Consider the following 55,967-nt stretch of genomic DNA (forward strand, 5'->3'; position numbering starts at 1 on the left):
TCCGCAGGCTCCAGGGCCCAGCGCTGGAAGATGTGGACCGGCGCGCAGGTGCGCAGGGTTTCCTCGACGGTGCGCTCGGTCGTCGCCTCGTCGCGGAAGATTTCCGCCGGATCTGAGCCGCTCTCGAGGATGATGCGCACCGAATTGCCGATCTGGTGCACAGTCGCCTCGTGCCCGGCATTGAGCAGCACGATCGTCGTCGAGACCAGCTCCTCCTCGGTCAGATACTGACCCTTGTGCTCGGTATGGATCATGTGGGTGAGCAGGTCGTCGCGTGGCTCGGCGCGGCGCTCTGCGATCACCGTCCGGACATAGTCGGAAAATTCCTTCGCCGCCCGTTCGGCCTCGTCTTCTTGCTCGCGCGTGCGGCCGAACATGTACATGCGGACGTAGGCGTGCGACCAGGCAAGCAGCTGCGGCCCCATTTCCTCGGGAATGCCGATCATCCGGGCGATCATCGTCACCGGTATGATGTCGGCAAAGGCAGAGAGCAGCTCGACCTCACCCTTTTCCGCGAAGCCGTCGATCAGCCGGTTGGCCAACTCGGTAAGCTCTGGTTTCATCTTCTCGACATGGCGGGAGACGAAGGCGCGGTTGACCAGCGTGCGCAGCCGTGTGTGCTCCGGCGGTTCGAGTTCGAGCAGGGAATAGCGTTCCGAGAGATCGAAACTGGCAAGATGCGGCATCGGCTCGGCAAGCCCGAGCTCCTCGCGGCTGGCGATATGCAGGATCTGCCGGCCGAAGCGGCGATCGCGCAGCAAACCGTTCACATGGTCGTAGCCGGTGAAGAACCACTGCTTCTGCTCGCTCCAGTAGAACGTCGGACAATGCGCATGAAGTGCGGCATAGACGGCATTCGGATTGCTGTAGAAGGCCGGGTTGCGGGCGTCCAGCGACACATGGCGGCGGGCCGGATCGATCGAGAGAAAGGGCGGTATCATCATGCCCGAAGGCTTAGCGGATTTGCTCGGCCTCGGAAAGGTGCGGGGTGAGGGCGAGCCGCCCGGAAGCGATGCGCGCCCGGCCGGGCGCGTCAATCACTTTAAAATCTAAGTCTAACCCCGAGGATTGATTCCGGTTTTCACCGTTACCGCTAGCCGGCCCGCGACAGCGTGCCCATGCGCCGCAGGGCCTCGATCTGGTCGTCGACCGTCGGCACGAGTTCGCCGGCGGTGTTGCTCGGCGCGGCCGGCGCCGGCGCTGCTGCCTCGGCTTCTCCGAAGGTGACGGTGCAGTTGCGGCCTGCGCCCTTTGCCGCGTAGAGCGCCCGGTCGGCGGCCGAGATCAGCTTGTCGATATTGGCTTCGACCGAGGAAGCAAGCGCGATGCCGATGCTGACGGTGACGGGAACGATTGCTTCGCCGGTGCTGACGGGAAGACGGCAGAATTCGGTGCGGATCGCTTCGGCGATCGCTTCGGCCTCGGTCTGGTCGGTGACCGCGGCGAAGGCTGCGAATTCTTCGCCGCCCATACGGCCGAAGATGTGGTTCGGAATATACTGGCGGGCCATTCGCGCGAATTCGGTCAGCACGGCATCGCCGGACTGGTGGCCGAAACGGTCGTTGACGCGCTTGAAATGGTCGAGATCGAAGAGTATCACTGCGACCTGGCGCTGGTCGTCATGAGCTTTTTCCTGGATGGCGTTGAAATAACCGAGCAGGCCGCGGCGGTTGAGCACGCCCGTCAGCGAATCGGTCAGGGTGAGGGCGCGCAGGTGCCGTTCGGAGCGCTCCATGATCAGCCGGCAGGTGAACGCGAAGGCGATGGTCAGCAGGAAGGCGCTTGCCATGGCGGAGGCGCCGCCGAGATTGGTCGCCTCGACATCGCTCGGCAGCGTTAGCGCCATCGTCACCGCCGAGCCGAAGCACAGGCAGCCCTGGATGACGAACACACCCATCAGCTTGACGCGGGTACGCTCGCGGCGCATGTCGCCGGCGGCGACCGCAAGGGCAAGCGCCGTCGCACCCGTCGCCGAAGCGAGATTATAGAGCACCACCCGGTTTGAATAGTCGCTGTTGACCCAGGGCAGAAAGACCCCGGCGAGCCAGATCGCCGGCGGCAGCAGCGCCCACCATTCGATCCGTTTGCGGTCCAGCGCCAGAAAACCCGCCACCCAGGCGCTCTGGCCGAGCAGCGCAATGGCATTGCCGATCTCTATGGACAACAGGCTGGGCACTTGGCCGCGCAGCGCGATCATCGCAAAGCCGATGCCGGTCAGCAGAAAGCCGATGCCCCAATAGAGGTAGGCCTCGTTTCTGACATTGTGGCGCCAGGCGACGAACAGCACCAAAGCGAGCGTCATCGCCTCCGAACACCAGATGGCGAGACCTGTAGCAATATTGAACACGGCAGCAACCCCTTGCCCGTCGGCCTTATCTGTCGGCCGCTATTTGTTGGCCTTTATCCTTGCCGATGAAGCTCGCCACTTCCTTAATGCTGTTGCGCCGCAGCACGCTTTTGCGCTGATATCTGCCGGTAGGCTTTCTGTCGGGTAAACGCTTATAAGCGCTCTCGAATGAAGTAAGCATTCCTTCATCCTGTCGTGGAGAAAAGCCGGGGGCGATGATGCCAGGGCCTCGCCGTTAACAGGCGTTTGGGGGAAAGAGGCTACCAGCTAAAGCCGCCTTGCCCCGCCATCTTAACGTTATCCTCATGCGTGTCTTGAAGAGGAGGGCAGTGACACTCTATGTAGGGATAGACATTTTCTTTGATTCCCGGCGCCGGCCGGCGAGACGTTGACAAAGGACGCACATGAGAAACCCAGTCGATACCGCAATGGCCCTCGTGCCGATGGTCGTGGAACAGACCAACCGCGGTGAACGCTCCTACGACATCTATTCCCGCCTGTTGAAGGAACGCATCATCTTCCTGACGGGTGCCGTCGAAGACCATATGGCGACGCTCGTCTGCGCCCAGCTTCTCTTCCTCGAGGCCGAAAACCCGAAGAAGGAAATCGCCCTCTACATCAATTCGCCCGGCGGCGTCGTCACCGCCGGCATGGCGATCTACGACACGATGCAGTTCATCAAGCCCGCGGTTTCGACGCTCTGCATCGGCCAGGCCGCATCCATGGGCTCGCTGCTGCTGGCTGCCGGCCACAAAGATATGCGCTTCGCCACGCCGAATTCCCGCATCATGGTGCATCAGCCCTCGGGCGGCTTCCAGGGACAGGCTTCGGACATCGAGCGCCACGCCCGCGACATCCTCAAGATGAAGCGCCGCCTGAACGAGGTCTATGTCAAGCACACCGGCCGCACCTACGAGGAAGTTGAAAAGACGCTCGATCGTGACCATTTCATGGATGCCGACGAGGCCCAGACTTGGGGCGTGATCGACAAGGTTCTGACCTCGCGCATCGAAATGGAAGGCGAACAGGCCTAGTAATTAATAGGGATGGTGTTTTCGTCGCCACAGTTCTATCCCATTTGTGATTGAACAAGGGCTTTCAACAGGCGACGAAGACGCTAATAGTAACTATTAATGCTATGTTGAATTTTTATGACATAGCATTCGGCATTCGAAGGGGATTCGTTGCCGCCGGGACCCGGACATGATTTGTTGGGCCTGGTTCGTAGCCCCTGAAGCCCTTCTCGGCAAAGGCTCCGGAAACGGAGTGCCGCCAGGAGCTGATAGAGTGGACCGCGATTTCGCCTTGAAATGCGGCGTGCTGGAAGGAAAGTGAAATGAGCAAGGTCAGCGGCAGCAACGGCGGCGACTCCAAGAACACACTCTATTGTTCGTTCTGCGGAAAGAGCCAGCACGAAGTCCGGAAACTGATTGCCGGACCGACCGTCTTCATCTGCGATGAATGCGTCGAATTGTGCATGGACATCATCCGCGAGGAGAACAAGTCCTCGATGGTCAAGTCCCGCGACGGCGTTCCGACGCCCCAGGACATCATCAAGGTCCTCGACGAATATGTCATCGGCCAGCGGCAGGCGAAGAAAATCCTGTCGGTCGCCGTTCACAACCATTACAAGCGCCTGGCGCACGCCTCGAAGAACGGCGAAGTCGAGCTGGCGAAATCGAACATCATGCTCGTCGGCCCGACCGGCTGCGGCAAGACCTATCTTGCCCAGACGCTCGCCCGCATCATCGACGTTCCCTTCACCATGGCCGATGCGACGACGCTGACCGAGGCCGGCTATGTCGGTGAGGATGTCGAAAACATCATCCTGAAGCTGCTGCAATCGGCCGACTACAATGTCGAGCGTGCGCAGCGGGGCATCGTCTACATCGACGAAGTCGACAAAATTTCGCGCAAGTCCGACAACCCGTCGATCACACGCGACGTCTCGGGTGAGGGCGTGCAGCAGGCGCTGCTGAAGATCATGGAAGGCACGGTCGCTTCCGTTCCGCCGCAGGGCGGCCGCAAGCACCCGCAGCAGGAATTCCTGCAGGTCGACACGACCAACATCCTGTTCATCTGCGGCGGCGCCTTCGCCGGCCTCGATAAGATCATCTCCGCCCGCGGCGAGAAGACCTCGATTGGCTTCGGCGCTACCGTCAAGGCCCAGGACGATCGCCGCGTCGGCGAAGTCCTGCGCGAACTGGAGCCGGAAGACTTGGTCAAGTTCGGCCTCATCCCCGAGTTCATCGGGCGTTTGCCGGTTCTGGCGACCCTCGAAGACCTCGATGAAGATGCGCTGATCCAGATCCTGTCCGAGCCGAAGAACGCGCTGATCAAGCAATATCAGCGCCTGTTCGAGATGGAAGACGTGGAACTGACCTTCCACGAGGATGCTCTGCGCGAAACAGCCCGCAAGGCGATCGTCCGCAAGACCGGCGCCCGCGGCCTTCGCTCGATCATGGAGAAGATCCTGCTCGACACGATGTTCGAACTGCCGACGCTCGAAGGCGTGCGCGAGGTCGTCATCTCCGAGGAAGTGGTTCGCGGTTCGGCCCGTCCGCTATACATCTATGCCGATCGTCAGGAAGAAAAGGCCAACGCTTCGGCGTAACCTTTGCGCTTTCGCACGATTATTTTGGGGGCTTGCCATCGGCGGGCCCCTTTCTATTTGAAAAACCATCCGAGGCACTGTTAGTATTTTGCCGGTGGGAACCGGAATTGCCTTTGCCGATGTTGCGCAAGGGAGAGTGCTTGGCAATGATGCCGTGATTCCGTAAGCCTATTGCTGGCGTTTGTATTTTAGCCGGGTCGGAAGTGGTAAGCGCCGGTCCAGCCACGCGCTTCATAGTGTTGGCGTTCCGTTGTAATGAAGCTGTCACATCCGGGGAACGCGGGCGTTAGCGTGGCTTGAAAAGCGTAGTCAGAACCTCCACTTGTAGAGCCAAGTGAGAGTGCCGGCCGGTCCCAAGCGGCCGCGCAGAGAGCCCGGTAACGGGACGATGGAAAGGACTTAAAATGACGAAGAAAACGTCTGTAGCGAGCAGTACTGCCTACCCTGTTCTGCCCCTGCGCGACATCGTGGTTTTCCCGCATATGATCGTGCCGCTGTTCGTCGGACGGGAAAAGTCGATCCGTGCGCTCGAAGAGGTCATGGGTTCCGATAAGCAGATCATGCTTGTGACGCAGATCAACGCCAGCGACGACGATCCGGATCCCTCCGCGATCCACAAGGTCGGCACCGTGGCGAACGTGTTGCAGCTGTTGAAGCTGCCCGACGGCACCGTCAAGGTTCTGGTCGAAGGCCGCGCCCGCGCGGAGATCGACACATATACCAGCCGCGAGGATTTCTATGAGGCGCTCGGCCATGTGCTCGAGGAGCCGCACGACGATCCGGTCGAACTGGAAGCCTTGTCGCGTTCGGTCGTCTCCGAATTCGAGAGCTATGTGAAGCTCAACAAGAAGATTTCGCCCGAAGTGGTCGGCGCCGCCAGCCAGATCGACGACTATTCCAAGCTCGCCGATACGGTCGCCTCGCATCTGTCGATCAAGATCACCGAGAAGCAGGAGATGCTGGAAACCACCAGCGTCAAGGCTCGCCTCGAAAAGGCCCTCGGCTTCATGGAAGGCGAGATTTCGGTCCTGCAGGTCGAAAAGCGCATCCGTTCGCGTGTCAAGCGCCAGATGGAGAAGACCCAGCGCGAATACTACCTGAACGAACAGATGAAGGCGATCCAGAAGGAACTCGGCGACGGCGAGGAAGGCCGCGACGAGATGAGCGAGCTGGAAGAGCGTATCTCCAAGACCAAGCTGTCCAAGGAGGCCCGTGAAAAGGCCGATGCGGAGCTGAAGAAGCTGCGCCAGATGAGCCCGATGTCGGCCGAAGCCACCGTCGTGCGCAATTATCTGGACTGGCTGCTCGGCATTCCGTGGGGCAAGAAGTCGAAGATCAAGGCCGATCTCAACAATGCCGAGAAGATCCTCGAAGCCGATCACTTCGGTCTCGACAAGGTCAAGGAGCGCATTGTCGAATATCTGGCCGTGCAGGCTCGCGCCACCAAGATCAAGGGCCCGATTCTCTGCCTCGTTGGCCCTCCGGGTGTCGGCAAGACCTCGCTCGCCCAGTCGATCGCCAAGGCGACCGGCCGTGAGTATGTCCGCATGGCGCTTGGCGGCGTTCGCGACGAAGCCGAAATCCGCGGTCACCGCCGCACCTATATCGGCTCGATGCCCGGCAAGGTCATCCAGTCGATGAAGAAGGCGAAGAAGTCCAACCCGCTCTTCCTGCTCGACGAGATCGACAAGCTCGGCCAGGACTATCGCGGCGATCCGTCTTCGGCCCTGCTCGAGGTACTCGATCCGGCACAGAACTCGACCTTCATGGACCATTATCTTGAGGTCGAATACGACCTGTCGGATGTGATGTTCATTACGACGGCGAATACGCTGAACATCCCGGCGCCGCTGATGGACCGCATGGAGATCATCCGTATCGCCGGCTACACCGAAGATGAAAAGCGCGAGATCGCCAAGCGGCATCTGCTGCCGAAGGCCATCAAGGAACATGCGTTGCAGCCGGAAGAATTCTCGGTCAACGACGACGCCCTGATGTCCATCAGCCAGCACTACACCCGTGAAGCCGGCGTCCGCAACTTCGAGCGCGAACTGATGAAGCTTGCCCGCAAGGCGGTCACCGAGATCATCAAGGGCAAGACGAAGTCCGTGCATGTGACGGCTGCCAACATCTCCGACTATCTGGGCGTCCCGCGCTTCCGCCACGGCGAAGCCGAGGGCGAGGATCAGGTCGGCGTTGTCACAGGTCTTGCCTGGACGGAGGTCGGCGGCGAGTTGCTGACCATCGAAGGCGTGATGATGCCGGGCAAGGGCCGCATGACGGTCACCGGCAATCTGAAGGAAGTCATGAAGGAATCGATCTCGGCGGCGGCCTCCTATGTCCGCTCGCGCGCTGTCGATTTCGGCATCGAGCCACCGCGCTTCGACAAGAGCGACATCCACGTGCACGTGCCGGAAGGCGCGACGCCGAAGGATGGCCCCTCGGCCGGCGTCGCCATGGCGACCGCGATCGTCTCGATCATGACCGGTATCCCGGTGAACAGGCACGTGGCCATGACCGGTGAGATCACCCTTCGCGGTCGTATTCTGCCGATCGGCGGTCTCAAGGAAAAGCTGCTCGCAGCCCTTCGCGGCGGCATCAAGAAGGTGCTGATTCCGGAGGAGAACGCCAAGGATCTGGCGGAGATTCCGGATAACGTGAAGAACAGCATGGAGATCATCCCGGTATCCCGCATGGGCGAGGTGATCAAGCATGCGCTGATCCGGCGGCCGGAGCCGATCGAATGGGACGGCACGGTGGAAACGCCGGTCATCGCATCGGTCGAAGGCCTCGACGAGACGGGCGCAACCATAGCGCATTGAGTGGCCTCGGCCACATTTATGCCCCATTGGCTGAAAACTCGGAAAAAGGCTGGCGAAAACGCCAGCCTTTTTTGTGAAAACGTCATGTAGACGCTTGCTTTTCCTTGATTTGCAGGGCTTTTGGGTTCCCGGCGGGCCTGATGATACCTATTCGGCGCCTAGCTTATATTGAGTCGTTTCGTACCATTTAGAAAGGGGTGGAAACATGAACAAGAATGAACTCGTGTCCGCAGTCGCCGAAAAGGCAGGACTGACGAAGTCTGACGCGGCTTCCGCTGTTGACGCGGTTTTCGACGTTGTCCAGGGTGAACTCAAGAACAAGGGCGACATCCGCCTTGCAGGGTTCGGCAGCTTCACCGTTTCTCATCGTGCCGCATCGAAGGGCCGCAACCCGTCGACGGGCGCTGAGGTAGACATTCCGGCTCGCAACGTGCCGAAGTTCACGCCCGGCAAGGGCCTGAAGGACGCCGTCAACGGCTGATCTGAGATTATCCGCCAGCCGTAAACGAGACCGGCTGTGCAGGATTTGGAAAGGGGTTCGGCTTTGTCGGACCCCTTTTGCTTTGCTGGGCCCTTGCTTTCGTGGCTTGCCGCCATGCGGGCTTTGATCTACGACATTTCTGTTCTCAGGGCGGGGTGAAACTCCCCACCGGCGGTATGGGTTTCTGCCTGAGCCCGCGAGCGCCGCCTTCCGCGCCAATGCTGGGGGAGGGTCAGCAGATCCGGTGCGAATCCGGAGCCGACGGTTAAAGTCCGGATGGAAGAGAATGAGTGTCGGCCGTGCGAAGGGCGGGGTGTCCTGCGTCGCCTGTTCGTGGCTCATGCGTCCTGATTTATGTTGGTCCCTGGTTTTGGATGAAAGACATGAGTCAGAATTCTCTTGCGGTCGAGCCGTCCCGCGCCATTGTCGGTGCACTCTGGATGGTCCTTGCCGGCATCGCCTTTTCGCTTCTTAACGTCGTCACCCAATGGCTGACGATGAAGCTTGCCTTTCCCTCGGCCTCGGCCGCCTTCTGGCAATATGGCTTCGCCTTCCTGTTTTCGCTGCCGTTCCTGCGCAGGCTCGGCCTGGCGGCGATGCGCACGCACTATCCCTGGCGTCACCTGGCGCGCGTCGTGCTTGCCGCGCTCGGGGTCGAGGCCTGGGTCGCCGGCCTTGCCGCGGTGCCGATCTGGCAGGCGATCGCGCTGGTGATGACCTCGCCGTTCTTCATCATTCTCGGCGCCCGGCTCTTCCTGGGTGAGCGCGTCGGTCCGGCCCGCTGGGCGGCGACCGCAGCCGGTTTCACCGGCGCGATGATCATCCTGCAGCCATGGTCGGACGGCTTTGGCTGGGCAGCACTCTTGCCGGTGCTCTCGGCGCTGCTGTGGGGCGCCTCGTCGCTGATCACCAAGAGCCTGACGGGCATCGAACGACCGGAGACGATCACCGTCTGGCTGCTCGTTCTGCTGACGCCGATAAACGGAGGGCTGGCGCTTGCGGCAGGCTTTGCAGTGCCGACGGGTACAACACTTGCCTTGTTCCTGCTGGCGGGGCTGCTGACCGCCGCAGCGCAGTATTTCCTGACGCTTGCCTATTCCGCAGCGGATGCCGCCTACATTCAACCTTTCGACGATCTGAAGCTGCCGCTGAATGTGCTGGCCGGCTGGCTGTTCTTCGGTTATGCGCCGGCCGGCTACCTCTGGCTAGGCGCAGTGCTCATCCTTTCCGCCTCACTCTTCATCATGCGAAACGAGATGCGCAAAGAGCGGAAACCCGCCTGAGGTACCCTAACCTTCTCCCCCGGAAAACGGGGAAAAGGGGAGGTGCCATGCTAGATGTGGGCAGGGAACCGAGTGGTTGCGGCACATCCCCTTCGTCTCGTTTACGAGGGACGGGCCGAAACCCATGGCTCGACCCCGGCCGGTGGCGGCAGCCGGATGAGGGCCTGACTCGACTTGCCGCAGCCCTGACAAAATAGCGACGCTCCAGCCCTACCAGCGCTGATGCACATGCGGCGCGATCAGCCGCGTGTAGATCTCGCGTGTTGCCGCCATGACACCGGCCGTAAGGGGCGCCAGATCGGCTGCGGCCGCATTGGCTTTGGCTTGTTCGGCATTGCGGGCGCCGGGGATGACGACGGTGACGGCTTCAGCCATCAGGATCCAGCGCAGCGCAAAGGCCGCCATGGTGGCGCCCTGAGGCACCAGCTTGCGCACCTCTTCCACCGCTTGCAGGCCGACCTCGAAGGGCACGCCGGCAAAAGTCTCGCCGACATCGAAGGCTTCGCCGTTGCGGTTGAAATTGCGATGGTCGTCGCTGGCAAAGTGGGTGTCCCGGGTGATCTTGCCGGAGAGAAGGCCGCTGGCCAGCGGCACGCGGGCAATGATCGCCACGTTCCTGCGGCGCGCTTCCTGGAAGAACAGGTGGTCGGGACGCTGGCGGAAGATATTGTAGATGATCTGGATGCTGACGACGCCAGGATATTCGATCGCCTTCAGCCCGTCTTCGACCTTTTCGACGCTGACGCCGTAACCTTTGATCTTGCCGGCCGCCTGCAGCGCGTTCAGGTTCTCGAAGACCTCAGGCTGGTAAAACACCTCGCGCGGCGGGCAGTGCAGCTGCACGAGGTCGAGGCTGTCGACGGCAAGATTCTCACGGCTGCGGTCGATGAAGCCTTCGAGGTTCGCTTTGGTATAACCTTCGGCGACATGCGGGTTGAGCCGGCGGCCGGCCTTGGTGGCGACCATCGGGCGCTGGCCGCCGCGCGCCTTCAGCACGTCGGCGATGATTTTTTCCGAGCGGCCGTCGCCATAGACGTCAGCCGTATCGATGAAGGTCATGCCGGCATCGAGTGCGGCGTTAAGCGCCGCGCGTCCATCCACCTCGCTGATATCGCCCCAGGAGCCGCCGATCTGCCAAGCGCCGAAGCCGACATCGGTGACGGTGAAAGGCATGCGGCCGAAAGCATGGTGTTTCATGAAAAATCCTCCAGGTGATGAAAGATATTGGCCTATCAGGCGGACAACTATGCGGCAATTGTCAATCCGGCCTTGATTGGTTGCCTCGATGAAATATCGTTCCGCGACAAGGCTTCAACCGCAATGAATGGAAAAGGAAAGATCATGGAGATCAAACCTGTCGGCTCTCGCCCTTCGATGAAGCCGCCGGCCGATTATTTCACCGGCGCCGTTCGCCAGGATCCGTTGATGGAGACGCCCGAACCGGCCCGGATGCGGGCAACCTCGGTCACCTTCGAACCCGGCGCCCGCACCGCTTGGCATACGCATCCGCTCGGCCAGACGCTGATCGTGACCTCTGGCAGGGGCCTCGTCCAGAGCTGGGGCGGTGAGATAAGCGAGATCCGCGCCGGCGACACGGTATGGTTTTCGCCGGGCGAAAAACATTGGCACGGTGCCGCCGCGGACACGGCGATGACGCACATCGCCATTCACGAGGCGCTGGACGGCAAGCATGTCGACTGGTTGGAGCAGGTCACCGACGCGCAATATTCCGGCATGAGCTAAATCACAGCCGCTTCAGGCAATAGGAAAAATGCGCGTGTGATTCGACCGTCAGGAACTCGAATTGCCAGCGGTAATCCTTGCAGAATTTGGTGACCGCCTCGACGACGCCATAGACGATCGGCTTGACGGTATTGCCGGTGCAGAAATCATGCCCGGCAATCCGCCCCGTCCGCTTCACCTTCTTGTCGCAAAGCAGCAGTTCCTGCCAGGTGAGCTCGAAGGAATGGTCGGTATCGATATAGGCCCAGTCGAGGAAATCGTCTTCGAACTCGGCGAGCTTGTCGAGCGATGTGCCCTGCATCAGATGCAGCCTGCCGGCCTCGATCTCGGCAGAAAACGTCGTGTGGATTGCGTCGAGGCCGGAGCTGTAGCGATCCATCGACCAGGGATCGACGAGGTAGAGCTGCGCCGGGCGATTCTTTTCCAGGATCTCCGCCGTATATTCGCCGAAGGCCGCTCCCACTTCGACGCCGATGCCGCCGTTCGGGATTCGGTAGAGCAACTCGCCACGATCCGGCAGCAGACGGGCGTTTTCCATATGATGGGCGCTGAGCGGAGTGCGCGGCGTGCTCGCCCGGAGCGCCTGCCTGTCTTCACGTGTCTTCATCTCTGATCTCGGGATTACGGGCGTCTGACGGCCCTGATGTGGTTTGCGGCGAACGTAGGAGCAGCCGACGCCGATGACAACCACATGACGGGAATTTGCTTCTTTCGAACAAATCGCTAAGTTTCACATGTGGACTGACGAGAGCTCGGGAGGAGCGATTTCATGAGACGCATGTGGCCTGAAGAGTTCAACGCCATCGTTAACGGGGCCGAGGAGGTGATGTTAGAATCACCGGCCGAGGCCGGCGAAGCACCGCTGCACCGCAAGGCGCTGAAGGCACGCATCAGCATGGAGGACTACGAACGGATCTGGCCGTTTGCCGAGATGCGCTTCCGGCTTGGTGAGGAAGCCCTAGAAGGCAAGGCCATCACGCTGATCACCACCAACCCGCATTACCACACCTGGCACCCGAAGGACGGCGGCAGCGTCGAATCCGTGTCGGACAGCGGCCGCCATTTCAAGACGGATTATATCATTGTGCACTTCCTGCTCGACGACGTGAAGGAAACATCCCCCGCCTGAGAGGTCTCATCCCGGCACAGGCCGCTAAAGCGCATCGCGTGGAACTGATTCACGCGGCGCTTTAGCTCTTCGTTTTGATGCATGTCGTTATCCCGGAACCGCTGCTGACGCGGAATTGATTCCGACGCTGATGACAACGGCGGCGATATCGCTAAGTTTGGCGAATATGTTCCCACAAAATTGGAGGTTCCCGTGACGGCGAACGTGTTGGATATTCCTGTGAAAACAGTGGATGGTCGTGAAACCGCGCTCAACGAATACAAGGGTCGCGTGCTCCTGGTCGTCAATGTCGCCTCGAAATGCGGGCTGACGGTTCAATATGAGGGGCTCGAAAAGCTCTATGGCGAAAAGCGCGAACGCGGCTTCGTCATCGCCGCTTTCCCCGCCAACGACTTCAAGGGTCAGGAGCCCGGCACCGATGCCGAGATCCTCGATTTCTGCACCAGTACCTACGACGTCACCTTCCCGATCTTCTCGAAGATCTCGGTCAAGGGCGAAGCCCAGCATCCGCTCTACCGGCAACTGACGAAGTCTGGCGTGAAGACGACAGGCGAGGGCCCGATGCGTGAACGGCTGAAATCCCACGGCATGTCAGGTGGCGACGAGGATGACATTCTTTGGAACTTCGAAAAATTCCTGATCGGCCGCGACGGCAAAGTCGCCGCCCGCTTCGCGCCGGATGTGACGGCGGATGATTCGCGGCTGGTTTCGGCGGTGGATAAAGAACTGGCGAAGGGGTGAATGGTGGGCGATGAGCCTCGACTGTCACGATTCTAGAACGCCACTTCGGAATCCCGAAATTCCCCGCTTCGGGATTCCGAAATCCGCGGCGCTTCGCGAGGTGCCGACAGAAAAAAACATGCAATGATTTCAATCCCGCAACCAATTTCGGGATTCCGAAGTGCTATATAGAGTCTGGTGGGGAGTTCAGAGCAAAGGCGTTCGACCACGATCAGAGACTCTGTCGCAGTCAAAGAGCATGGATCCCCTCGGGCTACCAAGCGCGTCTGGACCGCGATGATTCGCAAAGAGGCTGAGCAGGATCTTCAGATCCCAAGCACGGTCACAAGCGGGGGCGTAAAGTCCTTGAAGCCCACTCTCGGCCAGTCGCACCTTCTGTCGAATCGCGTCTTCGGTTCGTGGCGCTCGCATGCCGGATTCGTCTTGAATGCGTATCCGGGCAGGCTGACGTATCTGGCGCTTGGCGTGCTAAGGGCGATTGCGATGCACAACGTCAATGCGGAGCAGAGAGTCCTCATGGCACACCTCTAGGCGTCGTAAGCCTTCAAGCGCGGAGATTTTCCGGGCGACGAATTCTCCCACTTTTGCCGGCCCCCATCCATTCGCCCAATAGGAGGTGGCTGCAGCGGCCGGGAGTAGTCCGTTTTGGTGGAGCGTTGGCTTTAGACGGCGCGCCGCATCTGGCCCTGCTGGGCGCTTCCACTGGATCAGTGGCCGATTAGAATTCCAAATAGGTGACAAAGCCATGCGGGCGTCTGCCTTCGAAGCCTCAACATCACACCAGCTATTTGACACTTTAGGGGAAGAATAAATGGTGGGCGATGAGAGACTCGAACTCCCGACATCCTCGGTGTAAACGAGGCGCTCTACCAACTGAGCTAATCGCCCATCGCAAACGAAGCCGGATCGGCCTGCCGCGTTGGTGGCCGTGATCTATGCGGATCGCGGCAAAACCGCAAGAGTGTTTGTGAAGATTTTTTGATTTTTTTGACAGCGCTCCTGTCCCTTGCGGGGCAGGTGGGCGCGGCAAGGCTGTGGATAAAGGGGAGGGGGCATGTCGGCTTCGACTGTGCCGGCGGCTTCGATCCGGCCTCGGTGCTGCAGCGGGAAACGGAATTGACGGCTTTTCCTTCATTCCGCGCGGCCTTGCCAAAACAATTCAACGGCTGTCATGGTTTTGTCTCCAAACCTGCTTGACACTAAATGGCGAACCCCGTAGTTAGCCGCTCATCGAAACGGGCAGCCGTTTTGGTAAGGGTGCGAAGGCATCCGGACTGCTTGAAATGAATTGCGGGTGTAGCTCAGTTGGTTAGAGTGCCGGCCTGTCACGCCGGAGGTCGCGGGTTCGAGCCCCGTCACTCGCGCCATTTCAAGTCTTGTAAAAACGCAAAGCGATTTGTCGTTTGTCCGGTTTTCTTCATCCTCGCGGCCGCAAATGGCCGATTAATGCGCGGGTGTAGCTCAGTCGGTTAGAGTGCCGGCCTGTCACGCCGGAGGTCGCGGGTTCGAGCCCCGTCACTCGCGCCATTTTCTTCACCAAGCCATGCAGTTTCCAGTGGTCAGACATGCAGCTTCACACGGCTTGGGCGGATTTGTCGCGACATCGTTGCATCTGCTTGATAATGTCCGCGCGCCACGCGTCGAATTGCCTCTGTAAATCTCTTGCGCCGGGGCTTCGGCTGCGCTAACCACGGCTTGTTGCAACGCACGTTCGCTTGCCGGGCATTTGCCCAAATGTGCCGTCTGGCGCCTCCGGCAAGCAGGGATGAACATGATGACTGAACTGCTCAGTTCCTATATTCCGATCGCTATCTTCATCGCTATCGCGCTTGTTATCGGCCTGGCGCTGCTTATTGCGCCGTTCGCCGTGGCTTTCAAAGCGCCTGATTCGGAAAAGCTCTCGGCTTACGAATGCGGCTTCAACGCGTTCGACGATGCCCGTATGAAATTCGACATTCGCTTCTACCTCGTGTCGATCCTCTTCATCATCTTCGATCTTGAAGTCGCTTTCCTCTTCCCCTGGGCCGTTTCCTTCGGCGCCATCGGCTGGTTCGGCTTCTGGTCCATGATGGTCTTTCTCTTCGTGCTGACCATCGGCTTTATCTATGAATGGAAGAAGGGAGCCCTGGAATGGGAGTAGCCCCTGTGAGCAATCAGCCGCTCGTTGCCCAGCAGCCGAAAGGGATCATCGATCCCTCGACCGGCAAGCCGATCGGCAGCAACGACGCATTTTTCGGCGAGATCAACAATGAGCTTGCCGATAAGGGTTTCCTCGTCACCTCGACCGACGAGCTGATCAACTGGGCCCGTACCGGCTCGCTGATGTGGATGACCTTCGGCCTTGCCTGCTGCGCCGTCGAAATGATGCAGCTGTCGATGCCGCGTTATGACGTCGAGCGCTTCGGTTTTGCGCCGCGCGCTTCGCCACGCCAGTCCGACGTGATGATCGTTGCCGGCACGCTGACCAACAAGATGGCGCCGGCGCTGCGCAAAGTTTACGACCAGATGCCCGAGCCGCGCTACGTCATCTCGATGGGCTCCTGCGCCAATGGCGGCGGTTATTATCACTATTCCTACTCGGTGGTGCGCGGCTGCGACCGCATCGTGCCGATCGACATCTACGTGCCGGGCTGTCCCCCCACGGCAGAGGCGCTGCTTTACGGCGTGCTTCTGCTGCAGAAGAAGATCCGGCGCACCGGCACGATCGAACGCTAAGGGTTAAGGACAAGGCATATGAGTGAAGCCCTGACTGAGCTTGCGTCCTACCTTGGCGAAGCGCGCGGTAACCTGATCGCCGCATCGCAGATGAAGTATGGCGAGCTGACGCTGACCGCAACGGGTGAAAACCTGATCCCGCTTTTGACCTTCCTGCGTGACGACGCCAAATGCGGTTTCGTCAACCTGATCGATATTTGCGGTGTCGACTGGCCGCAGCGCGAGCTGCGTTTCGACGTCGTCTATCACCTGCTGTCGCCGAAGCAGAACCTGCGCATCCGCGTCAAGGTGGCAACCGACGAAGATACGCCGGTTCCCTCGGCCTGCGGCGTCCATCCCGGCGCCGACTGGTTCGAGCGCGAAACTTGGGACATGTACGGCGTGCTCTTCACCGGCCATCCGGACCTGCGCCGCATCCTGACCGACTACGGCTTCGAAGGCCACCCGCTGCGCAAGGACTTCCCGACCACCGGCTTCGTCGAGGTTCGTTATGACGATGCGGCAAAGCGCGTCGTTTACGAGCCGGTCGAACTGAAGCAGGAATTCCGCAACTTCGACTTCATGTCGCCCTGGGAAGGTACTGAATACGTGCTGCCTGGGGATGAGAAGGCCAAGCAGTGAGTGGTGATTAGTCGGTAGTGAGTAGTGGGCAGATATTTGGGTGACGAACGGGAAAATCAGCTCCTATCGTGATTTGAAAGTCTGGCAATTTGCTATCGAGCGATCTGTTGTTTGTTATGAGGTGACGAGAACCTTCCCGCGGGAAGAGATCTATGGAATGACCAGCCAGATTAGAACGAATTGCTCGACCGATGCGACGAAATTGGAAAGATGCTGGGATCGCTTATCCGAAGCGTTCAGCACAGGAAAGCTGACGAATAGTGAGCGGATGAAAACTAACTACTACTCACTAATCACTACTCACTCTAAGCGAGTTAATCGCCATGACCGAACATAACGTCCGCAACTTCAACATCAATTTCGGACCGCAGCATCCGGCGGCGCATGGCGTTCTTCGTCTTGTCCTGGAGCTTGACGGCGAAATTGTGGAGCGGGTTGATCCGCATATCGGCCTGCTGCACCGCGGCACCGAGAAGCTGATCGAGACCAAGACCTATCTTCAGGCCTTGCCCTATTTCGATCGGCTCGATTACGTCGCGCCGATGAACCAGGAACATGCCTATGCGATGGCTGTGGAAAAACTGCTCGGCATCGACATCCCGATCCGCGGCCAGCTGATTCGCGTCCTCTATTCGGAAATCGGCCGTATCCTCTCGCATCTGCTGAACGTCACGACGCAGGCCATGGACGTCGGCGCGCTGACGCCGCCGCTCTGGGGCTTCGAAGAGCGTGAAAAGCTGATGGTGTTTTATGAGCGCGCCAGTGGCTCGCGCATGCATGCCGCATATATCCGTCCGGGCGGCGTTCATCAGGACCTGCCGGAACAGCTCGTCCAGGATATCGGCGACTGGTGCGACCCGTTCCTGAAGGCGCTCGACGACATCGACAATCTGTTGACCGGCAACCGCATCTTCAAGCAGCGCAACGTCGATATCGGCGTCGTCTCGCTGGAGGATTGCTGGGCCTGGGGCTTCTCCGGCGTCATGGTGCGCGGTTCGGGCGCTGCCTGGGACCTGCGTCGCGCCCAGCCTTACGAATGTTATTCCGATCTCGAATTCGACATTCCGATTGGCAAGAACGGCGATAATTATGACCGCTACCTGATCCGCATGATCGAGATGCGCGAATCGGTCCGCATCATGAAGCAGTGCGTCAATCGCCTGCTGTCGGATGCCAAGACCGGTCCTTTCTCGTCGATCGACGGCAAGGTCGTGCCGCCGAAGCGCGGTGAGATGAAGCGCTCGATGGAAGCGCTGATCCACCACTTCAAGCTCTATACCGAAGGCTACCATGTGCCGGCCGGCGAGGTTTACGCCGCCGTCGAGGCGCCGAAGGGCGAGTTCGGCGTCTATCTCGTCTCCGACGGCTCCAACAAGCCGTATCGCTGCAAGATCCGCGCTCCGGGTTATGCGCATCTGCAGGCGATGGACTTCATGTGCCGCGGCCACCAGCTTGCCGACGTCGCGGCCGTGCTCGGCTCGCTCGACATCGTCTTCGGCGAGGTGGACCGCTGATGCAGCGTCTGCCGCTTGCCGTCGCCCTTCTTCTTGCGGCATCCGGGGTTTCGGCCCAGGAGACCGATACGCTCGGCACGCCGCTGGGTCGTAAGGAAGTGACGCCGCCGGCGGCGCAAACGTCCATGGGCGATCTTTTGTCCAAGGGCTATCAGATCAAGGCTGCCATTCCGAATGGCGGCAAATTCGTAGTGTTTATGCAGAAAGACCAGTCGGCCTATGCCTGCGAAATGCAGTCTTTGACCGCTTCGCGGTGTGGAACCCTAAACTGACAAGGCGTGAGGAAGAATGTCCGTTCGTCGATTAGCCGAAGATCAATTTCAGCCTGCCGCATTCGCTTTCAGCGATGAAAATGCGGTCTGGGCGGACAAGACGATCCAGAAATACCCCGCCGGCCGCCAGCAATCGGCGGTCATCCCGCTGTTGATGCGGGCGCAGGAGCAGGATGGCTGGGTCACGCGCGCGGCGATCGAAAAGATCGCCGACATGCTCGACATGGCCTATATCCGCGTGCTCGAGGTCGCGACCTTCTATACGCAGTTCCAGCTGCATCCCGTCGGCACCCGCGCCCACGTCCAGGTCTGCGGCACGACGCCCTGCATGCTACGCGGCTCGGAAGCGCTGATGTCGGTCTGCAAGAGCAAGATCCACGCCCATGCCTTCGAGCGCAATGCCGAGGGAACACTGTCCTGGGAAGAGGTCGAATGTCTTGGCGCCTGCGTCAACGCCCCCATGGTGATGATCGGCAAGGACACCTATGAAGACCTGACGCCGGCGCGCCTCGAAGAGATCATCGATACCTTTGCCGCCGGCAATGGCGCGAGCATTAAGCCGGGCACCCAGATCGACCGGGTATTTTCGGCGCCGGAAGGCGGCTTGACCTCGCTGACGACGGCAGAGCCGAAGACAAGGACGCGCGCCAAGAAGGCCGATGCCGAAAGCGTGTCGGCTCCGGTCGTCGACGCCGCTCCGATCCCGCCCTCCGAGGCCGCCCGCCCGAAGAGCACCGATGCCGAGACCAATGCCGCGCTGAAGACGCCGGCAACGGCGCCGAAGGCGGCTGCCAGGAATGCCAAGGCAGCCGAGCAGCAGCCGGTTTCCGGCACCGCGGCTGCCGAACCGGCGCCGGCACCCGCCGTCAAGGCCGAAGCCGCCCCGGCGGCAAAGCCAGCGCTCACCGACAAGAACCGTCCGGCCGGCATCGAAAAGCCCGCCGCATCGGATGATCTGAAGATGATCTCGGGCGTCGGCCCGAAGATCGAGGCGACGTTGAACGAGATCGGCATCTTCACCTTCTCGCAGGTCGCGGGCTGGAAGAAGGCCGAGCGCGAATGGGTCGACGGCTACCTGAACTTCCGCGGCCGCATCGAGCGTGACGACTGGGTCAAGCAGGCCAAGGCGCTCGCCAAGGGCGGCGAAGCGGAATATATCAAGGTCTTCGGCAAGAAGCCGCGGTAAAGAGGTGAAGCATGTTACAAGATAAAGACCGCATCTTTACCAACATCTACGGCCTCAAGGACAAGTCCCTGAAGGGCGCGATGAGCCGCGGCCACTGGGACGGCACCAAGCAGATACTCGAAAAGGGCCGCGATTGGATCATCAACGAGATGAAGGCGTCCGGCCTTCGCGGCCGCGGCGGCGCCGGATTCCCCACGGGTCTCAAATGGTCCTTCATGCCGAAGGAAAGCGACGGTCGCCCGCACTACCTCGTCGTCAATGCCGACGAATCGGAGCCCGGTACCTGCAAAGACCGCGACATCATGCGTCACGATCCGCATACGCTGATCGAAGGCTGCGTCATCGCCAGCTTCGCCATGGGCGCAAATGCGGCCTACATCTATGTGCGCGGCGAATATATCCGCGAGCGCGAAGCGCTGCAGGCGGCGATCGACGAATGTTATGATTATGGCCTGCTCGGCAAGAACAACAAGCTCGGCTGGGACATGGACATCTACGTCCATCACGGCGCCGGCGCCTATATCTGCGGCGAGGAAACAGCCCTCCTCGAAAGCCTCGAGGGCAAGAAGGGCCAGCCGCGCCTGAAGCCGCCTTTCCCGGCCAATATGGGCCTTTACGGTTGCCCGACGACGGTCAACAACGTCGAATCGATCGCCGTTGCGCCGACGATCCTGCGCCGCGGTGCCGGCTGGTTCTCGGCCATCGGCCGTCCGAACAATGTCGGCACCAAGCTGTTCATGCTCTCCGGCCACGTCAACAAGCCGTGCACGGTCGAAGAGGAAATGGGCATCACCTTCCGCGAACTGGTCGACCGCCATGCCGGCGGCATCCGCGGCGGCTGGGACAATCTGCTCGCCGTCATTCCGGGCGGAGCATCCTGCCCGATCGTTCCGGCCAAGGACATCATCGACTGCCCGATGGATTTCGACGGCCTGCGCGGCGTCGGCTCCTCCTTCGGCACGGCCGCCGCGATCGTCATGGACAAATCCACCGACGTGATCAAGGCGATCGCCCGTATCTCCGCCTTCTTCAAACACGAGAGCTGCGGCCAGTGCACGCCTTGCCGCGAAGGCACCGGCTGGATGTGGCGGGTGATGGAGCGCATGGCCAAGGGCAATGCCCAAAAGCGCGAGATCGACATGCTGTTCCAGGTGACCAAGCAGATCGAAGGCCACACCATCTGCGCGCTCGGCGACGCCGCCGCATGGCCGGTGCAGGGTCTGATCCGTAACTTCCGTCCCGAGATCGAAAAGCGCATCGACCAGTATACGGCAAGCGCCCTTGATCACGGCGCGGTTCTGGAGGCGGCTGAATAATCATGGCGGACAACGCATCGAAGAGTGGAAAGAAGGAAGACGCCGCCGATTTCGCGGCCGGCTTCGGCCGTCTTGCCGCCGAGATGCTGGAAAATGCGCGGGCAATGCCGATGCATCCGCTGATGGCGCATCCCGCCGCAGCCTTTGCCGCCGCAACAGCGATCGGCTTCGGTCTCTCGACCCAGATGGCGGGCGCCTTTTTCGGCGCCTTCCAGAGCGCGCTGGAAACGACCGGCAAGGTCGCGGCAGCGCTCGATGATACGCCGCCGGACGAGCCGATGCCCGCCGTCGATATCCGGCCGGAGAATATCCGCCCTGAGGTCAAGGCTGTGGTCAAGCCGGTGGCCGCGAACAAGCCGGCGGCGGAGACCAAGCCTGATGTCGAGAAGAAGACAAGGCCGAAACTGACTGTTGTAACACCGGTCAGCGAACCGGTCCCTGCCAGCCAGCCGGCTGTGAAGGCAAAACCGGCCCAGCGGGCGAAAAAGGTCGACGATCTGAAGCTGATCGCCGGCATCGGCCCGAAGCTGGAGCAGGTGCTGAACGACAGGGGCATTCGCAGCTTCGCCGAGATTGCTGCCTGGAGCACCGAGGACATCGCCCGGCTCGACGCCGAGCTTGGCGTCAACGGCCGCATCGACCGTGACGACTGGATCGGCCAGGCAAAAGTTCTGGCAGGGCGGGCGCGCCGAAGGAAATGAACTGTCCGGCCGTGCAATCGGCCGGAAATATGGGCAGATCGGCGGACGGGCGGGGGCCCCACGCCGCAGATGCCGGTGCGGGTTCCGGACCTGGAACGCGCGACAGAGAATTTGGGCGACATCAAATGTCGGCAGGACGAAAGATCCGGCTTGGCAATGAGAGTGTTGCAAAAATAGGTTTGTTTGCCGTCATCAGGCAAACGGGAAACAGGACTGAGCGACGATGGCAAAACTGAAGATTGACGGCAACGAAATCGAGGTTCCGGATCACTACACGCTGTTGCAGGCGTGCGAGGATGCCGGGGCCGAAGTTCCGCGCTTCTGCTTCCATGAGCGGCTGTCGGTTGCCGGCAATTGCCGCATGTGCCTTGTCGAGGTGAAGGGCGGCCCGCCGAAGCCCCAGGCTTCCTGCGCCATGAGCGTGCGCGACATCCGCGGCGGCCCGAACGGCGAACTGGCCGAGGTCTTCACCAACACCCCTATGGTCAAGAAGGCCCGCGAAGGTGTGATGGAATTCCTGCTGATCAACCATCCGCTTGATTGCCCGATCTGCGACCAGGGCGGCGAATGCGATCTGCAGGACCAGGCGATGGCCTTCGGCATCGACACTTCGCGTTACCAGGAAGACAAGCGCGCCGTCGAAGACAAGTATATCGGCCCGCTGGTCAAGACGGTGATGAACCGCTGCATCCATTGCACGCGCTGCGTCCGCTTCACCACCGAGGTCGCCGGCATTTCCGAACTCGGCCTGATCGGCCGGGGCGAGGATGCCGAGATCACCACCTATCTCGAACAGGCGATGACCTCCGAGCTGCAGGGCAACGTCGTCGACCTTTGCCCGGTCGGTGCACTCACCTCCAAGCCCTTCGCCTTCACCGCGCGCCCCTGGGAATTGAACAAGACCGAATCGATCGACGTCATGGATGCCGTCGGTTCGGCGATCCGCGTCGATACCCGTGGCCGCGAAGTCATGCGCGTCCTGCCGCGAGTCAACGAGGCGATCAATGAAGAGTGGATCTCCGACAAGAGCCGCTTCATCTGGGACGGCCTGAAGACCCAGCGCCTCGACCGGCCCTATGTCCGCCGCGACGGCCTCCTGCAGCCTGCCAGCTGGGCAGAAGCCTTCGGCGCCATCAAGGCTGGCGTTGCCGCCACCTCCGGCGACAAGATCGGCGCAATCGCCGGCGATCTTGCTTCCGTCGAGGAAATGTATGCGCTTTCCGAACTGGTGAAGTCGCTCGGCTCAACCAATCTCGACTGTCGCCAGGATGGGGCGGCGCTCGATCCGTCGCTCGGCCGCGCAAGCTATCTCTTCAACCCGACCATCTCGGGCATCGACCAGGCCGACGCGCTGCTGATCATCGGCGCCAATCCGCGCTTCGAGGCGGCAATCCTCAATACCCGCATCCGCAAGCGCTGGCGCCGCGGCAAGTTCCCGATCGGCGTGATCGGCGAGCCGAGCGAATTGCGCTACACCTATGACTATCTCGGCGGTGGTCCGGACACGCTGAAGGATCTGGTCGACGGCGGTCACGCCTTTGCCGAGGTCCTGAAGAACGCCGCCAAGCCGATGATCATCATCGGCCAGGGCGCGCTGTCACGCACCGATGGCGCCGGCGTACTCGCCAGTGCCGCCAAGCTTGCCGGTTCGGTCGGCGCGGTCGTTGAAGGCTGGAATGGCTTTGCCGTCCTCCATACGGCCGCCTCCCGTGTCGGCGGCCTCGACCTCGGTTTCGTGCCGGGTTCCAAGGGCGTCAATGCCGCCGAAATGCTGACGGCGATGGATGTGCTCTTCCTGCTCGGCGCCGACGAACTCGACTTCACCGCCAAGAAGGCCAAGCTCACCGTCTATATCGGCTCGCATGGCGATAACGGCGCGCATCATGCCGACGTCATCCTGCCGGCCGCAGCCTATACCGAAAAGTCCGGCACCTGGGTCAACACCGAAGGCCGCGTCCAGATGGGCAATCGTGCAGGCTTTGCACCGGGCGATGCCCGCGAAGACTGGGCGATCATCCGTGCCCTTTCCGACGTGCTCGGCAAGAAGCTTCCCTTCGATTCGCTCAGCGAATTGCGCGTCCGGCTCTATGCCGCTTTCCCGCATTTCGCCGCCATTGACGAGATCGCCGAAACCGATAGCGCCCAAATTGCCGCAGTTGCGAAAAAAGCCGGCAAGATGAACAAATCCGGGTTTGCGTCGCCGGTGAAAGACTTCTATTTGACGAACCCGATAGCGCGTGCCTCGGCTGTCATGGCGGAGTGCTCGGCATTGGCCCGCAACAACTTCAAAGTCGCGGCAGAGTAAGGGCAGGGGACTATGGATTCTTTCTTTTCGACCTATGTCTGGCCGGCGATCATCATGATCGGTCAGTCGCTGCTGCTTCTCGTCTGCCTGCTTATCTTCGTCGCCTATGTGCTGCTCGCCGACCGCAAGATCTGGGCGGCCGTGCAGCTGCGCCGCGGCCCGAACGTCGTCGGCCCCTTCGGCCTCTTCCAGTCCTTCGCCGACCTTCTGAAGTTCGTCTTCAAGGAGCCGGTCATTCCGGCTGGCGCCAACAAGGTGGTATTCCTGCTCGCCCCGCTGGTGACCGTGCTTCTGGCGCTTGCCACCTGGGCGGTGGTGCCGTTGGCTGATGGCTGGGTGATCGCCAACATCAATGTCGGCATCCTCTATATCTTCGCGATCTCCTCGCTCGAGGTCTACGGCATCATCATGGGCGGCTGGGCTTCGAACTCGAAGTATCCGTTCCTCGGCGCCCTGCGCTCGGCGGCACAAATGGTGTCCTATGAAGTCTCGATCGGCTTCGTCATCGTCACCGTGCTGCTCTGCGTCGGCTCGCTGAACCTGACCGACATCGTCAATGCGCAGCATACCGGCCTCGGCACCATGCTCGGCCTGCCGTCGTCGTTCCTCGACTGGCACTGGCTGTCGCTTTTCCCGATGTTCATCATCTTCTTCATTTCAGCACTTGCCGAGACGAACCGTCCGCCCTTCGACCTTCCGGAAGCCGAATCGGAACTCGTTGCCGGCTTCATGGTCGAATACGGCTCGTCGCCATACATGATGTTCATGCTCGGCGAATACGCGGCCGTCTGCCTGATGTGCTCGCTGACGACGATCCTCTTCCTCGGCGGCTGGTTGCCCCCGGTCGACATCTGGATCCTCAACTGGGTTCCGGGCATCATCTGGTTCATGCTGAAGGCCTGCTTCGTGTTCTTCATGTTCGCGATGGTCAAGGCTTTCGTCCCGCGCTACCGCTATGACCAGCTCATGCGCCTCGGTTGGAAGGTCTTCCTGCCGCTGTCGCTCGCCATGGTCGTCATCGTTGCATTCGTGCTGAAACTGATGGGTTGGGCATGATAATGTCAGCTCTCGTTTCCGGCAATATTGGAGGTTGAAGATGGCAAGCTTGTCCGGCTCCATCAGCTCGCTGTTTCTCAAGGAATTCGTCGGCGCGTTCTTTCTGTCGATGCGTTACTTCTTCCGCCAGAAGGCGACGATCAATTATCCCTTCGAAAAGGGCCCGGTCTCCCCGCGCTTTCGCGGCGAGCATGCGCTGCGCCGTTATCCGAACGGCGAAGAGCGCTGCATCGCCTGCAAGCTCTGCGAGGCGATCTGTCCTGCCCAGGCGATCACCATCGAAGCCGGTCCCCGCCGCAATGACGGCACCCGCCGCACGGTGCGTTACGACATCGACATGGTGAAGTGCATCTATTGCGGCTTCTGCCAGGAAGCCTGCCCGGTCGACGCCATCGTCGAAGGCCCGAATTTCGAATTCGCGACGGAAACCCGCGAAGAGCTTTATTTTGACAAGTCGCGGCTTCTGGATAACGGAGACCGGTGGGAGCGCGAAATCGCCCGCAACATCGCGATCGACTCGCCGTACCGCTGATCGAGTTTTTGAAATGCCGTAAGGGAGCTTAGCTGCTTCGGTCGCGGTCAATATGCACAGGAGCTTTGCCGGTCAGCCGCGCAAAACTCTATCGGGCAGAAAAACTCCCGGCTGCCCGGGGGGAAGATGAAAAAGGCACCAACATGGGTCTGCAGGCTCTATTTTTCTACCTTTTCGCCTTTGTCGCGGTGGCGTCGGCGTTCATGGTCATCTGGGCGAAGAACCCGGTTCACTCGGTTCTGTTCCTGATCCTGGTGTTCTTCAATGCGGCCGGCCTCTTCCTGCTGCTCGGTGCCGAATTCCTGGCGATGATCCTGCTCGTCGTCTATGTCGGCGCCGTTGCCGTGCTCTTCCTCTTCGTGGTGATGATGCTCGATATCGACTTCACCGAACTGAGGGCCGGCGTTCTCGAATATGCGCCGATCGGCGGGCTGATCGGGGTGATCCTCGCGGCCGAGCTGATCGTCGTCATTGGCGGCAGCGTCATCTCGCCCGAGATCGCCAAGACGGTCGCCATGCCGATCCCGGCGCTGACGGAACGCACCAATACGGCTGCCCTCGGCGACGTGCTCTACACCAACTACGTCTATTTCTTCCAGATCGCCGGTCTGGTGCTGCTGGTCGCCATGATCGGCGCGATCGTGCTGACGCTGAGGCACCGCACCAACATCAAGCGGCAGAATATTCCCAGGCAGGTTGCCCGCACACCCGCCACCGCCGTCGAGGTGGTTTCGGTCAAGCCCGGGCAGGGCGTTTAAGGCAGGTCAAGGAACAAAGAATATGGTCATCGGACTTTCCCACTACCTGACGGTCAGCGCCATCCTCTTCACGCTCGGCGTCTTCGGCATCTTCCTGAACCGGAAGAACGTCATCGTCATCCTGATGTCGATCGAGCTGATCCTGCTTGCTGTCAACATCAACATGGTCGCCTTTTCCTCCTTCCTGAACGACATCGTCGGCCAGGTCTTCGCGCTGTTCATCCTGACGGTCGCGGCTGCCGAAGCGGCGATCGGTCTTGCAATTCTCGTTGTCTTCTACCGCAACCGCGGCTCGATCGCGGTCGAAGACGTCAATATGATGAAGGGCTGAGTGGCTCATGTTCCTGTATAAGGCTATCGTCTTTCTTCCCTTGATCGGCGCGATCGTCGCCGGCCTTTTCGGCCGCGCCATCGGCGCCAAGGCTTCGGAATATGTCACCAGCGGCCTGATGATCATCGCCGCCATCCTGTCCTGGGTGGTGTTCTTCACCGTCGCCATGGGGCATCCCGAAGGCGGCCCGATCAAGGTCGAGGTGCTGCGCTGGATCCAGTCCGGCGGCATCGACGTCTTCTGGTCGCTGCGCGTGGATACGCTGACCTCCGTCATGCTGATCGTCGTCAACACGGTCTCGACGCTGGTTCACGTCTATTCGATCGGCTACATGCATACCGATCCGCATCGCCCGCGCTTCTTCGCCTATCTCTCGCTTTTCACCTTCGCCATGCTGATGCTGGTGACCGCCGATAACCTTGCCCAGATGTTCTTCGGCTGGGAAGGCGTCGGTCTCGCCTCCTACCTGCTGATCGGCTTCTGGTTCAAGAAGCCGTCGGCAACGGCTGCGGCGATGAAGGCCTTCATCGTCAACCGCGTCGGCGACTTCGGCTTCGTGCTCGGCATTGCCGGCGTCTTCGTGCTGTTCGGTTCTATCAATCTCGACACGATCTTCGCCAATGCCTCGAACTTCGCCCCGCATGAAGGCGGCGGCGAGGCGAGCGAAGTGATCCTCAACCTCTTCGGCATGCAACTCGACAAGGCGCATGCGCTGACCGGCATCTGCCTGCTGCTGTTCATGGGCGCGATGGGCAAGTCGGCGCAGTTCCTGCTGCACACCTGGCTGCCCGACGCCATGGAAGGCCCGACCCCGGTCTCGGCCCTCATCCATGCCGCCACCATGGTCACTGCCGGCGTCTTTCTCGTCGCCCGCATGTCGCCGCTCTTCGAACTGTCGCCGGATGCGCTCGTCGTCGTCACCGTCATCGGTGCGATCACCGCCTTCTTCGCGGCAACCGTCGGCCTGGTGCAGAACGACATCAAGCGCGTCATCGCCTATTCCACCTGTTCGCAGCTCGGCTACATGTTCGTGGCGCTCGGGGTAGGGGCCTACGGCGCGGCGATCTTCCATCTGTTCACGCATGCCTTCTTCAAAGCGCTGCTCTTCCTCTGCGCCGGCTCGGTCATCCATTCCGTCGATGGTGAGCAGGACATGCGTTACATGGGCGGCCTGTATCCGCATATCAAAGTTACCGGCATCCTGATGATCATCGGCACGCTGGCGATTACCGGCGTCGGCATTCCGTTCACGCCGATCGGCTTTGCCGGCTTCTTCTCCAAGGACGTGATCATCGAGGCGACCTATGCTTCGCATTCGCCGGTCGCAGGCTTTGCCTTTTCGCTGCTGGTCATCGCGGCTCTCTTCACCAGCTTCTATTCCTGGCGCCTGATCTTCATGACCTTCTTCGGCAAGCCGCGCGCTTCGCACGAGGTCATGCACCATGTCCACGAATCGCCGCAGGTCATGCTGGTGCCGCTCTATCTTCTGGCGATCGGCGCGGTGTTTGCCGGCGTGATCTTCGAAGGACGGTTCTACGGCGAGGAATATGCCGCGTTCTGGAAGGGCGCGCTGTTTACCGGGGCCGAGAACGAACTGGTCGAACAGTTCCATCACGTGCCGGCGCTCGTGGGCCTGAGCCCGTTCATCGCCATGCTGCTCGGCTTCGTCCTCGCCTGGTACATGTATATCCGTTCGCCGCAGACGCCGCGCACCCTCGCCAGGCAGCACCGCATTCTCTACCAGTTCCTGCTGAACAAGTGGTACTTCGACGAACTCTACGACTTCCTCTTCGTCCGCACGGCCAAGGCGCTCGGCCGCTTCCTGTGGAAGAAGGGTGACGTCGGCGTCATCGACACCTATGGCCCGAACGGCGTTGCCGCCCGCGTCGTCGCCGTCACCGACCGCGTCGTCCGCCTGCAGACCGGTTACCTCTACCACTATGCCTTCGCCATGCTGATCGGCATTGCGGCGCTTGTTACCTGGATGATGCTCGGGAGTTCCTTCTGATGACCGATTGGCCTATTCTTTCAACGGTCACCTTTCTGCCGCTCGTCGGCGTGGTGCTCCTGCTATTGATGAACGGCGAAAGCGAAACCGGCCGGAAGAACGTGCTGTGGATCTCGCTGATCACCACCGTCTTCACCTTCGTCGTCTCGCTTCTCATCTGGACTGGTTTCGACAATGCCAATCCGGGTTTCCAGATGCTCGAAAAGCATGACTGGCTCGGCACCGGCATCGGCTACCATCTGGGCGTCGACGGCATCTCGATGCTGTTCGTCATCCTGTCGACCTTCCTGATGCCCTTCTGCGTGCTGGCGAGCTGGCTCTCGATCGAGAAGCGCCTGAAGGAATATATGATCGCCTTCCTCATCCTCGAAACGATGATGGTCGGTGTTTTCGTCTCGCTCGATATCGTGCTCTTCTACGTCTTCTTCGAGGCGGGCCTCATTCCGATGTTCCTGATCATCGGCGTCTGGGGTGGCAAGGACCGTGTCTACGCGAGCTACAAGTTCTTCCTCTATACGCTGCTCGGCTCGGTGCTGATGCTGCTCGCCATCATGGCGATGTACTGGCAGGCCGGCACGACCGACATCACCGCGCTGCTCGCTTATAAATTTCCGCCGGCGCTGCAGACCTGGTTATGGCTTGCCTTCTTTGCCTCCTTCGCGGTGAAAATGCCGATGTGGCCGGTTCATACCTGGCTTCCGGATGCCCACGTTCAGGCGCCGACGGCAGGCTCGGTGATCCTGGCCGGCGTGCTGTTGAAGCTCGGCGGCTACGGTCTGATCCGCTTCTCGCTCGGCATGTTCCCGGTCGCGTCCGACTATTTCGCGCCGTTCGTCTTCGCCCTGTCGGTCATTGCGATCATCTATACCTCGCTGGTGGCGATGATGCAGGACGATATCAAGAAGCTGATCGCCTATTCCTCGGTGGCCCACATGGGCTACGTGACGATGGGCATCTTTGCCGCCAACATGCAGGGCGTTCAGGGTTCGATCTTCCAGATGCTGTCGCACGGCATCGTCTCCGGCGCGCTCTTCCTCTGCGTCGGCGTCGTCTACGACCGCACTCACACCCGCGAGATCAACGCCTATGGCGGTCTCGTCAACAACATGCCGAAATATGCCGTGGCGATGATGGTCTTCACCATGGCCAATGTCGGACTTCCCGGCACTTCGGGCTTCGTCGGCGAATTTCTGACGTTGATCGGCGTCTTCCGGGTCAACACTTGGGTCGCGCTGTTTGCCGCCACCGGCGTCATCCTCTCGGCCGCCTATGCACTCTGGCTTTATCGCCGGGTGATCTTCGGCGCGCTGGAGAAGGAAAAGCTGAAGGCGCTGCTCGATCTTTCCAGACGCGAGCAGCTGATCCTCTACCCGCTGGTCGCGCTGACCATCTTCTTCGGCGTTTACCCGGCTCCGGTCTTCGATGCGACGGCCGCCTCGGTGGATCTGCTGGTCAACAACTACACGGCCGCCGTGCACGCAGCGCAGAACATTGCGCTGTCTATGAATTGATGACGGGACTTATCGGACATGACCGCTGAAACAATTCTCCTCAGTCTGCATCTTTCCGCGCCGGAGCTGATCCTCGCGGTCGGCGCCCTTGTCCTGTTGATGGTCGGCGTCTTCTCGGGCGAGCGGTCGGGCCTCGTCGTTACCGGCCTCGCCATCGTGCTTTTGCTGGCCGCCGGCCTGTGGCTGCTCTTCGTACCCGCTGAAGGCCTCGCCTATGGCGGCGTCTACATGGCCGACGGCTTCTCGCGATTCATGAAGCTGGTGGCGCTCATCGGTTCGCTGGTAGCCCTGTTCATGACGACCGGCCACGCACGCGAAAACCAGCTCGACAAGTTCGAGTTCCCGGTTCTGCTGGTGCTTGCGACCCTCGGCATCCTGCTGATGATCTCGGCCAACGACCTGATCTCGCTCTATCTCGCGCTGGAACTGCAGTCGCTGGCACTCTATGTCGTCGCTGCGATCAACCGCGACAGCCTGAAATCGACCGAAGCCGGCCTGAAATATTTCGTTCTCGGCGCGCTTTCCTCCGGCATGCTGCTCTATGGCATGTCGCTGGTCTACGGCTTCACCGGCCACACCCACTTCTCTGAAATCGCCCAGGCGCTTTCCGTCGAGGGTGCGCGTTCGCTCGGTCTGATCTTCGGCTTGGTCTTCATCCTTGCCGGCATCGCCTTCAAGATCTCCGCCGTTCCCTTCCATATGTGGACGCCCGATGTTTATGAAGGCGCGCCGACGCCGGTCACCGCCTTCCTCGCAGCAGCCCCCAAGGTTGCCGCCATGGCGATGATGACCCGTATCGTGATCACGGCCTTCCAGCCGGTTCTGGCAGACTGGCAGCAGGTCGTCGTCTTCATCTCGATCGCCTCGATGGTGCTAGGCGCGTTTGCCGCGATCGGCCAAAAGAACATCAAGCGGCTGATGGCCTATTCGTCGATCGGCCACATGGGCTATGCGCTGGTCGGTCTTGCCGCCGGCAACCAGACCGGCGTGACCGGCGTCATGCTGTATATGGTCATCTATATGGTGATGACGCTCGGCACCTTTGCGATCATCATGTCGATGCGCCGCAAGGATGGCACCGTCGTCGAAAACGTCGACGATCTCGCCGGCCTTTCCACCACCAACCCGTTTATGGCCGCGGTGCTGACGGCGCTGATGTTCTCGCTCGCCGGCATCCCGCCGCTCGCCGGCTTCTTCGCCAAGTACTTCGTCTTCGTCGCCGCCATCGAAGCCAAACTTTATGCGCTCGCGATCATCGGCGTTCTCGCCTCGGTGGTCGGCGCCTATTATTATCTGCGCGTCATCAAGCTGATGTGGTTCGATGAGGCGACCGGCGAATTCGCCCGTGTCTCCGGTTCGTTGCGTCTGGTCTTCGGTCTCTCCGGTCTGTTCGTCACCGCCTATGTCTTGATCGGCGGCCCGATCGGCGGTGCGGCCGAGCTTGCCGCCGCGACGCTCTTTTGATGACTTCCGACGGACGGCGCCGGATATCGCTCGGCGATTTCAGGCACGAGGCTCTGTCGGAAACATCGTCCACCAACAGCGAATGCCTCGCCCGGGCTCGGGCGGGTGATGGCGGCAATCTCTGGGTGACGGCCGAACGGCAGACCGGCGGCCGCGGCCGCCGCGGCAGGCTTTGGGTTTCCGAAAGCGGCAATCTCTACGCCTCTCTTCTGCTGATCGACCCGGCGCCAATGGAGCGCCTGAGCTCTTTGCCGCTTGCCGTTGCCGTTGCCGTGCACCAGGCGATCCGCCAGGTGCTGCCGCCGGGCGCCGAGCCGCTCGAGATCAAATGGCCGAACGACATCCTCATCGGCCGAAAGAAGACTTGCGGCATTCTCGTCGAAGGCGAGGGGCTCCCGGATGGTCGCTACGCGCTGATCGTCGGCATCGGCATCAACGTCTCGGTAATGCCGGACAATCCGCTCTACCCCGTCACCTGCCTGCGTCAGCATGCAAGTGCGGCCTCGCCGGAGGAGCTTTTCGCCCATCTCTTCGCGGCGATGGCGGAGGTGCTTGATCAATGGGACCAGGGCCGCGGCGTCGGCGAGATCACGGCGCGTTGGCGCACCATCGCCTGCGGCATCGGCGAAAAGATCACGGTGAATTTGCCGGACCGATCGATTTCCGGACAATTCGCCGGAATTGATGATAATGGCTTGTTGATGCTCGATACCGGCACTGGCAGGATGATGCCCATTGCTGCCGGTGATGTGTTTTTTAGATAGCGGAAAAAACGAAAATTATGGCGAAACAGGACGAGTTGGTATTCCTGCCTCTGGGCGGCGTTGGCGAGATCGGCATGAATCTCGCTCTTTATGGCTACGGCCCGCCCGAGCATCGCCAATGGATCATGGTCGATTGCGGCGTTACCTTTCCCGGCCCCGACCTGCCGGGCGTCGACCTCGTCCTGCCCGATATCCGTTTCCTCGCCAGTGAACGCAAGAACCTCAAGGCGATCATCATCACCCATGCCCATGAAGATCATTATGGCGCGCTCGCCGATCTCTGGCCCGGGCTCAATGTGCCGGTCTATGCCTCGGGCTTTACCGCTGGTCTGCTCGAAGCCAAGCGCAATTTCGAAAAGGCCAGGATCGGCGAAGTGCCGGTGACGCCGTTCAAGGCAGGCGACACCATCAATGTCGGCCCCTTCAGCATCGAAGGTGTGGCCGTCAACCATTCGATCCCCGAGCCGATGTCGCTGATGATCCGCACGCCAGTCGGCAATGTCATCCATACCGGCGACTGGAAGATCGACCACGAGCCTTCGCTCGGCCCTCTGACCGATGAGACGCGGTTCCGTCAGCTCGGCGACGAGGGCGTTCTGGCGCTGATGTGCGATTCCACCAACGCGCTACGCGACGGCGTTTCGCCCTCCGAAAAGGATGTGTCGGAAAGCCTGCGCAAGATCATCGAGAATGCCGAAGGGCGGGTGGCGATCACCACCTTCTCGTCGAATGTCGGGCGCATCCGCACCGTTGCCGAGGCTGCTGAAGCGGCAGGCCGCGAAGTGCTGCTGCTCGGCAGCTCGCTGAAGCGGGTCGTCGACGTTGCCCAGGATATCGGCCTGATGGAGGGCGTGAAGCCTTTCATCTCCGAGGACGAATACGGCTACATCCCGCGCGACAAGGTCGTCGTCATTCTGACCGGCAGCCAGGGCGAGGCGCGGGCAGCGCTTGCCAAGCTTTCCCGCGACGAGATGCGCAATGTGGCATTTGCGGCCGGCGATATCGTCGTGTTTTCCTCGCGCTCCATTCCCGGCAACGAGAAGGCGATCCAGGACATCAAGAACGGCCTCGTCGAGCAGGGTGTGCACATCATCACCGATACCGAGGCGCTGGTTCACGTCTCCGGCCATCCCCGCCGCAACGAGTTGCAACGGATGTACGAGTGGACGCGGCCGAAGATCGTCGTGCCGGTGCATGGCGAGGCGACGCATCTGACGGCGCACAAGGAGCTTGCCGAGCAATCCGGCATCGCCCTGGTGCCGCGCGTGCGCAACGGCGATATTCTGCGGCTGGCGCCCGGTCCCGCCGAGGTGATCGGCCAGGCGCCACATGGTCGCATCTACAAGGACGGTACGCTGATCGGCGATTTCGACGAGATGGGGATCGGCGAGCGCAAGAAGCTTTCCTATGTCGGCCATGTCGCGGTCAGCGTCGTGCTCGACGCCCGCTATGACATCGTCGGTGATCCCGATCTCGTTTCGATCGGCCTGCCGGTCTACGACGTCGAGGGCGAGGAGATGGAAGATACGCTCTTCGAAGCGGCGATCAGCGCCATCGAAAGCATTCCGCGCGCCCGTCGCAAGGATATCGACATGCTGCAGGAGGCCGTGCGCCGGGCCATCCGCTCCGCCGCGAACCAGGTCTGGGGCAAGAAGCCGGTCGTCACCGCCTTCGTCACCAAGGTCTGACCATGCTTGGCCGCGTGAACCATGTCGCCATTGCCGTCGCCGATCTGGCCGCGGCAACGGCCGCCTATCGTGACACGCTAGGCGCTGCCGTATCGCAGCCGCAGGCTCTGCCGGAACACGGCGTCACCGTCGTCTTCGTCGAATTGCCGAACACCAAGGTCGAATTGCTGCAACCGCTCGGCGATACCTCGCCGATCGGAGCCTTCCTCGAAAAGAACCCGTCTGGCGGCATGCACCATATCTGCTACGAGGTGGATGATATTATTCTCGCCCGTGACCGGTTGGTCGAGGCCGGGGCAAGGGTGCTCGGCGACGGCCAGCCGAAAACCGGCGCGCATGGCAAACCGGTGCTGTTTCTGCATCCCAAGGATTTCTTCGGCACGCTGATCGAACTCGAACAGGCGTGACCCCTGCGGCAGAATGCCTCCGAGGCGGCTATGCGCGTCATCCGCTTTGAGTTGGCTGCCATTCCGCCGTATAAGGGCGCCTAACTCAAAGTGACAGAACGTCTGTCGCCGCCCTCTAAAGCATGTCGCGCAAAAGTGTGCAGCGGTTTTGCGGCAACGACATGCGTAAAACAAAGAGCTAAAGCGCAAGGAGCGAATCTGAAAGATCGCGACGCGCTTTAGCGCGACACCACCGGGAACCACAATGCTCCAGACATTTCTTCAGGGATTTGCCGTCTACTTTATCGTCTGGTGGATGACGCTGTTTGCCGTCCTGCCGATCGGCCTGCGCACCCAGGCTGAGGACAATGACGTCGTTTTCGGCACCGTTCCGAGCGCGCCCAGCCGGTTTCGTGCCGCCTTCGTCTTTTCGTTGACGACGCTGATTTCCGCTCTGATCTACGGCCTCTGGTATGTCTGCGACACCTATTTCGGCTGGGGCTTCGATGCTCTTCCACAACTCGGGCCGAGCTTCTATTAAGAGCTAGCTTTTGCCCAAACTTTGGGCAGATGTATATCACCAAAAAGCGAACTTCGTCACACCAGCGTCATGCTGTTGCGGCAAAGAGCTGGCGTAACGGAATGAGGATCATTCCCTTACGGAAGTTGTCTGGATTTTTAGGGTAGGTGAAGTCGAAAAGCCAAAAAAAAACAAGGCTAAAAGCCTTGTTTTAAGTATCGCGTGATCTGTAACCGTTGCCGGGGCAGCGACGAGCGCGCCTAAGATCTGATCCTCCCAAGACTTGACCGCGAATTTGGCAAGAATTTATCTCTCTTGCCTGTTTTGTGAGCTAAAGCTAGCTCAAACATTGGGCTTTGTCATTAGCTTTTTTTGCATTTTTGCTACACTCTAGTAAAATTTTTCTGTTGACAAGATTTTCGTTCAAGTCCTTATAAACACGCGCTTTTCGACGCCCTTCCATTTTGCGGCTGCGAACATGCGCTTCGGGGAGGTTGCCAACGTTCGTTGCGGGTTTCCTTCCTGCCGCGAAGCGGCTATGAACGCTCCCGACATCCACCACTGTCTTTCGATTCCGCTTACGGCGGGATCTCAACTGCTTCGGAATCCGCCATGCGTCTGTCCCGCTATTTCATGCCCATCCTCAAGGAAAACCCCAAGGAAGCGGAAATCGTCTCCCACCGGCTGATGCTGCGCGCCGGCATGATCCGCCAGCAGTCGCAGGGCATCTATTCCTGGCTGCCGCTCGGCAAGCGCGTGCTCGACAAGGTCAACGCCATTATCCGCGACGAGCAGAACCGCGCCGGCGCCATCGAGCTTTCGATGCCGACCCTGCAGTCGGCCGAACTCTGGCAGGAGAGCGGCCGCTACGACGCCTACGGCAAGGAGATGCTGCGCATCAAGGACCGCCAGGATCGGCCGATGCTCTATGGCCCCACCAACGAGGAGATGGTGACGGATATTTTCCGCTCCTCCGTCAAGTCGTACAAGGACCTGCCGCTCAATCTCTATCACATCCAGCTGAAGTTCCGCGACGAGATCCGCCCGCGCTTCGGCACCATGCGCTCGCGCGAATTCATGATGAAGGATGCCTATTCCTTCGATCTGACGCGTGAAGCGGCGGAGCATTCCTACAACAAGATGTTCGCCGCCTACCTCAGAACCTTCGACCGGCTCGGCCTGCGCGCCATTCCGATGCGCGCCGATACCGGCCCGATCGGCGGCAAGCTCAGCCATGAATTCATTATCCTCGCCGACACCGGCGAATCCGAGGTGTTCTGCCACAAGGATTTCGTCGGCTTTGATACGCCCGACGAACGCACGGATTTCGACAGCGTCGAAGGCCTGCAGGCGATCTTCGACAAATGGACATCGCTCTATGCGGCGACCTCGGAAATGCATGACGAGGCGGCTTTCAACGCCGTTCCCGAAGGCGACCGCCTTTCGGCGCGCGGCATCGAGGTCGGCCATATCTTCTATTTCGGCACGAAATATTCCGAGCCGATGGGCGCGAAAGTGCAGGGACCCGACGGCAAGGAACATTTCGTTCACATGGGTTCCTACGGTATCGGCCCGACGCGCCTTGTTCCCGCCATCATCGAAGCCTCGCATGACGACAACGGAATCATCTGGCCGGCATCGGTGGCGCCCTTTGATGTCGTGGTGATCAACATGAAGGCAGGCGATCAGGCCTGCGACGATACCTGCGAGCTGATCTATGCCGCGCTGACCAAGGCCGGCAAGGATGTGCTCTACGACGATACCGACGACCGGGCCGGCACGAAATTCGCGACCGCCGACCTGATCGGTGTGCCCGTCCAGATCATCGCCGGCCCGCGCGCGGTCGCCAACGGCGAAGTCGAGGTGAAGGACCGCAAGACCGGCGCCCGCGAAACGATGACCATCGAAGCGGCGATCAACAGGTTCGTGGCTTAAGGAAACGGAGGCGAAATGGCAGAGGCAGCAGTGGACCGGAGTTCAAAATCCGGCTTGGGTCCGGCTGGCAAGCCATTTTCCACCTTCGAACGCCTCGTGGCGTGGCGCTATCTGCGCGCCCGCCGCAAGGAAGCCTTCATCTCGGTCATCGCCGGCTTTTCCTTCGTCGGCATCACGCTCGGCGTTGCGACGCTGATCATCGTCATGGCCGTGATGAACGGCTTCCGCACCGAGCTCGTCTCGCGCATCCTCGGCATTAACGGCCACATGATCGTCCAGCCGTCCGATGGTCCCTTCACCGATTATCCCGACCTCTCCAGCAGGTTGGCCGCCGTGCCCGGCGTCAAAATGGCGCTGCCCTTGGTAGAAGGCCAGGTGCTTGCCTCGGCCCAAGCTGGCGGCAGCACCGGTGCTTTGGTGCGCGGCGCCCGCGCCGAGGACTTGACCAAGCTGAAGACCATCTCCGACAACATCAAATCAGGCGACATGGTGGGTTATGCCTCCGGCCAAGGCGTGCTGATCGGCACCGGCATGGCCAACCAACTCGGCCTGAGCGTCGGCGACCTCATCACCCTGACCTCGCCGGATGGTGACATTACGCCGATGGGCGTCAGCCCGCGCGTCAAGTCCTACAAGATCTCCGGCCTCTTCGAGATCGGCATGTCGGAATATGATTCCTCGATCATCTTCATGCCGCTCGAGGAAGCGCAGCTTTATTTCAATGCCGAGGGACTGGTGCAGTCGATCGAGCTTTTCGTCGACCACCCCGACGATATCGACACTCTGAGGCCCAAGGTGGAGGAAGCGGCAGGCCGCCAGATCAACCTCACCGACTGGCGCCAGCGCAATCAGACCTTCTTTTCGGCGCTGCAGGTCGAGCGCAACGTCATGTTCATGATTCTGACGCTGATCGTGCTTGTCGCGGCGTTGAACATCATCTCCGGCCTCATCATGCTGGTGAAGGACAAGGGCAGCGATATCGCCATTCTGCGCACCATGGGCGCCAGCGCCGGCGCGATCATGCGCATCTTCTTCATGACCGGGGCGGCGATCGGTATCGTCGGCACCGTTGCCGGCGTTCTGCTCGGCGTCCTCGTCTGCGTCAACATCGAATCCATCCGCCAGTTTTTCTCCTGGATTTCGGGCACCGTGATCTTCAATCCGCAGGTCTATTTCCTCAGCCAGCTGCCGGCCGAGATGGATCTCAGCGAAACGATCTCGATCGTCGTCATGGCGCTGACGCTCTCCTTCATCGCGACCATCTTCCCGGCCTGGCGCGCCTCCAGGCTCGATCCGGTGCAGGCCCTGCGCTACGAATAAGGAATGCCGCCTTCATGAAACGCAACGTCGTTCTCAAGCTTACCGGCGTCGAGCGCCATTACGGGCAGGGCGATACGCTGCTCCCGATACTGAAGAGCGCGGATTTCTCGCTGTCGAAAGGCGAGATCGTCGCTCTCGTTGCTCCCTCCGGCACGGGCAAGTCGACCCTGCTGCATGTCGCCGGCCTCTTGGAACATCCCGATGGCGGTGAAGTCAGCATCAACGGCCATGCCTGCGACGGCCTGAGCGATGAGAAACGCACCGCGATCCGCCGCAGCGAGATCGGCTTCGTCTACCAATTCCACCACCTGTTGCCGGAATTTTCCGCACTCGAGAACATCATGATGCCGCAGCTGATCGCTGGGCTGTCCTGGAAGGAGGCCGGTGAGCGGGCGGGCCAGCTTCTCGATTATATGCGCATCGGCCATCGTGGCGCCCATCGCCCTGGCGAGCTTTCCGGCGGCGAGCAACAGCGCGTCGCGATCGCCCGCGCCGTCGCCAATGCGCCGAGCTTGCTTCTTGCCGACGAGCCGACCGGCAACCTCGACCCGGAAACGGCAAGTTACGTCTTCGATGCGCTGGAAGCGCTGGTGCGCCAGTCCGGCCTCGCGGCCCTCATCGCCACCCACAATCACGAGCTCGCCCGCCGCATGGATCGGCGCGTGACGATCGCGGATGGCAAGGTCGTCGATTTCTAGAGCATGTCGCCCGGACGTGTGCAGCGGTTCCGGGATAACGCTGCAAAATCTAACGCGGCGATTACGGGATGACCAGCCCGCCGCGATAATCGAGCATATAGGCCTTCTGGCCGTCTACCATGATGCATTCGTGGCCGCTGAACCGCTCGCAACCGCCTTCGCTGCGGTCGAGATAGCGGCCCATTGGATGATCGAATTCCATCCCGCCGAGAAAGCGCCCCTGCCGATACATGGCTGAAAGTGCCGCTTTGATCACCGCCCCGGCGGTAGCGCCGTCGATGAGATCTGGTGCGACGATCCAACCGAAATAGTTCATCACCCACACGGGCTCGCCGGCAAACCACACCACCTCCTGTCCGGCGAAATCGGTGCCGCCGAAGTAGCTGTCGAGATAGCGCCAGTCGCCGCGCTCATAGCCCATATCGTGGGCACCCGGCCGGCAGGGCGCGCGCGGCACGCCGCTGCCGACATAGGTCGCAGCCTTCGCCTCCACGACGAATTCGTTCAGCATCGCAATGTCGAGCATGTCGTTCTCCTCTCGGCCGGATGCTGGCAAATATGCAGTGATCTGTAAAGAACAAAAAAAGAACATCAGCCGAGACAAGCGGGTCGTCTTGAGAGGAGGTCGGCCGTCTGGCGACCATGTCACGATCTACGGCAGATCGCGAAACAACATCGCTCCTCATCAGATCGCGTCCCGGACCTTACCGAATCGCAATGCGCATCCCGGGATTTTCTAACGCAAGAAAGAAGGAAAAGATTCCTGTTGACAACGGAACAAACATCGAACAAATTGAAAACATAACAAGTAAAGGAGAGCCAAATGACTGACATGATCCGTGATATCGCAGCATTCACCTCCATCGCAATGTTCGTTGCCAGCTTCTCGCTCATCGTCATGGCAATCTAAACTTTTCAGGGGACCGCATGGCAATCATGCGGTCCGGACGCGGGACTTCTTCTGGACATCTTCGCCCTCTATGCCGACAATGCGTCCGATTCATTCGGGTGATTGGGAAGGCATGGCATGGCGGATACGGCAAAGGGTTCAACGGCTGAGGTGACCGGCGGCACGCCGGGCTTCATCCACCTGAGGGTCCACTCCGCCTATTCGCTTCTCGAAGGCGCCTTGCCGCTGAAGAAGATCCTTTACAAGGCGACCGGCGACAGCCAGCCGGCGATCGCCATTACCGACACCAACAATCTGTTCGTCGCGCTGGAATTCTCCCAGAAAGCGATGGAGGAGGGCCTGCAGCCGATCATCGGCTGCCAGGTCTCGATCGACATGGAAGACGGGCTGGAAACGGAAAAGCGCGGCGGCCAGCAGGCCCTGATCAAGCTGCCGTCGATCGTTCTTCTCGCTGCCACCGATGCCGGTTACGAACGGCTCGTCGACCTCGTCAGCCGCGCCTATCTCGGCGGCGAAAGCAACCAGGCCATTCATATCAAGGCCTCCTGGCTGGAAGAGGCCGGCACAGAAGGGTTGATCGCCCTGACCGGCGCCCTGACCGGGCCTGTCGACGTGGCGATCAAGGAGGGCCATGCAGCCCAGGCGGAAGTCCGGCTGCTTGCGCTGAAGCGTCTCTTTGGCGACCGGCTCTATGTCGAGCTGCAGCGGCACGGTACCTACGACAAGCGCCATGAGCAGAGGATCGTCGGGCTTGCCTATATCAACGACCTGCCGCTGGTTGCGACCAACGAGGCCTTCTTTCCGACACGCGACGATTACGACGCCCATGATGCGCTGATGGCGGTCGCCCACAATGCCATCGTCTCCGACGATAGCCGCTTTCGCCTGACCCCGGACCATTATCTGAAGAGCCGGGCCGAGATGGCCAAGCTCTTCGCCGATCTGCCGGAAGCGCTGGAAAACACCATCGAGATCGCCAAGCGTTGCTCCTTCGTGCTGAAGACGCGAAAGCCGATCCTGCCGCGCTTCACCGGTGCGACCGACGATCCCGAGGAGGCCGAACGCGCCGAGGCGAGCGAACTGCGCCGCCAGGCAGTCGAAGGGCTGGACATGCGGCTTTCGACGCTCGGCATGTCGCCGGGTTACGAGGAAAAGGAATATCGCGAGCGACTGGATTTTGAACTCAGCGTCATCGAGCGCATGCGTTTTCCCGGGTACTTCCTGATCGTTGCCGACTTCATCAAATGGGCCAAGCAGCAGGATATACCGGTCGGCCCGGGCCGCGGTTCGGGCGCAGGTTCCCTGGTCGCCTACGCGTTGACGATCACCGACGTCGATCCGCTGCGGTTTTCGCTGCTCTTCGAGCGCTTCCTCAATCCGGAACGCGTCTCGATGCCGGACTTCGACATCGACTTCTGCCAGGACCGCCGCGAAGAGGTGATCCGCTACGTCCAGGCCAAGTATGGCCGCGAGCAGGTGGCGCAGATCATCACCTTCGGTTCGCTGCAGGCGCGCGCCGCCCTTCGCGATGTCGGCCGCGTGCTGGAAATGCCTTACGGCCAGGTAGACAAGATCTGCAAACTCGTGCCGAACAATCCGGCCAATCCGACGCCGCTGTCCAAAGCGATCGAGGAGGAGCCGAAGCTGCAGGAGGAGGCGGCGAAGGAGCCGGTCGTCGCGCGCCTGCTCGACATTGCCCAGAAGATCGAGGGGCTTTACCGCCATGCCTCGACGCATGCCGCCGGCATCGTCATCGGCGACCGCCCGCTTTCCAAGCTGGTGCCGATGTATCGCGATCCGCGCTCCGACATGCCGGTCACCCAGTTCAACATGAAATGGGTAGAGCAGGCCGGCCTGGTCAAATTCGACTTTCTTGGCCTGAAGACGCTGACGGTGCTGAAGGTCGCGGTCGATTTTGTCGCCAAGCTCGGCGTCAAGGTCGATCTCGCGGCGATCCCTCTCGACGACAAGAAGACCTACGAGATGCTGTCGCGCGGCGAGACGGTCGGCGTGTTCCAGGTGGAAAGTGCCGGCATGCGCAAGGCGCTGATCGGCATGAAGCCGGACTGCATCGAGGACATCATCGCCCTGGTGGCGCTCTACCGTCCGGGTCCGATGGAGAACATCCCGACCTACAATGCCCGCAAGCACGGTGAAGAAGAGCTGGAATCGATCCATCCGATGATCGACCACCTGCTCAAGGAAACCCAAGGCGTCATCGTCTACCAGGAACAGGTGATGCAGATCGCCCAGGTCCTGTCCGGTTACTCGCTCGGAGAAGCCGATCTTCTGCGCCGCGCCATGGGCAAGAAGATCAAGGCCGAGATGGACCAGCAGCGCGAACGCTTCGTCGTCGGCGCCGTCAAGAACGGCGTATCGAAGCCGCAGGCCGACAATATCTTCGAACTGCTGGCGAAGTTCGCCAATTACGGCTTCAACAAGTCGCATGCCGCTGCCTACGCCATCGTCTCCTACCAGACGGCCTATATGAAGGCGCATTATCCGGTCGAATTCCTCGCCGCCTCGATGACGCTCGACATGTCCAACACCGAAAAGGTCAACGATTTCCGCCAGGATGCCAAGCGCCTCGGTATCGAAGTGATCGCACCCTCGGTGCAGACCTCCTTCCGCCATTTCCAGACCGGCGCCAACCGCATCTATTATGCGCTCGCCGCCCTCAAGGGCGTCGGCGAATCCGCCGTCGACCATATCGTCGAGGTGCGTGGCGACAAGCCTTTTGCCGGCATCGAGGATTTCTGCCTGCGCATCGATCCGCGCCAGGTCAATCGCCGCGTGCTTGAAAGCCTGATTTTTGCCGGCGCCTTCGATTGTTTCGGCACCGACCGCGCCCAGCTTTCGGCCGGCCTCGACCGCATCCTCGGTTATGCCCAGCGCGCCCAAGAGAACAAGCTGAGCGGCCAGTCGGACATTTTCGGCAGCACCCTGACCTCGGGGCCGGAAAAAATCTCCCTGCCGCCGTTCTCGCCCTGGCTTGCCTCCGAGCGGCTGCTCAAGGAATTCCAGGTGCTGGGCTTCTATCTCACAGCCCACCCGCTCGATTCCTACAGCAACCTCCTGCAGAAGATGCGGGTGCAGACCTTTGCCGAATTTTCCCAAGCAATCAAACAGGGCGCCTTCAATGCGCGCCTCGCCGGCACCGTCATTTCGAAGCAGGAGCGCAAGACCCGCACCGGCAACAAGATGGGCATCATCGTCTTTTCCGACTCCTCCGGCCAGTTCGAGGCGGTGCTGTTTTCGGAAATGCTCAACCAGTATCGCGACGTGCTGGAGTCGGGAAAATCCTTCGTGCTGACCGCAACCGGCGAGGAGCGGCCGGAAGGCATCGGCTTGCGCATCCAGACGATCCAGTCGCTGGAGGAAAAGTCGCTGCAGATGCAGAAGGCGCTGCGCGTCTATGTCCGCGATTCCGGACCGCTGAAGATGGTCGCCGGTCATCTCAACGCCAAGGGCGACGGCCTCGTGTCCTTCATCGTCATCAAGGAGGAGGGCAAACGCGAGGTGGAAGTGGCGCTGGCGGAGAAATACCGCATCACCCCGGAGATCGCCGCCGCTCTTCGCGCCGCCCCCGGTGTCGTCGATGTCGAGCTTGTCTGATCACCCCGGCTGATGGTGATCAAATCTGGGTGATCGTGATCAGCCACGCGTAATGGTGATGAAATCCGTGCCGTCGCCGGTGTCACGGCCAAGGCCGGTATCGGAGATCGTCAGCGTCGAGCCGGGCGCGATCAGCGCGTCGATCCTGCGGCGGGTCTCCTCCGGGATCGTGATGCGGCTGAGCGACCGGACAATCGGCCTGCCGGTGATGATCGAGCTTTCCTGATTGGTGATGCCGAGCCGCTTCATCGTCTCGCGGGAGAGATTGTTTTCCAGCGTGATGCCGAGCCAGTCCGCCGTGCCGGCCGTTTCATCGACCGCATGCAGCGTGAAGAAATGTGTGCCAAGCGCCAAGCCCGGATCGGCGATGGTCACCGGCGCTTCGAAGATCGGCTTGAACACCCGGCGCACCATGATGACGCCGTTCGGCGGTTCACCCTTGCCCGCCGCGGCATAGACTTCCCTCAGGAGCGCGTCGGAGACCAGACTTCTGTCACCGACAAATTCGGCCGGCCGCAGCGTCTTGAAAGTCTTGATCGCCTGCACGGTCGACGGCCCGAGCAAGCCGTCCGGATCGCCGGCGGAAAAGCCGAGCTGGTTGAGCAAGGCCTGGATGTCGATGATCGTCTCGCGCAGCGTGCGGCGGGTGATCAGCATGCTGATCGGCTCGGACGGCGGCTCGGGTTCGTGCGCGGTGATCGGCGAAGCTGCCGGCATCGGCATGGCCGCCGTATCGTTCATCGCCACCTGCACCGGTGTGCCCGGACTGTCGGGCATCGAGGGCCGCAGTTCGACATCTGAAAGCAGCAGCATCGGCGCCGGCGCTTGCCGATGGAAAAGGGTCGGATGGTCGATCGGCTGCGGCGCCACTTGGCCGTCGCTGATGATGACGGGAATGCCGGGCTCGGTCATCCCGTAGAGCATCTTTGCAAAGGCGCCCGGCATGCGCACGCAGCCATGTGAGGCCGGATAACGCGGCACGGAATTCGATTCGTGCAGCGCAATGCCGGACCAGGTCAGCCTTTGCATGAACGGCATCGGCGCCGCCGAATAGAGATTGGATTCATGGTATTTCTGCTTTTCGAGCACCGAGAAGATGCCGCTCGGCGTCGTGTGCCCGTCCTTGCCGGTCGAGACCTTCGAGGTCGCGACGACCTCGGTACCGTCATAGACCGCAAGCGACTGCCTGTCCTTCGAGACGATGATCTGCAGCGTGCGCGCATCTGCGGCAAGGGCAGGGTGCACGAGTGCGGTGGCCGACAGCAAGCCGAGGCCGAAGACGAGACGCGAGAACATGATACCCAACCATACGCAATACTTGCAGGGCACACTATGGGACGAAGTTTAAGGAAGATTTTATAGGCTGCGCGGCAGCCCGGGCTCACGCCTTAGTGATCGCGCTTGCCGCTGCCGAAGGTGTAGCCGGTCTCGACCGTGTTCTTGCCGAACTTGTCGCGCAGCTTGTCCATCGCCGCTTCGGCGGCCGCTCGCCGGCCGGAGTGCCGGTCGATGAGATCGGGCGGATCGGCGCGCGCGGCATCGCCGAGATCGCTGACGCCGATGCCGATCAGTCGGAACTTCGTGCCATCAGTTTCTTTTTCGAGAAGCTCGAGCCCGGTGCGGAAGATCCTGTCGGCAAGCTGGGTCGGGTCTTCGAGCTTGCGGTTGCGGGTGCGCGATTTGAAATCGGCGCTCTTCATCTTCAGGACGACGGTCTGGCCGGCAATGCCGCTTTTCTTCAGCCGCCAGGAGACCTTTTCGGAGAGGTTGCGCAGGATCGGCACCAGATCGTCATAACGCCAGATGTCGTCGAAGAAGGTCGTCTCGGACGAAACGCTCTTGGCCGCATCGTTGAGATGCACTTCACGGTCGTCGATGCCACGCGACAGCCGGGCGAGCCGCTGGCCGATGCTGCCGTAGCGGCGCATCAGGTCGTTTTCCTCCATCTGCTGCAACTGGCCGATGGTACGGATGCCATCTGCCTCCAGCGTCGCCGCAAAGGCCTTGCCGACGCCCCAGATGGTGGTGACGGGGCGCGGCGCCAGGAACTCGACCGCTTCTTCACGGCCGATGACGGAAAAGCCGCGCGGCTTGTGCAGGTCGGAGGCAACCTTGGCGAGGAATTTGCAATAGGAAAGCCCGACCGAAACGCTGATGCCGATTTCCTTTTCGACCCGGCGGGCGAATTTGGCGAGGGTGCGCGCCGGCGGATCGTGATGCAGCCTCTCGGTGCCACCAAGCTCGAGGAAGGCTTCGTCGATCGACAGCGGTTGCACCAGCGGCGTCAGATCCTGCATCATGGCGCGCACCTGGCGCCCGACCCGGACATATTTCTCCATGTCGGGCCTGATGACGATCGCCTCGGGGCATGCTTCCAGCGCTTTGAACATCGGCATCGCCGAACGCACGCCGTGGATGCGGGCGATATAACAGGCGGTGGAGACGACGCCGCGTTTGCCGCCGCCGATGATCACCGGCTTGTCGGCAAGTTCCGGATTGTCGCGTTTCTCGACGGCCGCGTAAAAGGCGTCGCAATCAATATGCGCAAGCGTCAATGCGTAGAGCTCGCGATGGCGCACCAGGCGGGGGCTGCCGCAGGACACACAACGGCGCGCCTCGCCCTTCTGCTCGGCAAGGCAGTCGCGACAGAAGCCGGGTGTCTTGTCGGGCGTGGGCGTCATCATGAGAACAAAGATTGAACGCCGCAACATTACGCCCTAAGCTTCCGAGTCTCAAGAGAGGCGGGAGCTTTGCCTTTGGATAACGATCTTCGTTTCGAGCCGGTAACGCCAGAACGCTGGGGCGACTTCGAAATCCTGTTCGGGCCGCAAGGTGCCTTCTATAATTGCTGGTGCGTCGCGCTGCGCCTGCCGCATGCGATAAGAACGAAGATGGCGACCGAGGAGCGCAAGGCGCATATGCAGGACCGGATCAAGGCGGGGCCGCCGCCGGGCATTCTCTGTTATGCGGATGGCGCACCGGTTGCCTGGGTGCAGGTCGGGCCGCGCCATGACGTGCCGCAGTTCAATTCGCCGCGCACCGTCTCGCGGCCGCTGGAGGAGGGTGATGCGCATGATCCATCCATCTGGGCCGTCAGCTGCTTCTTCCTGCTGCCCGGACTGCGTGGCAAGGGAATGAGCCATCGCCTGCTTTCCCTTGCGATCGACCATGCGCGGCGCCAGGGAGCGCGGCTGCTCGAAGCCTGTCCGATCGATCATGTGAAGCAGTCGAAATCCGTGACCCTCTGCGTCGGCTCGACGGCGATCTTCGATGCGGCCGGTTTCGAGATGGTGGCACGGCGCAAGGATGGCCGTCCGCTCATGCAGCTGGAACTGCGCGCATGAGAGCGCCGGAAAGAAAATGCGCCTCGATCAATTCGGCCGCATGCGTCCAGTCGCTGGCGCGGCTGATGTCGTCAGCGGCAGCCGGTGCGAAACGATGGACGGGCGAGTTCGGCATCAGATGAATCAGCAGGCAATCGGCGACGTGATCCCTGACGGAATGCAGATTGCGCGCCATATCATCGATGAAGACGACGGGAAGGGAGCGGCTGGCATGCAAGGCGTGAACGATCGGCCCCTTCGGCTGCTCGGTGGCAAGCAGCGGAAAAAGCAGGCCCAGCCTGTCGAGCAGGCGGCGGCGCTGGTCCTGGAACCGCGGCTGCATCGCCGTCAGGAACAGCACGTCGGTCTCCTGCGAAAGCCGGTCGAGCGTTTCGACGACGCGGTCGAGCGGCGTCTGCCACAGCTCCTGCGCCTCGAAGAATTCCTCGATCAGCCGGCTGACCTGCGGATCCTCGATCTCCGCGCCATCCGTCTGCGAGACGATGTTGCCGTGAAGCTTAAACGATCGCGGCAGAAACGCGTGTCCCTGGCTTTGAAGGAAAAGCTGGAAAGGACCGATGAACTGCAGCACGACGTCGTCGACGTCGCAGACGATCAACGGGCGTTCGCCGAGGCGGATATGCGAGACATCGAGGTCCGGAGTGCGGGCCACGGTCAGTATTCTCCGGAATCGAGACCCGGCGAAGAGAAATGCCGCCAGGCGGCGGTCACCGTCTCCGGGCTGATGCCGCTCGCAGCGCAGAAAGCCATCGCCGTCGGTTCGTGGTTCATCAGGAAATCCATCATGCCGGCAAGGAATCCCGGGTCGTCGACGGCGTTGCGCACCTGGCCGGGCGCGACACCCGTCAGGGCGAGGAATCGGCCGAACATGTCGGAATCGCCGGCGAGCCAACCGAGCACGGCGATCGCGGTTGCGTGCGGGTCGGCGGCCTGTTGTTTCGAAGTCTTGAAGTTGCTTTGCATTTCGAGGGGTAAGTTACCTTTTCTTCAACCAAATACCGCTAGCGTGCGCTATCGGTTTCACGGAGCTATTGTCCGCATGTGTTTATCTCATGGGACCACTGGCTGCTTGAACGGACGTAGGGACAGCTTGTCATGCCCAAACAGGTGATGATTGTAGAAGATAACGAGCTCAACATGAAGCTCTTTCGCGACCTCATCGAGGCGTCCGGGTACACCACGATCCAGACCAGAAATGGCATGGAGGCGCTCGACCTGGCGCGCAAGCATCGCCCCGACCTCATCCTGATGGATATTCAGCTTCCCGAGGTTTCCGGCCTCGAAGTCACGAAATGGCTGAAGGAAGATGACGAGCTGCACGTCATTCCCGTCATTGCCGTCACGGCTTTCGCGATGAAGGGCGACGAGGAGCGGATCCGCCAGGGCGGCTGTGAGGCCTATGTTTCCAAGCCGATCTCGGTTCCGAAATTCATCGAGACGATCAAGACCTATCTGGGCGATGCCTGACGCATCGGAAAGACACCTATGACTGCGCGAATACTGGTGGTGGACGATATTCCGGCCAATGTGAAGCTGCTCGAAGCGCGGCTGCTCGCGGAGTATTTCGACGTCATGACCGCGGCCGACGGCTACACGGCGTTGGCGATCTGCGAGCGCAACCAGGTCGATCTCATCCTGCTCGATATCATGATGCCCGGCATAGATGGTTTCGAGGTCTGCGAGCGGCTGAAAGCCAGCCAGAAGACCGCGCATATTCCCGTCGTCATGGTCACCGCGCTCGACCAGCCGGCCGATCGCGTCCGCGGTCTGAAGGCTGGCGCCGACGATTTCCTCACCAAGCCGGTCAACGATCTGCAGCTGATCTCACGGGTGAAGAGCCTGCTGCGGTTGAAGACGTTGAGCGACGAGCTGCGCATTCGCGCCGACACCGCCCATACGATGGGCATCGACGACCTCACGCGGGCAGTCGAGGGCCGCGCCGACGAGACCGCTCAGGTCCTGCTCGTCGACGGCCGCGCCAATTCGCAGGAGCGCCTTATCAGGGCGCTGAAGCCCGTTGCCGACGTGCTTGCCCTCTCCGATCCGCAGGCAGCCCTCTTCGAGGCGGCCGAAAGCGCGTTCGATCTCGTCATCGTCAACGCCAATTTCGACGATTACGATCCGCTTCGCCTCTGCTCGCAGTTGCGCTCGCTGGAGCGCACGCGCTTCCTGCCGATCCTGATTATCACCGAGCAGGGCGCTGACGAGATGGTCGTGCGCGCGCTCGATCTCGGCGTCAACGACTACATCATCCGCCCGGTCGATCCCAACGAGCTGGTTGCCCGCAGCCTGACGCAGATCCGCCGCAAGCGCTACAACGACCGTCTGCGCGCCAGCGTCAAGCAGACGATCGAGCTTGCGGTAACCGATCCGCTGACCGGCCTCTATAACCGGCGCTATCTCGACAATCATCTGAACGTGCTCTTCAACCGTTCAATGGCGCGCGGCCGGCCGCTTTCGGTGCTGATCACCGATATCGACCGCTTCAAGCAGGTAAACGATACCTATGGCCATGACGGCGGCGACGAAGTCCTGCGGGAATTTGCAAATCGCGTCCGTTCGACCATTCGCGGTGCCGACCTTGCCTGCCGCTACGGCGGGGAGGAATTCGTCGTTGTAATGCCCGACACCTCGCCTGAGATAGCCGCCGCTGTCGCCGAGCGCCTGCGCACGGCGATCGAAAGCGCTCCCTTCATGCTGAAACACGCCGGTGAGGCGCTGAACGTCACCGCGTCCTTCGGCATCGCCTCGCGTATTGCAGCGGTGCTGACTCCGGACCAGCTGATGAAGCAGGCCGATCTGGCTCTTTACGAGGCCAAGAATACCGGCCGCAACCGCGTTGTCGCCGCAGCCGCCTGACGAATCATCTGTCGCCTTCTGTGCCGTCTACGGGTTTTCCACAGTGGTAAGCGAATTATTACCGATTTTTAATGCCCGCCCGCATGGCGCGGGGTGAAAATTTTGCCGCCAAATAGCCAAAAATGGATTTCCGGCTTTGCTGCCGATGCGCCGCTGCCCGATAGTCTTGAAAGTGTGCGGCCATAGCTAAAAATGAAATAGCGACTATAAAAAATTCCCCATGCCGATAGGGCGAAATACAGTGCGATGGAGCCACCTCACCTAAGGGGAGGGGATGGGTAAGTTATTACGTTATAGTGTAGAATTTCTTCGAAGCGTGGATGCCTACGCTTCGAGCCCAAGCAGAGCCGACCAATCTTTGTATGCACCAAAACTGGACTTTTAACCATAGAATCAAGTCCGCAAAAATCATCATTAAGAATTTGTTGATTTTCTTTCATTTTTGCGCAAATTATCGGCTCATAAGAGAAGCGCTCCCGTTGAGGAGTTGTCGATACCCCATGATGCTCAGGTCCGCCGCATCTCCTGGGTCGTGGGGTCGGTCGGCTAGTAGGCAAGTTATAGCGGTTCCTCGTGCCGTTTTGCATGCTGGCCGACCCCCTTTCAAGAAAACGCCGCCACTTCCCGAAGATGGAAGGGCGGCGTTTTTCTGTTTGCGCTATCATCTTTAAAGGCGATCACCTGGACAACAAAAAACGCGCAACCCGAGGGCGCGCGCTTTTTTGAAATCCTGAGATCAAGTGACTACTTGATCTTGGTTTCCTTGAACTCGACGTGCTTCCGTGCAACCGGGTCGTACTTCGTCTTCGTCATCTTGTCCGTCATCGTACGGCTGTTCTTCGTCGTGACATAGAAGAAACCGGTGTCGGCTGTCGACAGCAGCTTGATCTTGATTGTTGTAGCCTTGGCCATGGTCGTCCTGCCTTTAAGGAAAATGAAAGCCGTGGAAACCGGATGGGCTCCACGGCAAATTCTGGCGCGAAACTACGAATCTCGCCCGAAAAGTCAAGTCCGTTTTCGAATGAACATCAGTCTGATGCCGGAAAGTAGGGCGTAGAGACCGAAGAACGCGGCAATCGCCCAGGCAAAACCGTTATTTCCGGCGACATCGATCGCTGCGCCGATCGCCTGCGGCCCGGCGACGGTTCCCATAGCGTAACAGAAGATGAAGGCGGCATTGGCCGCCGCAAGGTCGGAGCCCGTCAGCCGCGAGCCGAGGTGGCTAAGCCCGACCGTATAGAGACCGGAGACGCAGCCGCCCCAGAAAAGCAGCAGCCCGGCCATCAGCAGCCAGTTGTCGAGCAGCACCGGCAACACCATCGCGCCGATGAACCCCATCAGCGCCATGCCGGCCAGAAGCGGCCGCTTATCGGCGATGCGGTCGGAGAGCAGGCCGAGCGGGATCTGAAAGATGACGTTGCCGACGCCCATCATGGTGAGCAGAAGTGCTGCCTGCGATTCGGTAAAATGGGCCCGCACAGCAAAGATCGGGAAAAGCGACAGGCCGCCCGCTTCGACCGCGCCGAAGATGAAGACCGCCGCCGTCGCCGTCGGCACCAGGAAAACGTAGCGCATGAAATGCAACTCCGGTTTTTCCTCGAGCACCGGGCTTTCGTCGCGGGCTATGAAGATCGGAATGGCGGCCAGCAGGATGGCGCAGGCGCCGATCAGGAAGGGGAAGATGCCGTCGCTGCCGAGAATCGAGAACAGCAGCGGCCCGGCCGCGAAGCCGAGGGAAAGCACGGTCGCGTAGATGCCGAGCACGAAGCCGCGTTTGGAAGGCGGCGAAGCGGCATTGATCCAGAATTCGGAGAGGATGAACAGCGTCGTCGTCGCGCCATGGAAAGCGAAACGCAGTGGAAACCACATCCAGAAATCCTGGGCATAATAAAAACCGAGCGCGCTCAGCGCCGAAATCAGCACGGCCCAGAGCATTGTCGGCGCAACGCCGTATTTATGGGCGAGCCTAGTGGTGATCGGCGCGGCGGCCATCGCCGCGACCCCGGCCATTGCCGTGTTGAGCCCGATCAGGGTGGACGAGATGCCGCGTTTTTCGAGGATGATGCTGAGAAGCGGAAGTCCGAGGCCGATTGCTATGCCAACGGCAGAAATGGACGAGATGGCTGCCACCAGAGAAGGCCAATGGATTTCTTCGACATCGCCCGGTGTGCCGTTTCTCGGCTGAGACATTTATCCATCCTTAGAAAGCTACGCGCGCGAATCGGCCGGTCACCTCACACAGATAGACACAGACGTGCCAAATCCGGGTGACGGGCAGCGTTTCGCAATATGTCCGATGTGAGTGACCACCTGCGGAATGTAAAGCCTGTTCAGACAAGAAAAGCTTACCATGTCAAATCGTTGAGGATCGTCGGCCGCCGCGTTCGGGTGGTGATCGGTGGAGCGCTGGCACTACACGTCAAATATGTCTGGAAGGTGAAGGCGCTAATCCGGCCGGCCGGGGATGTCATAATCGTCGGAACCGTCACTCTCTCCACCGAAACCGTGCATGCGCAACGCCCATTGCAGGCCGATGACGCCGCCCTTGATCGGCTGGATCGAGGCAAGCGCGGTGATGACGGTGATCGGCGCCCAGATGGCAAGATGCGCCCATACCGGCAGCACGAAGGTCATGTCGGTCAGCATATAGCCACCGACCACGACGTGGCCGAGAACGAGGATGACGATATAGGGCGGCAGGTCGTCCGCGCGTTGGTGATACATCGCCTCGCCGCAGGCTGCGCAATGATCGACCGGCTTCAGAAAGGCGCGAAAGAGCTTGCCGCTGCCGCAAGCCGGGCAGCGGTTCATCAGCCCCCGCATGATGGAGCGCCCAACCGGACGCTCGACCTCAGGCATATCCCCGTAGCGGACAGCCGGATCGGTCGGTGTGCGCATCGCATGTTCCTCTTCGGAGCTAAAGAATGTCATTTGAGCCTTCTGATGCGATGAAATACAGGTTAAACGCAAATGAATCAAACGTTTGGCAACGAGCCTCGCCCCAGCGTGCCACAGTTCACGCAGCTGCAGGGCCAATATCTGGCCTCCATTTATGCCTACACCAGGATCTTCAAACGCCCTCTCGCAGAAGCCGATATGCATGGCCACTTTGAGGTGACCGCACCGTCTGTCCACCAGATGGTGCTAACGCTGGAAAAAGCCGGTCTCATTCAACTTGTTGCGACGGCGGCTATCCCGCTGTTTCGCCAGTGCTGCTCCGAATATCCCAAGGGCCCGAAACGGCGCTTCGATCTCAATGCCTAACGGCGTCAAGGTATATGCCTTCCGGCTTTCAACATCGATTTGCGCCACGAGTGCTGCCGTTTCGAGCTCTCTCAGATTCCGGGTCAACTCCTTGGCACTGATGCCTTCGATCGCCACGAGCAGCGCATTGTATCGACGCGGTCCGGAAAGCACTAGTACGCGCAAAATATGGAGCTTCCACCGTCCGCCGATGGTGTTGATCGCGACATCAAGCGGGCAGGATGCGGGGTCGTGCTCGGAGGACTCTGGCTCTGAGACCAATAAGGGAACCTCGCGGTGCGTTGAGGCACCTGGGTGCAGCTCGCTAATATCCTCCAATGATGATCTCCGAAGAACCAACAGTACCCGCCGAGTTTAGCGGTCCCGCCCTTTCGATGCCAGCACTTTCGATGCCGGCATGGGTTGACCGTGAAGCCTATCCATTCACCTCAAAGTGGTTCGATCTTCCCGATGGAAGGATGCACTATATTGATGAGGGCGAGGGTGATATTCTCCTATTCGCGCACGGCAATCCCAGCTGGTCGTTTGAATACCGCCACCTCATCCGTCATTTTTCTTCGACTCATCGCTGCATTGCGCTCGATTATCTCGGGTTCGGCCTTTCCGACAAGCCGCCTCACCTGTCCTATCTCCCTCAATTCCACTCGGCCAATCTTGGTCGATTCATCGAAGGGCTCGATCTCAAGAACATTACCCTCGTCTTTCAGGATTGGGGCGGTCCGATCGCGCTCAGCTACGCGGTCGCCAATCCATCGAGAGTGAGTCGGATCATCGCATCGAATAGCTGGTTCTTCGATGTGCGGGAGTATCCGGCCGTTCGACGCTTCAGCCATATTATCGGAAGTGCGTTCGGACGGATGCTGTGCAAGCACCTCAATTTGTTTCCTCGCGTGCTTCTTAAAGCCTCGTTCGGAGATTCCTCGAGGCTGGGTCCAGAGGTCCACGCGCAATATCTGGCGCCGTTTCCAACGGCGGCCGAGCGCAAGGGCACATGGGTTTTCCCGCGCGCCATCGTCGGGGAAAGCTCTTGGCTGGCTGAGATCTGGGCGCGGCGTCACACCCTAAAGGACCGGCCAACACTCCTGATCTGGGGAATGAAGGACCCTGGTTGCACGCCGCTGCTTCCACGCTGGACGGAGGTGTTCACGGACCACCGTCTCATTACGCTCGACGATGTCGGTCACAACGTTGCTGAGGAAGCTGGGCGGCACCTTATCGGCCCGATTGCGAGCTTTCTTTCGGATCGATCACCGTCATGACCTGTGTAGCGATACTAGGTGGTAGCGGCCGCTTGGGCAGCCGCATCGTCGCAAACCTTATCCGGCAGAAGATGCAGGTTCGGGCCCTCGTCCATAGCCACGGACTCGCCGCGGCTGAAAGCGACTATACGGCGGTATATGGCGATGCCCATGACCCTTCTGCGATTCGAGCCTTACTCACAGGTGCCGACGCGGTGATTTCCACGCTCGGAAGTGCCGGTGCACAGATCGCGGACGTCACCTCTGCCGCCGTCAGGAACCTGATCCCGGAGATGACTGCGCTCGAGATCACGCGCATCGTTTCCGTCACGGGATCGGCTGTGCGCGACGACATTGAGGTTGGCAGGGAGCATCCCCACATGGCTGAACGGCGTGCCGCTCTTATGCAGCACATACCCGGACTGGTTCTTGACGGCGAGGGGCATCTGCGGCTGCTGCGGCAATCTACCCTCAATTGGACGGTCATACGATTACCTCGGATGACATCCGATCCCGCCCGGCCAGCCACTCTTCGGGTCGATCCGCCGGTGCCGGCCGAGACGATCAGCTACGAGGCCGGTGCCGAGGCGATTGTTGAAGAGCTCATTTATGCCAGGTGGGTTCGAAAAGCTCCGTTCGCTTCAGAAGCTTAACGGCAGAAGCTTAACGGCAGAAGCTTAACGGCTTGTCACAGCGCTTCGCTATGCCGTGCTCGCTGCTGACACGCAAGCTTCGCCGGGGCGACAGCCATGGGCACCGTAAAGTTAACCCTTCGGCGACAGGCGGTGCAATCTTTCGGCATGACACCAGCCGCTCGTGATCCCCTACTCGAGAAGAAGTTGGCAGTAGCCACGCTCGAGGACTGGGCCTTGGCCATCGTTGCGGGGTCCACAATGCTCCAGGCGCGGTATCCGGAAGAGCGAAGATCCTCAGAAGCGCGCTGCCGCTCTTGACCTATTAAAGAGGACGATTCAGCGCAAGGGCTCGACTAAGACACCAACGATCCAACGTGCAAGCGGCATCAGCATGAGGAGGCTCGGGAAGGCTACGAGCCACGACACCGCCCATGCGCCGGGCCAGTGCGCGAAAAAACCGCTTCCAGCACTCATGCCAGTTGCCACAGCCGAGACTATTGCAGACATCATTAGGGATAGAACGAACGGGATTAGAAGTTTGGAGTAGCCTGCTGGCAGCTTCTTCCATCTGGGATTTTTATTGCGCCGATCGGTCATCGCGATACCACGTTTGTTCCAATTGGCCATATCAATATTGTCCCGCCTTGAGGTCGCCAATGAACTGGTGCAAGGAACGCGGCTCGCGGCCCAAAGCCGCCCTTAGCGTAAGACTGTTACCGCCGAGCCCAAACCTTGCATAATGCTCGTGAACCTTTGAAAGGAGATGCAGCTGATGGTCGTTGTACGGCAAATTCCCGCTCGATGCCCACTCGGCAAAGGAAGGTTCCAGAGCCTCGACGTGACGTCCAAGCGCTTCCGACATCATTTCGGCAATATCGCCTCTGTGGTAAAGTCCTTCAGAGCAAAGCTCGAGAGTGGCGAAAGCCAGTCGATCGCTAGTCAGAGCCTCGGCAGCGACGTCGGCAACGTCGCGATAATCAACACGCGCAATGCGCGCGGTCTTGGGGAATGGCTCGGAAAATGTACTCGTCTCCAGCACGTTCGGCCACGCGAGGGCGATGTTCTGCATGAAGTTCGCGGGGTGAAGGATCGTGTACTGTAGACGCGATGAATAGAGCGCTTCTTCCACAGGTATTTTGCTCGCGTGGTTCTCGAGCCGCGTATTTGTTGGCTGAATAACCGATGAGAAAACAAATTTGCGCACTCCGCTGCGCTCAGCGGCCTCGATCATTGAGACACCCATCGCGGCTTCGTCCGGCGCAAATGCTGGTCCGATATAAAAAACGCCATCGACGCCATCACATGCCCGGTCAAGACTTTCTGCATTGCGCAAGTCACCCT

Annotated in this window: 55 protein-coding genes, 3 tRNA genes, 1 pseudogene and 1 riboswitch (2 of these 60 running past the window's edge); of the genes and pseudogenes, 41 read left to right on the top strand and 18 right to left on the bottom strand. The window is 60.5% G+C overall.

The window, feature by feature from the left end:
• The 3 genes from HJB82_RS09850 to HJB82_RS09860 all read right to left on the bottom strand — a co-directional run.
• Positions 1-944, bottom strand: the 5' portion of a protein-coding gene (locus HJB82_RS09850) for a cytochrome P450 (RefSeq protein WP_207583776.1). The gene continues 301 nt to the left of window position 1, outside the view; only the first 944 of its 1,245 coding nucleotides appear in the window; the start codon lies at positions 942-944; the stop codon falls past the left edge of the window.
• Between the two features lie 149 nt (positions 945-1,093).
• The gene (locus HJB82_RS09855; protein WP_207583777.1) at positions 1,094-2,347 is read right to left on the bottom strand and encodes a GGDEF domain-containing protein; all 1,254 of its coding nucleotides are present in this window, start codon (positions 2,345-2,347) and stop codon (positions 1,094-1,096) included.
• A 25-nt stretch (positions 2,348-2,372) separates the two neighbouring features.
• Entirely contained in the window at positions 2,373-2,528 is a 156-nt protein-coding gene (locus HJB82_RS09860; protein ID WP_207583778.1) for a hypothetical protein, read from the bottom strand.
• 223 nt (positions 2,529-2,751) lie between these two features.
• Between HJB82_RS09860 and clpP the strand changes: the two genes are divergently transcribed.
• The 5 genes from clpP to HJB82_RS09885 all read left to right on the top strand — a co-directional run bounded on the left by clpP (position 2,752) and on the right by HJB82_RS09885 (position 9,547).
• Entirely contained in the window at positions 2,752-3,381 is a 630-nt protein-coding gene (clpP, locus tag HJB82_RS09865; RefSeq protein ID WP_007626207.1) for an ATP-dependent Clp endopeptidase proteolytic subunit ClpP, read from the top strand.
• 302 nt (positions 3,382-3,683) lie between these two features.
• Positions 3,684-4,961: an ATP-dependent Clp protease ATP-binding subunit ClpX gene (clpX, locus tag HJB82_RS09870; RefSeq protein ID WP_007626206.1), complete on the top strand. Its 1,278-nt coding sequence runs from the start codon at positions 3,684-3,686 to the stop codon at positions 4,959-4,961.
• A gap of 404 nt (positions 4,962-5,365) precedes the next feature.
• Positions 5,366-7,783: an endopeptidase La gene (gene lon, locus HJB82_RS09875; RefSeq protein WP_221115196.1), complete on the top strand. Its 2,418-nt coding sequence runs from the start codon at positions 5,366-5,368 to the stop codon at positions 7,781-7,783.
• A gap of 205 nt (positions 7,784-7,988) precedes the next feature.
• On the top strand, positions 7,989-8,264 hold the full coding sequence (gene hupB, locus HJB82_RS09880) for a DNA-binding protein HupB (protein ID WP_003573937.1): 276 nt from the start codon (positions 7,989-7,991) through the stop codon (positions 8,262-8,264).
• A gap of 137 nt (positions 8,265-8,401) precedes the next feature.
• Positions 8,402-8,556, top strand: a riboswitch (FMN riboswitch).
• A 91-nt stretch (positions 8,557-8,647) separates the two neighbouring features.
• Positions 8,648-9,547: a DMT family transporter gene (locus tag HJB82_RS09885; RefSeq protein WP_221115195.1), complete on the top strand. Its 900-nt coding sequence runs from the start codon at positions 8,648-8,650 to the stop codon at positions 9,545-9,547.
• Positions 9,548-9,757: 210 nt separating this feature from the next.
• Here HJB82_RS09885 and HJB82_RS09890 read toward each other — a convergent pair whose 3' ends face one another.
• Positions 9,758-10,744, bottom strand: a complete 987-nt coding sequence (locus HJB82_RS09890; RefSeq protein WP_207583781.1) for an aldo/keto reductase — start codon at positions 10,742-10,744, stop codon at positions 9,758-9,760.
• A gap of 123 nt (positions 10,745-10,867) precedes the next feature.
• Between HJB82_RS09890 and HJB82_RS09895 the strand changes: the two genes are divergently transcribed.
• Positions 10,868-11,290, top strand: coding sequence for a cupin domain-containing protein (locus HJB82_RS09895; protein WP_207584289.1), 423 nt, complete (start codon positions 10,868-10,870; stop codon positions 11,288-11,290).
• Between the two features lies 1 nt (position 11,291).
• Here HJB82_RS09895 and HJB82_RS09900 read toward each other — a convergent pair whose 3' ends face one another.
• A complete protein-coding gene (locus tag HJB82_RS09900) occupies positions 11,292-11,897 on the bottom strand; it encodes a class I SAM-dependent methyltransferase (protein WP_221115194.1) in 606 nt (201 codons plus the stop codon).
• Positions 11,898-12,059: 162 nt separating this feature from the next.
• Here HJB82_RS09900 and HJB82_RS09905 point away from each other — a divergent pair, with 162 nt between their 5' ends.
• Both HJB82_RS09905 and HJB82_RS09910 read left to right on the top strand, forming a co-directional pair.
• Positions 12,060-12,419 carry a hypothetical protein gene (locus HJB82_RS09905; protein ID WP_221115193.1) on the top strand — a complete coding sequence of 120 codons (360 nt, stop codon included), beginning with the start codon at positions 12,060-12,062 and terminating at the stop codon, positions 12,417-12,419.
• Positions 12,420-12,611: 192 nt separating this feature from the next.
• Positions 12,612-13,160: a glutathione peroxidase gene (locus tag HJB82_RS09910; RefSeq protein ID WP_209885433.1), complete on the top strand. Its 549-nt coding sequence runs from the start codon at positions 12,612-12,614 to the stop codon at positions 13,158-13,160.
• 305 nt (positions 13,161-13,465) lie between these two features.
• On the opposite strand, the gene HJB82_RS31900 is transcribed toward HJB82_RS09910, so the two are convergent.
• Together HJB82_RS31900 and HJB82_RS09915 are read right to left on the bottom strand one after the other, a co-directional pair.
• On the bottom strand, positions 13,466-13,678 hold the full coding sequence (locus HJB82_RS31900) for a hypothetical protein (protein WP_311043797.1): 213 nt from the start codon (positions 13,676-13,678) through the stop codon (positions 13,466-13,468).
• Positions 13,679-13,972: 294 nt separating this feature from the next.
• A tRNA-Val gene (locus tag HJB82_RS09915) sits at positions 13,973-14,048 on the bottom strand.
• Between the two features lie 90 nt (positions 14,049-14,138).
• Here HJB82_RS09915 and HJB82_RS09920 point away from each other — a divergent pair.
• The 27 genes and pseudogenes from HJB82_RS09920 to HJB82_RS10050 all read left to right on the top strand — a co-directional run bounded on the left by HJB82_RS09920 (position 14,139) and on the right by HJB82_RS10050 (position 38,761).
• Positions 14,139-14,357: a hypothetical protein gene (locus HJB82_RS09920; RefSeq protein WP_221115192.1), complete on the top strand. Its 219-nt coding sequence runs from the start codon at positions 14,139-14,141 to the stop codon at positions 14,355-14,357.
• A gap of 93 nt (positions 14,358-14,450) precedes the next feature.
• A tRNA-Asp gene (locus HJB82_RS09925) sits at positions 14,451-14,527 on the top strand.
• Positions 14,528-14,610: 83 nt separating this feature from the next.
• Positions 14,611-14,687: transfer RNA gene (locus HJB82_RS09930), tRNA-Asp, on the top strand.
• A gap of 247 nt (positions 14,688-14,934) precedes the next feature.
• Complete coding sequence (locus tag HJB82_RS09935; RefSeq protein ID WP_007626195.1) at positions 14,935-15,300, top strand: NADH-quinone oxidoreductase subunit A; 366 nt, start codon at positions 14,935-14,937, stop codon at positions 15,298-15,300.
• Positions 15,291-15,875, top strand: a complete 585-nt coding sequence (locus tag HJB82_RS09940) for an NADH-quinone oxidoreductase subunit B family protein (RefSeq protein ID WP_003578567.1) — start codon at positions 15,291-15,293, stop codon at positions 15,873-15,875. Before HJB82_RS09935 ends, HJB82_RS09940 begins: the two co-directional genes overlap by 10 nt.
• Positions 15,876-15,893: 18 nt before the next feature.
• Positions 15,894-16,496 carry an NADH-quinone oxidoreductase subunit C gene (locus tag HJB82_RS09945; protein WP_207583786.1) on the top strand — a complete coding sequence of 201 codons (603 nt, stop codon included), beginning with the start codon at positions 15,894-15,896 and terminating at the stop codon, positions 16,494-16,496.
• 55 nt (positions 16,497-16,551) lie between these two features.
• A pseudogene (locus HJB82_RS31545) lies at positions 16,552-16,671 on the top strand (four helix bundle protein); the annotation flags it as partial.
• A 148-nt stretch (positions 16,672-16,819) separates the two neighbouring features.
• Complete coding sequence (locus tag HJB82_RS09955) at positions 16,820-18,010, top strand: NADH-quinone oxidoreductase subunit D (protein WP_207583787.1); 1,191 nt, start codon at positions 16,820-16,822, stop codon at positions 18,008-18,010.
• On the top strand, positions 18,010-18,282 hold the full coding sequence (locus HJB82_RS09960; protein WP_007626190.1) for a hypothetical protein: 273 nt from the start codon (positions 18,010-18,012) through the stop codon (positions 18,280-18,282). Before HJB82_RS09955 ends, HJB82_RS09960 begins: the two co-directional genes overlap by 1 nt.
• Before the next feature lie 16 nt (positions 18,283-18,298).
• Complete coding sequence (locus HJB82_RS09965; RefSeq protein ID WP_207583788.1) at positions 18,299-19,468, top strand: NADH-quinone oxidoreductase subunit E; 1,170 nt, start codon at positions 18,299-18,301, stop codon at positions 19,466-19,468.
• Between the two features lie 11 nt (positions 19,469-19,479).
• On the top strand, positions 19,480-20,784 hold the full coding sequence (gene nuoF, locus HJB82_RS09970; protein WP_003573907.1) for an NADH-quinone oxidoreductase subunit NuoF: 1,305 nt from the start codon (positions 19,480-19,482) through the stop codon (positions 20,782-20,784).
• 2 nt (positions 20,785-20,786) lie between these two features.
• On the top strand, positions 20,787-21,485 hold the full coding sequence (locus HJB82_RS09975) for a 5' DNA nuclease (protein ID WP_221115189.1): 699 nt from the start codon (positions 20,787-20,789) through the stop codon (positions 21,483-21,485).
• 223 nt (positions 21,486-21,708) lie between these two features.
• Positions 21,709-23,790: an NADH-quinone oxidoreductase subunit NuoG gene (gene nuoG / locus HJB82_RS09980; protein ID WP_221139888.1), complete on the top strand. Its 2,082-nt coding sequence runs from the start codon at positions 21,709-21,711 to the stop codon at positions 23,788-23,790.
• Between the two features lie 12 nt (positions 23,791-23,802).
• The gene (gene nuoH, locus HJB82_RS09985; RefSeq protein ID WP_207583791.1) at positions 23,803-24,846 is read left to right on the top strand and encodes an NADH-quinone oxidoreductase subunit NuoH; all 1,044 of its coding nucleotides are present in this window, start codon (positions 23,803-23,805) and stop codon (positions 24,844-24,846) included.
• A gap of 40 nt (positions 24,847-24,886) precedes the next feature.
• Complete coding sequence (gene nuoI / locus HJB82_RS09990; protein ID WP_164008961.1) at positions 24,887-25,378, top strand: NADH-quinone oxidoreductase subunit NuoI; 492 nt, start codon at positions 24,887-24,889, stop codon at positions 25,376-25,378.
• Positions 25,379-25,521: 143 nt separating this feature from the next.
• Positions 25,522-26,136, top strand: a complete 615-nt coding sequence (locus tag HJB82_RS09995; RefSeq protein WP_207583792.1) for an NADH-quinone oxidoreductase subunit J — start codon at positions 25,522-25,524, stop codon at positions 26,134-26,136.
• A 22-nt stretch (positions 26,137-26,158) separates the two neighbouring features.
• Positions 26,159-26,467, top strand: coding sequence for an NADH-quinone oxidoreductase subunit NuoK (gene nuoK / locus HJB82_RS10000; protein WP_003547388.1), 309 nt, complete (start codon positions 26,159-26,161; stop codon positions 26,465-26,467).
• Between the two features lie 7 nt (positions 26,468-26,474).
• The gene (gene nuoL / locus HJB82_RS10005) at positions 26,475-28,475 is read left to right on the top strand and encodes an NADH-quinone oxidoreductase subunit L (protein WP_221139889.1); all 2,001 of its coding nucleotides are present in this window, start codon (positions 26,475-26,477) and stop codon (positions 28,473-28,475) included.
• Positions 28,475-29,986 (top strand): NADH-quinone oxidoreductase subunit M, encoded by a 1,512-nt coding sequence (locus HJB82_RS10010; RefSeq protein WP_207583794.1) that lies wholly within the window; start codon positions 28,475-28,477, stop codon positions 29,984-29,986. Before nuoL ends, HJB82_RS10010 begins: the two co-directional genes overlap by 1 nt.
• An 18-nt stretch (positions 29,987-30,004) precedes the next feature.
• On the top strand, positions 30,005-31,450 hold the full coding sequence (gene nuoN / locus HJB82_RS10015; protein WP_221139890.1) for an NADH-quinone oxidoreductase subunit NuoN: 1,446 nt from the start codon (positions 30,005-30,007) through the stop codon (positions 31,448-31,450).
• Positions 31,450-32,214, top strand: coding sequence for a biotin--[acetyl-CoA-carboxylase] ligase (locus HJB82_RS10020; RefSeq protein ID WP_207583796.1), 765 nt, complete (start codon positions 31,450-31,452; stop codon positions 32,212-32,214). The genes nuoN and HJB82_RS10020 overlap by 1 nt, the downstream gene beginning before the upstream one ends.
• Before the next feature lie 17 nt (positions 32,215-32,231).
• On the top strand, positions 32,232-33,902 hold the full coding sequence (locus HJB82_RS10025) for a ribonuclease J (RefSeq protein WP_207583797.1): 1,671 nt from the start codon (positions 32,232-32,234) through the stop codon (positions 33,900-33,902).
• Positions 33,903-33,904: 2 nt separating this feature from the next.
• Positions 33,905-34,309 (top strand): methylmalonyl-CoA epimerase, encoded by a 405-nt coding sequence (gene mce, locus HJB82_RS10030; protein ID WP_207583798.1) that lies wholly within the window; start codon positions 33,905-33,907, stop codon positions 34,307-34,309.
• A 244-nt stretch (positions 34,310-34,553) separates the two neighbouring features.
• Positions 34,554-34,829, top strand: coding sequence for a DUF1467 family protein (locus HJB82_RS10035; RefSeq protein ID WP_164008977.1), 276 nt, complete (start codon positions 34,554-34,556; stop codon positions 34,827-34,829).
• Between the two features lie 591 nt (positions 34,830-35,420).
• Entirely contained in the window at positions 35,421-36,743 is a 1,323-nt protein-coding gene (gene proS, locus HJB82_RS10040) for a proline--tRNA ligase (RefSeq protein ID WP_221139891.1), read from the top strand.
• A gap of 15 nt (positions 36,744-36,758) precedes the next feature.
• Positions 36,759-38,063, top strand: a complete 1,305-nt coding sequence (locus tag HJB82_RS10045) for a lipoprotein-releasing ABC transporter permease subunit (protein ID WP_221115183.1) — start codon at positions 36,759-36,761, stop codon at positions 38,061-38,063.
• Positions 38,064-38,077: 14 nt separating this feature from the next.
• On the top strand, positions 38,078-38,761 hold the full coding sequence (locus HJB82_RS10050; RefSeq protein WP_207583802.1) for an ABC transporter ATP-binding protein: 684 nt from the start codon (positions 38,078-38,080) through the stop codon (positions 38,759-38,761).
• A gap of 61 nt (positions 38,762-38,822) precedes the next feature.
• On the opposite strand, the gene HJB82_RS10055 is transcribed toward HJB82_RS10050, so the two are convergent.
• Entirely contained in the window at positions 38,823-39,287 is a 465-nt protein-coding gene (locus HJB82_RS10055) for a DUF5680 domain-containing protein (protein ID WP_221139892.1), read from the bottom strand.
• 501 nt (positions 39,288-39,788) lie between these two features.
• On the opposite strand from HJB82_RS10055, the gene dnaE reads away from it, so the two are divergent.
• Positions 39,789-43,286, top strand: coding sequence for a DNA polymerase III subunit alpha (dnaE, locus tag HJB82_RS10060; protein ID WP_207583804.1), 3,498 nt, complete (start codon positions 39,789-39,791; stop codon positions 43,284-43,286).
• Positions 43,287-43,325: 39 nt separating this feature from the next.
• On the opposite strand, the gene HJB82_RS10065 is transcribed toward dnaE, so the two are convergent.
• Positions 43,326-44,582, bottom strand: a complete 1,257-nt coding sequence (locus HJB82_RS10065; protein ID WP_221139893.1) for a L,D-transpeptidase family protein — start codon at positions 44,580-44,582, stop codon at positions 43,326-43,328.
• 92 nt (positions 44,583-44,674) lie between these two features.
• Complete coding sequence (locus tag HJB82_RS10070; RefSeq protein ID WP_207584290.1) at positions 44,675-45,967, bottom strand: DNA polymerase IV; 1,293 nt, start codon at positions 45,965-45,967, stop codon at positions 44,675-44,677.
• A gap of 75 nt (positions 45,968-46,042) precedes the next feature.
• On the opposite strand from HJB82_RS10070, the gene HJB82_RS10075 reads away from it, so the two are divergent.
• The gene (locus HJB82_RS10075) at positions 46,043-46,630 is read left to right on the top strand and encodes a GNAT family N-acetyltransferase (protein WP_221139894.1); all 588 of its coding nucleotides are present in this window, start codon (positions 46,043-46,045) and stop codon (positions 46,628-46,630) included.
• On the opposite strand, the gene HJB82_RS10080 is transcribed toward HJB82_RS10075, so the two are convergent.
• A complete protein-coding gene (locus HJB82_RS10080; protein WP_221139895.1) occupies positions 46,605-47,282 on the bottom strand; it encodes a hypothetical protein in 678 nt (225 codons plus the stop codon). The genes HJB82_RS10075 and HJB82_RS10080 overlap by 26 nt on opposite strands.
• 2 nt (positions 47,283-47,284) lie before the next feature.
• Positions 47,285-47,593: a DUF3572 domain-containing protein gene (locus HJB82_RS10085; RefSeq protein WP_221131548.1), complete on the bottom strand. Its 309-nt coding sequence runs from the start codon at positions 47,591-47,593 to the stop codon at positions 47,285-47,287.
• A gap of 132 nt (positions 47,594-47,725) precedes the next feature.
• On the opposite strand from HJB82_RS10085, the gene HJB82_RS10090 reads away from it, so the two are divergent.
• Together HJB82_RS10090 and HJB82_RS10095 are read left to right on the top strand one after the other, a co-directional pair.
• On the top strand, positions 47,726-48,097 hold the full coding sequence (locus tag HJB82_RS10090; protein ID WP_003547430.1) for a response regulator: 372 nt from the start codon (positions 47,726-47,728) through the stop codon (positions 48,095-48,097).
• Positions 48,098-48,115: 18 nt separating this feature from the next.
• A complete protein-coding gene (locus HJB82_RS10095) occupies positions 48,116-49,489 on the top strand; it encodes a PleD family two-component system response regulator (protein WP_221115178.1) in 1,374 nt (457 codons plus the stop codon).
• A 744-nt stretch (positions 49,490-50,233) separates the two neighbouring features.
• Here HJB82_RS10095 and rpmG read toward each other — a convergent pair.
• The 4 genes from rpmG to HJB82_RS10115 form a co-directional block, all read right to left on the bottom strand.
• Entirely contained in the window at positions 50,234-50,401 is a 168-nt protein-coding gene (gene rpmG / locus HJB82_RS10100) for a 50S ribosomal protein L33 (RefSeq protein WP_007626161.1), read from the bottom strand.
• Between the two features lie 93 nt (positions 50,402-50,494).
• Positions 50,495-51,679: an MFS transporter gene (locus tag HJB82_RS10105; protein WP_207583810.1), complete on the bottom strand. Its 1,185-nt coding sequence runs from the start codon at positions 51,677-51,679 to the stop codon at positions 50,495-50,497.
• A 255-nt stretch (positions 51,680-51,934) separates the two neighbouring features.
• Entirely contained in the window at positions 51,935-52,387 is a 453-nt protein-coding gene (locus HJB82_RS10110; protein ID WP_207584291.1) for a DUF983 domain-containing protein, read from the bottom strand.
• Positions 52,388-52,633: 246 nt separating this feature from the next.
• Complete coding sequence (locus HJB82_RS10115) at positions 52,634-53,071, bottom strand: helix-turn-helix domain-containing protein (RefSeq protein WP_207583811.1); 438 nt, start codon at positions 53,069-53,071, stop codon at positions 52,634-52,636.
• Here HJB82_RS10115 and HJB82_RS10120 point away from each other — a divergent pair.
• Both HJB82_RS10120 and HJB82_RS10125 read left to right on the top strand, forming a co-directional pair.
• The gene (locus tag HJB82_RS10120) at positions 53,071-54,012 is read left to right on the top strand and encodes an alpha/beta fold hydrolase (protein ID WP_221131549.1); all 942 of its coding nucleotides are present in this window, start codon (positions 53,071-53,073) and stop codon (positions 54,010-54,012) included. The two genes, HJB82_RS10115 and HJB82_RS10120, sit on opposite strands and share 1 nt — an antisense overlap.
• Positions 54,009-54,644 carry an NAD(P)-dependent oxidoreductase gene (locus HJB82_RS10125; RefSeq protein WP_259669568.1) on the top strand — a complete coding sequence of 212 codons (636 nt, stop codon included), beginning with the start codon at positions 54,009-54,011 and terminating at the stop codon, positions 54,642-54,644. The genes HJB82_RS10120 and HJB82_RS10125 overlap by 4 nt, the downstream gene beginning before the upstream one ends.
• A gap of 318 nt (positions 54,645-54,962) precedes the next feature.
• On the opposite strand, the gene HJB82_RS10130 is transcribed toward HJB82_RS10125, so the two are convergent.
• Positions 54,963-55,223: a DUF2798 domain-containing protein gene (locus HJB82_RS10130; protein WP_207584292.1), complete on the bottom strand. Its 261-nt coding sequence runs from the start codon at positions 55,221-55,223 to the stop codon at positions 54,963-54,965.
• 31 nt (positions 55,224-55,254) lie between these two features.
• Positions 55,255-55,967 carry the 3' portion of an NmrA family NAD(P)-binding protein gene (locus tag HJB82_RS10135; protein WP_207583814.1) on the bottom strand. Its footprint extends 163 nt past the window's final position, so only the last 713 of its 876 coding nucleotides appear in the window; its start codon lies beyond the right edge, outside the window — the gene reads right to left on this strand; its stop codon occupies positions 55,255-55,257.

This window comes from Rhizobium sp. NZLR10, from assembly GCF_019685125.1.
GTDB lineage: Bacteria > Pseudomonadota > Alphaproteobacteria > Rhizobiales > Rhizobiaceae > Rhizobium.

What these genes read in the sequence shown, in the direction of transcription:
- HJB82_RS09860 (WP_207583778.1), bottom strand. Translation starts at nt 2,528, where the DNA reads ATGCTTACTTCATTCGAGAGCGCTTATAAGCGTTTACCCGACAGAAAG.
- clpP (WP_007626207.1), top strand. Translation starts at nt 2,752, where the DNA reads ATGAGAAACCCAGTCGATACCGCAATGGCCCTCGTGCCGATGGTCGTG.
- clpX (WP_007626206.1), top strand. Translation starts at nt 3,684, where the DNA reads ATGAGCAAGGTCAGCGGCAGCAACGGCGGCGACTCCAAGAACACACTC.
- lon (WP_221115196.1), top strand. Translation starts at nt 5,366, where the DNA reads ATGACGAAGAAAACGTCTGTAGCGAGCAGTACTGCCTACCCTGTTCTG.
- hupB (WP_003573937.1), top strand. Translation starts at nt 7,989, where the DNA reads ATGAACAAGAATGAACTCGTGTCCGCAGTCGCCGAAAAGGCAGGACTG.
- HJB82_RS09885 (WP_221115195.1), top strand. Translation starts at nt 8,648, where the DNA reads ATGAGTCAGAATTCTCTTGCGGTCGAGCCGTCCCGCGCCATTGTCGGT.
- HJB82_RS09890 (WP_207583781.1), bottom strand. Translation starts at nt 10,744, where the DNA reads ATGAAACACCATGCTTTCGGCCGCATGCCTTTCACCGTCACCGATGTC.
- HJB82_RS09895 (WP_207584289.1), top strand. Translation starts at nt 10,868, where the DNA reads ATGAATGGAAAAGGAAAGATCATGGAGATCAAACCTGTCGGCTCTCGC.
- HJB82_RS09900 (WP_221115194.1), bottom strand. Translation starts at nt 11,897, where the DNA reads ATGAAGACACGTGAAGACAGGCAGGCGCTCCGGGCGAGCACGCCGCGC.
- HJB82_RS09905 (WP_221115193.1), top strand. Translation starts at nt 12,060, where the DNA reads ATGAGACGCATGTGGCCTGAAGAGTTCAACGCCATCGTTAACGGGGCC.
- HJB82_RS31900 (WP_311043797.1), bottom strand. Translation starts at nt 13,678, where the DNA reads ATGAGGACTCTCTGCTCCGCATTGACGTTGTGCATCGCAATCGCCCTT.
- HJB82_RS09935 (WP_007626195.1), top strand. Translation starts at nt 14,935, where the DNA reads ATGACTGAACTGCTCAGTTCCTATATTCCGATCGCTATCTTCATCGCT.
- HJB82_RS09940 (WP_003578567.1), top strand. Translation starts at nt 15,291, where the DNA reads ATGGGAGTAGCCCCTGTGAGCAATCAGCCGCTCGTTGCCCAGCAGCCG.
- HJB82_RS09945 (WP_207583786.1), top strand. Translation starts at nt 15,894, where the DNA reads ATGAGTGAAGCCCTGACTGAGCTTGCGTCCTACCTTGGCGAAGCGCGC.
- HJB82_RS09955 (WP_207583787.1), top strand. Translation starts at nt 16,820, where the DNA reads ATGACCGAACATAACGTCCGCAACTTCAACATCAATTTCGGACCGCAG.
- HJB82_RS09960 (WP_007626190.1), top strand. Translation starts at nt 18,010, where the DNA reads ATGCAGCGTCTGCCGCTTGCCGTCGCCCTTCTTCTTGCGGCATCCGGG.
- HJB82_RS09965 (WP_207583788.1), top strand. Translation starts at nt 18,299, where the DNA reads ATGTCCGTTCGTCGATTAGCCGAAGATCAATTTCAGCCTGCCGCATTC.
- nuoF (WP_003573907.1), top strand. Translation starts at nt 19,480, where the DNA reads ATGTTACAAGATAAAGACCGCATCTTTACCAACATCTACGGCCTCAAG.
- HJB82_RS09975 (WP_221115189.1), top strand. Translation starts at nt 20,787, where the DNA reads ATGGCGGACAACGCATCGAAGAGTGGAAAGAAGGAAGACGCCGCCGAT.
- nuoG (WP_221139888.1), top strand. Translation starts at nt 21,709, where the DNA reads ATGGCAAAACTGAAGATTGACGGCAACGAAATCGAGGTTCCGGATCAC.
- nuoH (WP_207583791.1), top strand. Translation starts at nt 23,803, where the DNA reads ATGGATTCTTTCTTTTCGACCTATGTCTGGCCGGCGATCATCATGATC.
- nuoI (WP_164008961.1), top strand. Translation starts at nt 24,887, where the DNA reads ATGGCAAGCTTGTCCGGCTCCATCAGCTCGCTGTTTCTCAAGGAATTC.
- HJB82_RS09995 (WP_207583792.1), top strand. Translation starts at nt 25,522, where the DNA reads ATGGGTCTGCAGGCTCTATTTTTCTACCTTTTCGCCTTTGTCGCGGTG.
- nuoK (WP_003547388.1), top strand. Translation starts at nt 26,159, where the DNA reads ATGGTCATCGGACTTTCCCACTACCTGACGGTCAGCGCCATCCTCTTC.
- nuoL (WP_221139889.1), top strand. Translation starts at nt 26,475, where the DNA reads ATGTTCCTGTATAAGGCTATCGTCTTTCTTCCCTTGATCGGCGCGATC.
- HJB82_RS10010 (WP_207583794.1), top strand. Translation starts at nt 28,475, where the DNA reads ATGACCGATTGGCCTATTCTTTCAACGGTCACCTTTCTGCCGCTCGTC.
- nuoN (WP_221139890.1), top strand. Translation starts at nt 30,005, where the DNA reads ATGACCGCTGAAACAATTCTCCTCAGTCTGCATCTTTCCGCGCCGGAG.
- HJB82_RS10020 (WP_207583796.1), top strand. Translation starts at nt 31,450, where the DNA reads ATGACTTCCGACGGACGGCGCCGGATATCGCTCGGCGATTTCAGGCAC.
- HJB82_RS10025 (WP_207583797.1), top strand. Translation starts at nt 32,232, where the DNA reads ATGGCGAAACAGGACGAGTTGGTATTCCTGCCTCTGGGCGGCGTTGGC.
- mce (WP_207583798.1), top strand. Translation starts at nt 33,905, where the DNA reads ATGCTTGGCCGCGTGAACCATGTCGCCATTGCCGTCGCCGATCTGGCC.
- HJB82_RS10035 (WP_164008977.1), top strand. Translation starts at nt 34,554, where the DNA reads ATGCTCCAGACATTTCTTCAGGGATTTGCCGTCTACTTTATCGTCTGG.
- proS (WP_221139891.1), top strand. Translation starts at nt 35,421, where the DNA reads ATGCGTCTGTCCCGCTATTTCATGCCCATCCTCAAGGAAAACCCCAAG.
- HJB82_RS10045 (WP_221115183.1), top strand. Translation starts at nt 36,759, where the DNA reads ATGGCAGAGGCAGCAGTGGACCGGAGTTCAAAATCCGGCTTGGGTCCG.
- HJB82_RS10050 (WP_207583802.1), top strand. Translation starts at nt 38,078, where the DNA reads ATGAAACGCAACGTCGTTCTCAAGCTTACCGGCGTCGAGCGCCATTAC.
- HJB82_RS10055 (WP_221139892.1), bottom strand. Translation starts at nt 39,287, where the DNA reads ATGCTCGACATTGCGATGCTGAACGAATTCGTCGTGGAGGCGAAGGCT.
- dnaE (WP_207583804.1), top strand. Translation starts at nt 39,789, where the DNA reads ATGGCGGATACGGCAAAGGGTTCAACGGCTGAGGTGACCGGCGGCACG.
- HJB82_RS10065 (WP_221139893.1), bottom strand. Translation starts at nt 44,582, where the DNA reads ATGTTCTCGCGTCTCGTCTTCGGCCTCGGCTTGCTGTCGGCCACCGCA.
- HJB82_RS10070 (WP_207584290.1), bottom strand. Translation starts at nt 45,967, where the DNA reads ATGACGCCCACGCCCGACAAGACACCCGGCTTCTGTCGCGACTGCCTT.
- HJB82_RS10085 (WP_221131548.1), bottom strand. Translation starts at nt 47,593, where the DNA reads ATGCAAAGCAACTTCAAGACTTCGAAACAACAGGCCGCCGACCCGCAC.
- HJB82_RS10090 (WP_003547430.1), top strand. Translation starts at nt 47,726, where the DNA reads ATGCCCAAACAGGTGATGATTGTAGAAGATAACGAGCTCAACATGAAG.
- HJB82_RS10095 (WP_221115178.1), top strand. Translation starts at nt 48,116, where the DNA reads ATGACTGCGCGAATACTGGTGGTGGACGATATTCCGGCCAATGTGAAG.
- rpmG (WP_007626161.1), bottom strand. Translation starts at nt 50,401, where the DNA reads ATGGCCAAGGCTACAACAATCAAGATCAAGCTGCTGTCGACAGCCGAC.
- HJB82_RS10105 (WP_207583810.1), bottom strand. Translation starts at nt 51,679, where the DNA reads ATGTCTCAGCCGAGAAACGGCACACCGGGCGATGTCGAAGAAATCCAT.
- HJB82_RS10110 (WP_207584291.1), bottom strand. Translation starts at nt 52,387, where the DNA reads ATGCGCACACCGACCGATCCGGCTGTCCGCTACGGGGATATGCCTGAG.
- HJB82_RS10120 (WP_221131549.1), top strand. Translation starts at nt 53,071, where the DNA reads ATGATGATCTCCGAAGAACCAACAGTACCCGCCGAGTTTAGCGGTCCC.
- HJB82_RS10125 (WP_259669568.1), top strand. Translation starts at nt 54,009, where the DNA reads ATGACCTGTGTAGCGATACTAGGTGGTAGCGGCCGCTTGGGCAGCCGC.
- HJB82_RS10130 (WP_207584292.1), bottom strand. Translation starts at nt 55,223, where the DNA reads ATGACCGATCGGCGCAATAAAAATCCCAGATGGAAGAAGCTGCCAGCA.